The organism is Streptomyces sp. NPDC059201 (genome assembly GCF_042754585.1).
GTDB lineage: Bacteria > Actinomycetota > Actinomycetes > Streptomycetales > Streptomycetaceae > Streptomyces.
Map to the genome: position 1 here is coordinate 49,748 of NZ_JBHZBB010000005.1, position 57,671 is coordinate 107,418.

The 57,671-nt window shown below is 73.0% G+C and carries 47 protein-coding genes (1 of these 47 cut by a window edge); 31 read left to right on the plus strand and 16 right to left on the minus strand.

The features are described from left to right. Positions 1-112: 112 nt before the first annotated feature. From ACFXMG_RS18385 to ACFXMG_RS18405, 5 genes are all read right to left on the minus strand, one after another. A complete protein-coding gene (locus ACFXMG_RS18385) occupies positions 113-757 on the minus strand; it encodes a response regulator (protein ID WP_383830754.1) in 645 nt (214 codons plus the stop codon). Continuing rightward, complete coding sequence (locus tag ACFXMG_RS18390) at positions 748-1,929, minus strand: sensor histidine kinase (protein WP_383830756.1); 1,182 nt, start codon at positions 1,927-1,929, stop codon at positions 748-750. Before ACFXMG_RS18390 ends, ACFXMG_RS18385 begins: the two co-directional genes overlap by 10 nt. A gap of 10 nt (positions 1,930-1,939) precedes the next feature. Next, positions 1,940-2,602 (minus strand): DedA family protein, encoded by a 663-nt coding sequence (locus ACFXMG_RS18395; RefSeq protein WP_383830759.1) that lies wholly within the window; start codon positions 2,600-2,602, stop codon positions 1,940-1,942. Positions 2,603-2,777: 175 nt separating this feature from the next. Next, positions 2,778-3,398, minus strand: a complete 621-nt coding sequence (locus ACFXMG_RS18400) for an isochorismatase family protein (RefSeq protein WP_383830762.1) — start codon at positions 3,396-3,398, stop codon at positions 2,778-2,780. A gap of 89 nt (positions 3,399-3,487) precedes the next feature. Further along, the gene (locus ACFXMG_RS18405) at positions 3,488-4,531 is read right to left on the minus strand and encodes a GlxA family transcriptional regulator (protein ID WP_383830765.1); all 1,044 of its coding nucleotides are present in this window, start codon (positions 4,529-4,531) and stop codon (positions 3,488-3,490) included. A gap of 221 nt (positions 4,532-4,752) precedes the next feature. Here ACFXMG_RS18405 and miaB point away from each other — a divergent pair, with 221 nt between their 5' ends. From miaB to ACFXMG_RS18420, 3 genes are all read left to right on the plus strand, one after another. After that, a complete protein-coding gene (gene miaB, locus ACFXMG_RS18410) occupies positions 4,753-6,282 on the plus strand; it encodes a tRNA (N6-isopentenyl adenosine(37)-C2)-methylthiotransferase MiaB (RefSeq protein ID WP_383830768.1) in 1,530 nt (509 codons plus the stop codon). Between the two features lie 27 nt (positions 6,283-6,309). Then, the gene (locus ACFXMG_RS18415) at positions 6,310-6,657 is read left to right on the plus strand and encodes a hypothetical protein (RefSeq protein ID WP_383830771.1); all 348 of its coding nucleotides are present in this window, start codon (positions 6,310-6,312) and stop codon (positions 6,655-6,657) included. Positions 6,658-6,840: 183 nt separating this feature from the next. Further along, positions 6,841-7,545, plus strand: a complete 705-nt coding sequence (locus ACFXMG_RS18420) for a class III extradiol dioxygenase subunit B-like domain-containing protein (protein ID WP_383830774.1) — start codon at positions 6,841-6,843, stop codon at positions 7,543-7,545. 138 nt (positions 7,546-7,683) lie between these two features. Here ACFXMG_RS18420 and ACFXMG_RS18425 read toward each other — a convergent pair whose 3' ends face one another. Then, positions 7,684-7,995 carry an antitoxin gene (locus ACFXMG_RS18425; protein WP_383820316.1) on the minus strand — a complete coding sequence of 104 codons (312 nt, stop codon included), beginning with the start codon at positions 7,993-7,995 and terminating at the stop codon, positions 7,684-7,686. A 28-nt stretch (positions 7,996-8,023) separates the two neighbouring features. Beyond that, complete coding sequence (locus ACFXMG_RS18430; RefSeq protein WP_383820314.1) at positions 8,024-8,458, minus strand: hypothetical protein; 435 nt, start codon at positions 8,456-8,458, stop codon at positions 8,024-8,026. 171 nt (positions 8,459-8,629) lie between these two features. On the opposite strand from ACFXMG_RS18430, the gene miaA reads away from it, so the two are divergent. From miaA to hflX, 6 genes are all read left to right on the plus strand, one after another. After that, positions 8,630-9,568: a tRNA (adenosine(37)-N6)-dimethylallyltransferase MiaA gene (miaA, locus tag ACFXMG_RS18435; protein WP_383820312.1), complete on the plus strand. Its 939-nt coding sequence runs from the start codon at positions 8,630-8,632 to the stop codon at positions 9,566-9,568. A 108-nt stretch (positions 9,569-9,676) separates the two neighbouring features. Further along, positions 9,677-10,129 (plus strand): hypothetical protein, encoded by a 453-nt coding sequence (locus tag ACFXMG_RS18440; protein ID WP_383820325.1) that lies wholly within the window; start codon positions 9,677-9,679, stop codon positions 10,127-10,129. Between the two features lie 123 nt (positions 10,130-10,252). Continuing rightward, complete coding sequence (gene dapF / locus ACFXMG_RS18445; protein ID WP_383820309.1) at positions 10,253-11,128, plus strand: diaminopimelate epimerase; 876 nt, start codon at positions 10,253-10,255, stop codon at positions 11,126-11,128. A 267-nt stretch (positions 11,129-11,395) separates the two neighbouring features. Next, positions 11,396-13,540, plus strand: coding sequence for a RelA/SpoT family protein (locus ACFXMG_RS18450; protein WP_383820307.1), 2,145 nt, complete (start codon positions 11,396-11,398; stop codon positions 13,538-13,540). A 378-nt stretch (positions 13,541-13,918) separates the two neighbouring features. Beyond that, the gene (locus ACFXMG_RS18455; RefSeq protein WP_383820304.1) at positions 13,919-15,445 is read left to right on the plus strand and encodes a M1 family metallopeptidase; all 1,527 of its coding nucleotides are present in this window, start codon (positions 13,919-13,921) and stop codon (positions 15,443-15,445) included. Positions 15,446-15,590: 145 nt separating this feature from the next. Next, on the plus strand, positions 15,591-17,102 hold the full coding sequence (gene hflX / locus ACFXMG_RS18460) for a GTPase HflX (protein WP_383820301.1): 1,512 nt from the start codon (positions 15,591-15,593) through the stop codon (positions 17,100-17,102). Positions 17,103-17,212: 110 nt separating this feature from the next. On the opposite strand, the gene ACFXMG_RS18465 is transcribed toward hflX, so the two are convergent. Next, the gene (locus ACFXMG_RS18465; RefSeq protein WP_383820298.1) at positions 17,213-18,418 is read right to left on the minus strand and encodes a trypsin-like serine peptidase; all 1,206 of its coding nucleotides are present in this window, start codon (positions 18,416-18,418) and stop codon (positions 17,213-17,215) included. 128 nt (positions 18,419-18,546) lie between these two features. Next, a complete protein-coding gene (locus ACFXMG_RS18470; RefSeq protein ID WP_383820296.1) occupies positions 18,547-19,722 on the minus strand; it encodes a trypsin-like serine peptidase in 1,176 nt (391 codons plus the stop codon). A 509-nt stretch (positions 19,723-20,231) separates the two neighbouring features. Here ACFXMG_RS18470 and ACFXMG_RS18475 point away from each other — a divergent pair. From ACFXMG_RS18475 to ACFXMG_RS18495, 5 genes are all read left to right on the plus strand, one after another. Further along, on the plus strand, positions 20,232-21,692 hold the full coding sequence (locus ACFXMG_RS18475; RefSeq protein WP_383820293.1) for a diaminobutyrate--2-oxoglutarate transaminase family protein: 1,461 nt from the start codon (positions 20,232-20,234) through the stop codon (positions 21,690-21,692). A gap of 38 nt (positions 21,693-21,730) precedes the next feature. Next, the gene (locus tag ACFXMG_RS18480) at positions 21,731-23,602 is read left to right on the plus strand and encodes an IucA/IucC family protein (protein WP_383820290.1); all 1,872 of its coding nucleotides are present in this window, start codon (positions 21,731-21,733) and stop codon (positions 23,600-23,602) included. Positions 23,603-23,703: 101 nt separating this feature from the next. Beyond that, the gene (locus ACFXMG_RS18485) at positions 23,704-24,495 is read left to right on the plus strand and encodes a GNAT family N-acetyltransferase (RefSeq protein WP_383820287.1); all 792 of its coding nucleotides are present in this window, start codon (positions 23,704-23,706) and stop codon (positions 24,493-24,495) included. A gap of 60 nt (positions 24,496-24,555) precedes the next feature. Next, entirely contained in the window at positions 24,556-26,442 is a 1,887-nt protein-coding gene (locus tag ACFXMG_RS18490) for an IucA/IucC family protein (protein WP_383820284.1), read from the plus strand. A 50-nt stretch (positions 26,443-26,492) separates the two neighbouring features. Next, entirely contained in the window at positions 26,493-28,466 is a 1,974-nt protein-coding gene (locus tag ACFXMG_RS18495) for an ATP-dependent DNA helicase (protein WP_383820281.1), read from the plus strand. A 132-nt stretch (positions 28,467-28,598) separates the two neighbouring features. Here ACFXMG_RS18495 and lexA read toward each other — a convergent pair whose 3' ends face one another. Further along, a complete protein-coding gene (lexA, locus tag ACFXMG_RS18500; RefSeq protein WP_031010805.1) occupies positions 28,599-29,387 on the minus strand; it encodes a transcriptional repressor LexA in 789 nt (262 codons plus the stop codon). Between the two features lie 437 nt (positions 29,388-29,824). On the opposite strand from lexA, the gene nrdR reads away from it, so the two are divergent. Then, positions 29,825-30,331 (plus strand): transcriptional regulator NrdR, encoded by a 507-nt coding sequence (nrdR, locus tag ACFXMG_RS18505; RefSeq protein WP_383820279.1) that lies wholly within the window; start codon positions 29,825-29,827, stop codon positions 30,329-30,331. Between the two features lie 173 nt (positions 30,332-30,504). Beyond that, positions 30,505-33,402 carry a vitamin B12-dependent ribonucleotide reductase gene (locus ACFXMG_RS18510; RefSeq protein WP_383820277.1) on the plus strand — a complete coding sequence of 966 codons (2,898 nt, stop codon included), beginning with the start codon at positions 30,505-30,507 and terminating at the stop codon, positions 33,400-33,402. Positions 33,403-33,542: 140 nt separating this feature from the next. On the opposite strand, the gene ACFXMG_RS18515 is transcribed toward ACFXMG_RS18510, so the two are convergent. Then, entirely contained in the window at positions 33,543-34,073 is a 531-nt protein-coding gene (locus tag ACFXMG_RS18515) for a TerD family protein (RefSeq protein ID WP_383820275.1), read from the minus strand. Positions 34,074-34,315: 242 nt separating this feature from the next. On the opposite strand from ACFXMG_RS18515, the gene ACFXMG_RS18520 reads away from it, so the two are divergent. Beyond that, positions 34,316-34,921 carry a YdbC family protein gene (locus ACFXMG_RS18520; protein ID WP_383820272.1) on the plus strand — a complete coding sequence of 202 codons (606 nt, stop codon included), beginning with the start codon at positions 34,316-34,318 and terminating at the stop codon, positions 34,919-34,921. A gap of 4 nt (positions 34,922-34,925) precedes the next feature. Here ACFXMG_RS18520 and ACFXMG_RS18525 read toward each other — a convergent pair whose 3' ends face one another. Then, the gene (locus tag ACFXMG_RS18525; protein WP_383820269.1) at positions 34,926-35,609 is read right to left on the minus strand and encodes a TetR/AcrR family transcriptional regulator C-terminal ligand-binding domain-containing protein; all 684 of its coding nucleotides are present in this window, start codon (positions 35,607-35,609) and stop codon (positions 34,926-34,928) included. 91 nt (positions 35,610-35,700) lie between these two features. Here ACFXMG_RS18525 and ACFXMG_RS18530 point away from each other — a divergent pair, with 91 nt between their 5' ends. The 3 genes from ACFXMG_RS18530 to ACFXMG_RS18540 are packed head-to-tail and all read left to right on the plus strand — an operon-like array spanning position 35,701 to position 38,937. Continuing rightward, the gene (locus ACFXMG_RS18530) at positions 35,701-37,317 is read left to right on the plus strand and encodes an ABC-F family ATP-binding cassette domain-containing protein (RefSeq protein ID WP_383820267.1); all 1,617 of its coding nucleotides are present in this window, start codon (positions 35,701-35,703) and stop codon (positions 37,315-37,317) included. Positions 37,318-37,350: 33 nt separating this feature from the next. Next, a complete protein-coding gene (locus ACFXMG_RS18535; protein WP_383820264.1) occupies positions 37,351-38,010 on the plus strand; it encodes a histidine phosphatase family protein in 660 nt (219 codons plus the stop codon). Positions 38,011-38,022: 12 nt separating this feature from the next. Continuing rightward, the gene (locus ACFXMG_RS18540) at positions 38,023-38,937 is read left to right on the plus strand and encodes an ADP-ribosylglycohydrolase family protein (RefSeq protein ID WP_383820261.1); all 915 of its coding nucleotides are present in this window, start codon (positions 38,023-38,025) and stop codon (positions 38,935-38,937) included. A gap of 51 nt (positions 38,938-38,988) precedes the next feature. Here the strand turns inward: ACFXMG_RS18540 and ACFXMG_RS18545 are convergent, their stop codons facing one another. Beyond that, a complete protein-coding gene (locus ACFXMG_RS18545; RefSeq protein WP_383820258.1) occupies positions 38,989-40,542 on the minus strand; it encodes an MFS transporter in 1,554 nt (517 codons plus the stop codon). A 116-nt stretch (positions 40,543-40,658) separates the two neighbouring features. Here ACFXMG_RS18545 and ACFXMG_RS18550 point away from each other — a divergent pair, with 116 nt between their 5' ends. The 3 genes from ACFXMG_RS18550 (at position 40,659) to ACFXMG_RS18560 (ending at position 42,349) form a co-directional block, all read left to right on the plus strand. Further along, positions 40,659-40,859: a hypothetical protein gene (locus ACFXMG_RS18550; RefSeq protein WP_383820256.1), complete on the plus strand. Its 201-nt coding sequence runs from the start codon at positions 40,659-40,661 to the stop codon at positions 40,857-40,859. A gap of 52 nt (positions 40,860-40,911) precedes the next feature. Next, positions 40,912-41,619 (plus strand): ribonuclease HII, encoded by a 708-nt coding sequence (locus tag ACFXMG_RS18555; protein ID WP_383820254.1) that lies wholly within the window; start codon positions 40,912-40,914, stop codon positions 41,617-41,619. Between the two features lie 106 nt (positions 41,620-41,725). Beyond that, entirely contained in the window at positions 41,726-42,349 is a 624-nt protein-coding gene (locus tag ACFXMG_RS18560) for a hypothetical protein (RefSeq protein WP_383820252.1), read from the plus strand. A 52-nt stretch (positions 42,350-42,401) separates the two neighbouring features. On the opposite strand, the gene ACFXMG_RS18565 is transcribed toward ACFXMG_RS18560, so the two are convergent. Then, positions 42,402-43,028: a hypothetical protein gene (locus ACFXMG_RS18565; protein ID WP_383820249.1), complete on the minus strand. Its 627-nt coding sequence runs from the start codon at positions 43,026-43,028 to the stop codon at positions 42,402-42,404. A gap of 227 nt (positions 43,029-43,255) precedes the next feature. Then, positions 43,256-45,439 carry a RecQ family ATP-dependent DNA helicase gene (locus ACFXMG_RS18570; protein ID WP_383820247.1) on the minus strand — a complete coding sequence of 728 codons (2,184 nt, stop codon included), beginning with the start codon at positions 45,437-45,439 and terminating at the stop codon, positions 43,256-43,258. Between the two features lie 141 nt (positions 45,440-45,580). Between ACFXMG_RS18570 and ACFXMG_RS18575 the strand changes: the two genes are divergently transcribed. The 7 genes from ACFXMG_RS18575 (at position 45,581) to ACFXMG_RS18605 (ending at position 55,845) form a co-directional block, all read left to right on the plus strand. Then, positions 45,581-46,978, plus strand: a complete 1,398-nt coding sequence (locus tag ACFXMG_RS18575) for a DUF4192 domain-containing protein (protein WP_383820244.1) — start codon at positions 45,581-45,583, stop codon at positions 46,976-46,978. Between the two features lie 115 nt (positions 46,979-47,093). Further along, positions 47,094-49,151, plus strand: coding sequence for a glycogen debranching N-terminal domain-containing protein (locus ACFXMG_RS18580; RefSeq protein WP_383820242.1), 2,058 nt, complete (start codon positions 47,094-47,096; stop codon positions 49,149-49,151). A 108-nt stretch (positions 49,152-49,259) separates the two neighbouring features. Beyond that, positions 49,260-50,024, plus strand: coding sequence for an NUDIX domain-containing protein (locus tag ACFXMG_RS18585; protein WP_383820240.1), 765 nt, complete (start codon positions 49,260-49,262; stop codon positions 50,022-50,024). A gap of 123 nt (positions 50,025-50,147) precedes the next feature. Further along, positions 50,148-51,896 (plus strand): ATP-binding cassette domain-containing protein, encoded by a 1,749-nt coding sequence (locus tag ACFXMG_RS18590; RefSeq protein WP_383820237.1) that lies wholly within the window; start codon positions 50,148-50,150, stop codon positions 51,894-51,896. Positions 51,897-52,056: 160 nt separating this feature from the next. Then, the gene (locus ACFXMG_RS18595; RefSeq protein ID WP_383820235.1) at positions 52,057-52,947 is read left to right on the plus strand and encodes a FadR/GntR family transcriptional regulator; all 891 of its coding nucleotides are present in this window, start codon (positions 52,057-52,059) and stop codon (positions 52,945-52,947) included. A 382-nt stretch (positions 52,948-53,329) separates the two neighbouring features. Next, the gene (locus ACFXMG_RS18600; protein WP_383820233.1) at positions 53,330-54,883 is read left to right on the plus strand and encodes an RNA polymerase sigma factor; all 1,554 of its coding nucleotides are present in this window, start codon (positions 53,330-53,332) and stop codon (positions 54,881-54,883) included. A 140-nt stretch (positions 54,884-55,023) separates the two neighbouring features. Then, a complete protein-coding gene (locus ACFXMG_RS18605; RefSeq protein ID WP_383820231.1) occupies positions 55,024-55,845 on the plus strand; it encodes a serine protease in 822 nt (273 codons plus the stop codon). A 368-nt stretch (positions 55,846-56,213) separates the two neighbouring features. Here the strand turns inward: ACFXMG_RS18605 and ACFXMG_RS18610 are convergent, their stop codons facing one another. Continuing rightward, positions 56,214-56,444, minus strand: coding sequence for a hypothetical protein (locus tag ACFXMG_RS18610; RefSeq protein WP_030495106.1), 231 nt, complete (start codon positions 56,442-56,444; stop codon positions 56,214-56,216). A 434-nt stretch (positions 56,445-56,878) separates the two neighbouring features. Between ACFXMG_RS18610 and ACFXMG_RS18615 the strand changes: the two genes are divergently transcribed. Next, positions 56,879-57,671 carry the start of a type IIA DNA topoisomerase subunit B gene (locus ACFXMG_RS18615; RefSeq protein WP_383820229.1) on the plus strand. 1,325 nt of this gene lie beyond the right edge of the window, so only the first 793 of its 2,118 coding nucleotides appear in the window; it begins with the start codon at positions 56,879-56,881; the stop codon falls past the right edge of the window.

Sequence of the window (57,671 nt, forward strand, 5' to 3'; positions counted from 1 at the left end):
CGCCTGACGGCGAGGCCCGCCTGACGGCGAGGCCCGCCTGACGGCGAGGCCCGCCTGACGGCGAGGCCCGCCTGACGGCGAGGCCCGCCTGACGGCGAGGCCCGCCTGACGGTCATGCCTCCAGGTAGCGCAGCACCGCGAGGATCCGGGGGCTGTGGCCCTCGGTGCCGCGCAGTTCCAGCTTGTCGAAGACGGCGTTGAGGTGCTTCTCCACCGCGCTCAGCGACAGGTGCAGGCGGCGCGCGATCGCCGTGTTCGTGTACCCCTCCGCGAGCACCTGGAGCACCTCGCGCTCGCGCGGGGTCAGCCGGGCCAGCGGGTCGGCGTGCGCGCTGCGGACCACGAGCTGCCGTACGACCTCCGGGTCGATCGCCGCGCCGCCCGCGTGGACCCGCTCCAGTGCGTCGAGGAACTCCTCGACCTGCGCCACCCGGTCCTTCAGCAGGTAGCCGACCCGCTCGGCCCCGGCCGCGAGCAGCCGGGCCGCGTAGCTCCGCTCGACGTGCTGGGAGAGGACCAGGACGCCCGTCCCGGGCAGGCGTTCGCGGATCTCGACGGCCGCCCGCAGCCCCTCGTCGGTGTGGGTCGGCGGCATGCGGATGTCCACGACGACCACGTCCGGGCGCAGCGCCTCCGCCTCGGCGACCAGCGTCACCGCGTCGCCGAACGCACCGACGACCTCGTGCCCCTCCTCCGCCAGCAGGCGCGCCAGACCCTCCCGCAGCAGGGTCGAGTCCTCGGCCAGGATCACACGCACGGCAGCTCCGCGATGATGGTGGTGGGTCCCCCGAGGGGGCTGTCGATCCGCAGGACGCCGTCGAGCGCGGCGACCCGCCCGCTCAGCCCGGTCAGGCCGCTGCCCGTCGGATCCGCGCCGCCCCGGCCGTCGTCCTCGATCCGCACGGTCAGCGGGGCGCCGGGCGCCCCCGTGACCCGTACCGAGACGGCCGTGGCGGCGGAGTGCTTGGCCGCGTTGGTGACCGCCTCGGAGACGACGAAGTACGCGGCCGTCTCCACCGGGCGGGGGAGCGGGCCCTCGACCTCGTACGCGATCCGCAGCGGCAGCGCGCACCGCTGCGCGACCCCGCCGAGCGCCTCCTCCAGGCCGAGGCTGTCCAGCGCCGACGGATACACCCGCCAGGCCACCTCGCGCAGTTCGGCCAGCACCTCCTGGGCCTCCCGGTGCGCCTGGCCGAGGAGTTCGGCCGCCCGCTCCGGGTCCCGGCCGCCGCCCCGGCGCGCCCGCCCGATCAGCATGGCGAGCGCCACGAGCCGCTGCTGCACCCCGTCGTGGAGGTCCCGCTCGATCCGCCGCCGCTCCACGTCCACGGCCCCCACGACGGCGGCCCGGCTCACGGACAGCTCGTCGATCCGGCGCCGCAGCAGCTCCCGCTCCGACGGCCCGAAGCACTCCCGGGCCAACCGGGCGTCGAGCGCGGTCAGCGCCCGCAGCCCCTGGAGCCCGAGGAACAGCAGGACGCTCCCGAGAACCGACTGCGTCAGCAGCTCCACCGCCCCGATGGTCCCGCGCGCCACACCACCGACCAGCAGCCCCGCCAGCACCACACCGAAGCCGAGCAGCGCCAGCACGATCCCGCACACCAGCCCCGCCCAGGACCGGACCGCCAGATACCGGAGCGCGCCCCGACCCCCGGCCTCGGTCTTGTTCTTGTACGCCTCCGGGAACCGGTCGCCGAAGAAGAAGGTCCGCCGCCTCCGCTCCAGCCCCACGAGCCGCCGCGCGCCGTTGCCGAGCAGCCCGAAGGCGTACGTCCGCGTCCTCGGCCACAGCAGGAAGGCGCCGAGCGGCACCCCCGCGAGCAGGAGGTACGCCAGCCCGGCCGGCGCCGTCAGACACCCGGCCAGCACCCCCGCCGCCCGCCGGACCGCCAACTCCGGGCCCGTACCGCCCTGTTCGCCCCCGTTCACCTCGCCCACCCTAGGCGCGGCGGTGCCGGGGCTCCGCCCCGCGCCCCCGGAGCCGTACGACGAGCCAGGTCGCGGCGGCCGCCAGGACCAGGACGACGACGGCCTTGGAGACCACGCCGACGTACCCCTCGACCAGCTCCCAGCGGTCGCCGAGGGCGTAGCCGGCGAGGACCAGGACGCTGTTCCAGAAGAAGCTGCCCACGGTGGTCAGCAGGAGGAAGAGGGGGACGGGCATCCGCTCCACCCCGGCGGGCACCGAGATCAGGCTGCGGAAGATCGGCACCATCCGGCCGAGGAGGACCGCCTTCGTCCCGTGCCGGCGGAACCACGCCTCCGTCCGCTCCAGGTCCGCGACCTTCACCAGCGGCAGCCGCGCCCACAGCGCGTGCATCCGCTCCCGGCCGAAGAGCGCGCCGATCGCGTACAGGGCGAGCGCGCCCACCACCGAACCGAGCGTCGTCCAGAAGAGGGCGGAGGCGAGGCTGAGCACGCCCTGACCGGCGGCGAAGCCGGTCAGCGGCAGGATCACCTCGCTCGGCAGCGGCGGGAAGAGGTTCTCCAGCGCGATGGCGAGACCGGCGCCCGGCCCGCCGAGGGTGTCGACGAGCCCGGCGGCCCAGCCGGCGATGCCGCCGGCGGGCTCCTGGGCGAGAGCGGTCGGGAACGGCGTCATGGGCTCTCCACGGATCGGACGAAGAAGGGGAAGCCCTCCGGCGGAAGCGCCGGGGACTTCCCCCACCCTAGGAAAGCGCAGCTCGGAGCCGGTATGCGCGTTCCCGCCCGAGGCCCCTGCGGAAAACCGCAGGGGCCGCCGGCTCAGGCCCAGACCTCCCAGCCCCTCAGCCTGCTCACGCCTCCAGGTCCGCCGCCGTCGGGACCACCACGGCGAAGACGTCGGTCAGCCCGGTCAGCGCGGCCCGCTTGAGCTCGGCGGCGGGCACGACCGAGCCGTCCGGCGCGGTGAGGGACCGGGTGGCGGTGGCCTCGGCGACGACGGTCGGCCGGTAGCCCAGGTTGAATGCCGCCTGGGCGGTGTAGTTCACGCACATGTGGGTCATGAACCCGGCCAGGACCAGGTCCTTCCCGCTGCCCGCCGCGAAGCCGAGGTCCGTCAGGACCTTCTCCAGCTCGGTGGCGTGGAAGGCGTTCGGGAAGTTCTTCACCACGACCGGCTCGCCCTCCGCCGGGGCCACCTCGTCGCTGATCGCGCCGACATGCGCCGTGAGGTCGTACGGGGAGCCCTCGCCGCTGTCGTGCTGGATGTGCACGACCGGGGCGCCGGCCGCCCGGGCCCGCGCGAGGAGCCGCGCCGCCTCGGCGACGGCCTCCTCGGCGCCCTCCAGCGCCATGACGCCGGACCGGTAGGTGTTCTGGACGTCGATGAGGACCAGGACCGACTCGGAGAGGCGGGCCGGCTCGTCGGACAGACCGGAGAGGGTACGGAGGGGGGTGGACGGAGCGATGCTCATGTCATGACCTTTCGTAAGAAATTGGATGATGTGGGAGTGTGGCGGGCCGCCCGCCCCACACGGGGAAGAGGCAGGGAAGGGAAGAGGGCTCAGCCGGCCCCGGTACGGAACCTGCGCCGATAAGCCGCCGGCGTCGTCGCGAGCTGCCGGCGGAAGGCCCGGTGCAGGGTCTCCACCGAACCGAGCCCCGCCCGCGCCGCCACCTCGGCGAGCGGCACGTCCGAGGTCTCCAGATGGCGGCGGGCCACCTCGATCCGGGCGGCCTCCACATAGGCGGCGGGGCTCGACCCCGTCTCCTGCGCGAAGACCCGGGCGAAGTGCCGCTCGCTCAGGCACATCCGGCCCGCCAGCCGCTCCGCGGACAGGTCCTCGTCGAGGTGGTCCGCGATCCAGAGCCGCAGCTCGTCGATGTCCCTCCGGCCGGCCGCCGGACGGCTCAGCGGCACCGAGAACTGGCTCTGGCCGCCCTGCCGCTTCAGGTACATCACGAGCTGCCGGGCCACCGCGAGCGCGGTCTCCTCGCCCAGGTCCTCCGCCACCAGGGCGAGGGACAGGTCGAGACAGGCGCTGATCCCGGCCCCGGTCCACAGCCGGCCCCGGTCCGTCCGTACGAAGATCGGATCGGGGTCGACGGTGATCTCGGGGTGGTCGGCCGCCAGCTGCGCGGCCGTCGACCAGTGGGTCGTCGCGGACTTCCCGTCGAGGAGACCGGCCGCCGCGAGGACGTGCGCGCCGACGCAGACCGACGCCACCCGGCGGGCGTGCGGAGCGGTCTCCCGTACCCACCGCACGACCTCCGGGTCGAGCCGGGCGACGACCCCGCCGTCCTCCGCCGGGTCGACCGCCCCCGGCACCAGGAGGGTGTCCAGGTCGGCCCCGACCTCGTCGAAGCCGAGGTCCGCGACCAGCCGCACCCCCGCCGAGGTCCGTACCTCCCCGCCGCCGCCGGGCGCGGCCAGCCGCACCCGGTAGCGGGCGCGGCCGCCCGCCTCCCGGTTGGCCAGCGCGAAGACCTCGGCCGGCCCGGTGACGTCGAGGAGGTCCACGTCGGGGAAGACCGCGACGACGACCCGGTGGACGGGGTGCTCCCCGCCCGGGCCGCCGGCCGGCGCTTCGGTACGTGTCTCGGACATGCACCCACCTTCGCCCGCCCCGCCCCATGACGGCAATGACGATTCCCTGTCACATCCGGACACGCCCTCCGTGGCCCGCCGCCCACCCGCGGCCCGCCGCCCACCCGCGGCCCGCCGCTCGCCCGCGGCCCGCCGCCCGGCTCCGGGCAAGCCGCCCGGCTCCGGGCATGCGGTCCGACATCCGGCCGGGGGCCCGCCGGGGACCGCCTACTCTTGGATGCATGACCAGCAGCAGCGACCGGAGTCTCACAGTGGGCATCGAAGGACCGAAGACCTACGACATTCGCACCTACGGGTGCCAGATGAACGTCCACGACTCCGAGCGGCTCTCCGGTCTGCTGGAAGAGGCGGGATACGTCCGCGCCCCCAAGGAGGCCGACGGCGCCGACGTCGTCGTCTTCAACACCTGCGCGGTCCGTGAGAACGCCGACAACAAGCTGTACGGCAACCTCGGCCACCTCGCCCCGATGAAGACCGCGCGCCCCGGCATGCAGATCGCCGTCGGCGGCTGCCTCGCCCAGAAGGACCGCGACACCATCGTGAAGCGGGCCCCGTGGGTCGACGTGGTCTTCGGCACGCACAACATCGGCAAGCTGCCGGTCCTGCTGGAGCGCGCCCGCGTCCAGCAAGAGGCGCAGGTCGAGATCGCCGAGTCCCTGGAGGCGTTCCCCTCCACCCTGCCGACCCGCCGCGAGTCGGCGTACGCGGCCTGGGTCTCGATCTCGGTCGGCTGCAACAACACCTGCACCTTCTGCATCGTCCCCGCCCTGCGCGGCAAGGAGGAGGACCGCCGTCCCGGCGACATCCTCGCCGAGATCGAGGCGCTGGTCGCCGAGGGCGTCTCCGAGATCACCCTGCTCGGCCAGAACGTGAACGCGTACGGCTCCGACCTCGGCGACCGCGAGGCGTTCAGCAAGCTGCTGCGGGCCTGCGGCTCCATCGAGGGCCTGGAGCGGGTCCGCTTCACCTCGCCGCACCCGCGCGACTTCACCGACGACGTCATCGCCGCGATGGCCGAGACGCCGAACGTGATGCCGCAGCTCCACATGCCGCTCCAGTCCGGCTCGGACCCGATCCTCAAGGCCATGCGCCGCTCCTACCGCCAGGAGCGTTTCCTCGGCATCATCGAGAAGGTGCGCGCCGCGATTCCGCACGCCGCCATCTCCACCGACATCATCGTCGGCTTCCCCGGCGAGACCGAGGAGGACTTCGAGCAGACCCTGCACGTCGTCCGCGAGGCCCGCTTCGCCAACGCCTTCACCTTCCAGTACTCCAAGCGCCCCGGGACCCCGGCCGCCGAGATGGACGGCCAGATCCCCAAGGAGGTCGTGCAGGCGCGCTACGAGCGCCTGGTCGCCCTCCAGGAGGAGATCTCCTGGGACGAGAACAAGAAGCAGGTCGGCCGGACCCTGGACGTCATGGTCGCGGAGGGCGAGGGCCGCAAGGACGGCGCCACCCACCGCCTCTCCGGCCGCGCGCCCGACAACCGGCTCGTCCACTTCACCAAGCCCGACGAGGACGTGCGTCCCGGCGACGTGGTGACCGTCGAGATCACGTACGCCGCCCCGCACCACCTCCTCGCCGAGGGCCCGACCACCGCCGTCCGCCGCACCCGCGCGGGCGACGCCTGGGAGAAGCGCACCGCCGCGGCCGCCGCCAAGCCGGCCGGCGTCCTGCTCGGCCTGCCCAGGATCGGCGTCCCGGACCCGCTCCCGGCGGCCGAGACCCCGGCCTGCGGCGCCAGTCACTGACACCAGCCACCACACAGGGGGGACCTCATGGGGAGATGGGCCGTCGTCGCGCAGGGAGGCGCGGGAGAGACGTACAACACCGAGATCCTCACCAGACTGACCGGCACCCGCGAGGACGCCCGCGCGGCGCTGGTCGAGGCCACCCAGGTGGTCCGCAAGCCGATGCGCGAGAAGCACCGCGCGGTCTACCGCTTCCCGGGCGGCGACAGCTACCTGGTGGTCGTCCAGGGCGCGATGAGCCATACGGAGACCACCCTGAGCATCGTCGAACTGGTCCACGACTCCGCGGACCCGTCAGTCGCCGAGGCGGTCGCGGAGGCGGACGGGGCGGGAGACGGGTCGACCAGTGGGGCGAGCGAAGGCTCGTCCGGCTGAGGGTTCGGACCGGCGGACTGTTCGGTCCGGCTGATCCCGGCTGTCCGGCGGATCGCCGGGACCCGCGGTCCCGGCGGATCTACGGTCCCGGCTGCCCGTTCGGGCCAGAGGTCCGGCCCCGCCTGCCCCGCTGATCCCGCATGCCCCGCTGATCCCGGCTCCCGGGGCAGTAGGCTGCGGATCATGCTTGTCGCCGCTGCCGTGTGCCCCTGCCCGCCGTTGCTCGTGCCGGAGGTGGCGAGTGGTGCCGCCTCTGAGCTGGAGGAGGTGCGGGCGCACTGCGCGGACGCCCTCGGGGTGCTTGCCGCTGCCCGGCCCGACCGGGTGTACGTCGTCGGGGCGGTGTCCGAGGGGGAGGCGGGGGCCTTCCCCGGGGGTTCCGGCGGGTCCTTCGCCGGGTTCGGGGTCGACCTCGCCGTACGGCTCGGGGAGGGGCCCGGGGGGCGTCCGCTGCCGGACTCGCTCGCCGTGGGTGCCTGGCTGCTCTCCCGTACCGACCGGGCCGACGTGCCCGTCGAGGGGCTCGGGGTCGACGAGCGGGCCGGTGTCGAGGAGTGCGCGGAGAGTGGGCGGCGGCTCGCCGCCTCCGCCGACCGCGTCGCCCTGCTCGTGCTGGGCGACGGCAGCGCCTGCCGCACCGTGAAGTCCCCCGGTTACTTCGACGAGCGCGCCGCCGGTTTCGACGCCGAGGCCGCGCGGGTCCTGGGCTCCGCCGACGTACCCGGCGTCCTCGCGCTCGACGCCGACCTCGCGTACGAACTGAAGGCGGCCGGTCGCGCCCCCTGGCAGGTCCTCGCGGGCGCCGCCGAGGGTGCGGGCCTGGCCGGCCGTCTCCTCCACGAGGACGCCCCGTACGGCGTCGAGTACCTGGTCGCCGTCTGGTCCTAGACCGGCGGGCGGCCGGCACCGGGAACGCCGGAAGGGCCGCCGTCTGGTCCTAGACCGACGGACGGCCGGCACCGGGAACGCCGGAAGGGCGGGGCCGCGGAGGACGTCCTCCGCGGCCCCGCCCTTCCTTGCGTGACCTCAGGCGGCCGGCGGCGCGGGAGGCGCGGGCGGCGCGGGAGGCGGCGGCGGGGGCGTGCCGTCGCTGCCGGGCGGCGTACCGTCGGCGCCGGGCCTGCCGTCCTCCTTGTGCCCGATCCGGTCGATGGCCTCCTTGGCCTTGCCGGTGCCGGAGTGGATCTTCTCGCTGTACTTGCCCTTGGTCTTCTCGTCGACCATCCTCGCGGCCTTGTCCAGACCGTGGTCGATCTTGTCCCCGTGCTGCTGCGCGAGGTCCGAGACCTTGTCCTTGGCCGGGCCCAGCTTGGCCTTCAGTGAATCCAGGAGACCCATGGGGCACCTCTCCGTGTCCGATTCCTGCCTACCTGCGGGCGGCTTCGCCGGTCTCGCTGTCCGTGTCCGCCGCGGTGCCGACGGACTGCTGCCGCGGGATCTCCACGACCTCCGCGACGGCCTCCCGGGCCTCCTCGACCTCCTCGGACTCCCTGACGGCCTCCTCGGACACCCGGGTCTTTCCGGGCTCCTCGGACGCCTCAGGGGCCTCGGACGCCTCGGACGCCTCAGCGGCCTCCGCCTCCGGAGCCCCCTCCCCGGAAGGAGCCTTCGAGGCCGGCTCCACCGGAACGGTCACTCCCGCGACGGCCACCCGCGTCACCGGCCCGTCCGCCTCGTCGGCCTCCGTGACGGTGGGCTCCGCCACATCGGCCGCCGCCGCTCCGGACCCGTCCGCGGAGACATCGGCCACGTCCTGCGCCGCGCTCTTCTTCTTCCGGCGAAACATTGCGAAAACGCCCATATTCACTCCATAGCGTACTCGTCGGGGGGTGCCGTGCGGGGGAGCGACGGCCGGAACACGGCCGGAACACCACGGAACACGGCCGGAACCACGCAACGGGCAACGAACCCCCCACCCCCCTGTCACGTCGCTCGTTCGGGGACGCCCCCGGAGGTTTGCGAGACTGGGGCGGTGAGAAGTGCAGCTCCCGCACCGCGGGTCATCGCCGTCGTCGGCCCCACGGCGGCCGGAAAGTCCGATCTGGGTGTGTTCCTGGCCCAGCAGCTCGGCGGCGAGGTCGTCAACGCCGACTCGATGCAGCTCTACCGCGGGATGGACATCGGGACCGCCAAGCTGACGCCGGAGGAGCGCGGGGGAGTCCCGCACCACCTCCTCGACATCTGGGACGTCACCGAGGCCGCCAGCGTCGCCGAGTACCAGCGCCTGGCCCGCGCCGAGATCGACCGGCTGCTCGCCGAAGGCCGTACCCCCGTCCTCGTCGGCGGCTCCGGCCTGTACGTACGCGGCGCCGTGGACGCCTTGGAGTTCCCCGGCACCGACCCCGGGATCCGGGCCCGCCTGGAGGCGGAGCTCGACGAGCGCGGCTCCGGCGTCCTGCACGCCCGGCTCGCCGACGCCGACCCCGAGGCGGCCCGCGCGATCCTCCCCAGCAACGGACGCCGGATCGTCCGCGCCCTGGAGGTCATCGAGATCACCGGAAAGCCCTTCACCGCCAACCTCCCCGGTCACGAATCGGTCTACGACACCGTCCAGATCGGCGTCGACGTGGCCCGCCCCGAACTCGACGAGCGCATCACCACGCGCGTGGACCGCATGTGGGAGGCCGGGCTCGTCGACGAGGTCCGCGCCCTGGAGGCGCTCGGACTGCGCGAGGGGCGCACGGCCTCCCGCGCGCTCGGTTACCAGCAGGTGCTCACGGCGCTCGCCGGGGAGTGCACCGAGGACGAGGCGCGCGCCGAGACCGTGCGCGCCACCAAGCGCTTCGCCCGCCGCCAGGACTCGTGGTTCCGCCGCGACCCGCGCGTCCACTGGCTCAGCGGGGCCGCCGAACACCGCGGGGAACTCCCGCGGGAGGCGCTGTCGTTGGTCGAACGAGCGGTTACAGCCTGATCACGTGATGGCATCGGGACGCCCTGCCCGTCATTTCGGCGGTCGTGAGCGTGCCATCATCGAGCATCGATCGACCAAGTGGAGTCCGAGTTGGGAGGGCGCGTGGCGATGGAGGCCGGCCCTCGCGACACAGAACAGCACGAGCGGGTCCCCGGGGATGCCCCGGGGCTGACCCCCGACGGTCCCGACGACGCCGAGGGCACCTCGGTCGAGGTCGACACCGATGAGGTCGAGGTCGAACTGCGCCCGCGGCGCCTGCTGAGGTTCTGGCAGCTCGCCCCGATCCTGGGGCTCGCCGCCCTCGGCTCCCTGATGTTCGCCTTCCCGCTGGCCTTCGGCTCCGGGGACGGCGGTGCGGTGGTCGCCATGCTCGGACTGCTCATCAGCTTCTGCGCCGCCGGCTGGGGCGTGATGGCCGCCCGCAAGGTCGGCTACACCTGGCCGGGCCTGCCGCAGCGCGGCTCCGGCGAGCGCCCGGACTGGCGCGTGCTCGCCCTGTACGTGACCACCATCGCGGTCCTCGTCGCCCTCGCGGTCTGGCGCGTCGCCCGCCTCCGCTGAGCCCCCCTCGGGGCCCGGCGGCGACCCTGACGGACGCGGGCCTGTGGACAATGTGGGCCCCGCCGGGCGCCGGCCTGTGGACAACCGGAACGGGTGTCCGGGCGGCACCGTACAGTTGATCTCGTGACCAGCACGCAGACCACCCCGCTCCGTTACCTCAAGGGCCACGGCACCGAGAACGACTTCGTGATCGTCCCCGACGCGGAGAACGAGATCGACCTGCCCCCCGCGCTCGTCGCCCGCCTCTGCGACCGCCGCGCCGGGCTCGGCGGCGACGGCGTGCTGCACGTCGTGCGCAGCGCCGCCCACCCCGAGGCCCGCGCCATGGCCGGCGAGGCCGAGTGGTTCATGGACTACCGGAACGCCGACGGCACGGTCGCCGAGATGTGCGGGAACGGGGTCCGGGTCTTCGCCCGCTACCTGGAGCACGCCGGCCACGTCACCGCCGGCGAGGTCGCCGTCGCCACCCGCGGCGGCGTCAAGCGCGTCCACCTCGACAAGGACGGCTCCGTCACCGTCTCCATGGGCCGCGCCGTCCTCCCCGAGGAGGGCGTCACGGTCGCCGTCGACGGCCGCAGCTGGCCCGCGCGCAACGTGAACATGGGCAATCCGCACGCGGTCGCCTTCGTCGAGGACCTCGCCCACGCGGGCACGCTGTTCGACGAGCCGCCGTACGAGCCCGCGGCGGTCTACCCGGACGGGGTCAACATCGAGTTCGTCGCGGACCGGGGCCCCCGCCACGTCGCCATGCGCGTCCACGAGCGCGGCGCCTCCGAGACCCGCTCCTGCGGCACCGGCGCCTGCGCCGTGGCCGTCGCCGCCGCCCGCCGCGACGGCGCGGACCCGGCCGAGACCGGCGCCCCCGTCACGTACACCGTCGACGTCCTCGGCGGCACGCTGCTCATCACCGAGCACCCCGACGGCGAGATCGAGATGACCGGACCGGCCGTCATCGTCGCCGAGGGCACCCTGGAGCCCTCCTGGCTCGCCCAGGACTGAGCGCGGCAGGGTGGGCGTAAGCCGCTGGGCCGGGGCGGGGAAGGCGCTGCGCCGGGGCGGCGTATGCGCTGAGCCGGGCGGCGTAAGCGTTGGGCCGGGCGGCGTAATCGAAACTGTCAACGACGCCCGTGTCGCTCGAATGGGTGATCCGATTCACGCTGGGCGAGAGCGGGACTGCGCCACGTGGTGGGGTCGGTAGCATCAAGCACCGGCCCCCCGGGCTCTCCCCGCCCGTCCACCGCCGGTCGACGTCGCCGGAGGTGCCCCATGAGCGCAGAGGCCACGAACCCCGTGAGCGCGGCCGAGGCCGCAGCCCCCGAGACGGGTGTCCGCAGGCGCGGGCGCGCCCGGCTGGACCTGCGGCGGATCGGCCGCGCCGCCCTGCTCGGCGCCACCGCGGGCCCCGCTCCGCGCGACCGGCTGCCCGACGCCATCAGCCACGTCGCCGAGGCGCACCGGGCCCACCACCCCGAGGCCGACCTGTCGGTGCTGCGCCGGGCGTACGTGCTGGCCGAGTCCTCGCACCGGGGGCAGTTCCGCAAGAGCGGCGAGCCGTACATCACCCATCCGCTGGCCGTCACGCTCATCCTCGCCGAGCTCGGCGCCGAGACCGTCACCCTGACCGCCTCCCTCCTCCACGACACCGTCGAGGACACCGAGGTGACGCTCGACCAGGTGCGCCGGGAGTTCGGCGCCGAGGTCGCGTACCTCGTCGACGGCGTCACCAAGGTCGAGAAGATCGACTACGGCGCCGCCGCCGAGCCCGAGACCTTCCGCAAGATGCTCGTCGCCACCGGCGACGACGTGCGCGTCATGTCGATCAAACTCGCCGACCGGCTCCACAACATGCGCACCCTCGGCGTGATGCGCCCCGAGAAACAGGCCCGCATCGCCAAGGTCACCCGGGACGTCCTCATCCCCCTCGCCGAACGGCTCGGCGTCCAAGCGCTCAAGACCGAACTGGAGGACCTGGTCTTCGCCATCCTCCACCCCGAGGAGTACGAGGCCACCCGCGCGCTCATCGCCGAGGCCACCGGCTCCGGCTCCCCGGACGCGCTCGCCGCCGTCGCCGAACAGGTCGCCACCGTCCTGCGCGAGGCGGACATCGCCGCCGAAGTCCTCGTCCGCCCCCGCCACTTCGTCTCCGTCCACCGCGTCCGCCTCAAGCGCGGCGAGCTGCGCGGCTGCGACTTCGGACGGCTCCTCGTCCTCGTCGCCGAGGACGCGGACTGTTACGCGGTCCTCGGCGAGCTGCACACCTGCTTCACCCCGCTCATCTCGGAGTTCAAGGACTTCATCGCGGCCCCCAAGTTCAACCTGTACCAGTCCCTGCACACCGCGATCGCCGCGCCCGACGGGGCCGTCGCCGAGGTCCTCATCCGCACCCAGCGCATGCACAAGGTCGCCGAGGCGGGTGTCGTCGCCCTCGGCAGCCCCCTCGGCACGGCACCGGACCCGGCTGAGCTCCCTGAGAGCGCCGAGGCCGCCGAGGACGGCGAGCGCACCGATCCCACCCGGCCCGGCTGGCTCGCCCGCCTCCTCGACTGGCAGGAGTCCGCCCCCGACCCCGACACCTTCTGGAGCTCGCTCCGCGCCGACCTCGCCGAGGATCACGAGATCACCGTCTTCCGCGCCGACGCGGGCACTCTGGGCCTGCCCGCCGGATCCACCTGCGTCGACGCCGCGTACGCGCAGCACGGCGAGGCCGCCCACGCCTGCCTCGGCGCCCGCGTCAACGGCCGGCTCACCCCCCTGAGCACCGTCCTCTCCGACGGCGACACTGTGCAGCTGCTCCTCGCGCAGGACACCGGCTCCGGGCCCTCCCCGGCGTGGCTGGACCACGCGCGTACACCCGCCGCGCGGATCGCCATCACCGCCTGGCTCCAGGCGCACCCGGAAGCCGCCCACCAGCCCGCCGCCGCCCCGCGCCCGCAGCTCAGCGTCGCCGCCGACCGCAGCTCCGGCGCGGAACTCCACGCCGACCTCGACGGCGCCCCGCCGGCCGCGGTCCGCCCGGCCGGCTGCTGCACCCCCGTGCCGCCCGACACCATCACCGGCTTCCGCGTCAGAGGCGGCTCCGTGACCGCGCACCGCACCGGCTGTCCGGCCGTCGCCGTCATGCACCGGCTCGGCCGCGCCGCCGTCCCCGTCCGCTGGGGCGCCGCCGCGCACTGCCGTGTCACCCTCGTCGCCGAATCGTTCGGCCGCCCGGGCCTGCTCGCCGACCTCACCGAGGCCATCGCCACCGCCGGCGCGGAGGTGGTCTCCGCCACCGTCGAGCCCCCGACCGAGCAACGAGTCCGCCACACCTACACCCTCCAACTCACCGACGCCGCCGCCCTACCCCACCTCATGCGCTCCATGCGCGCCGTCCCCGGCGTCTACGACGTCGCCCGAACACACCGCCTCTGAGGCCCGGGACCCGCCACGGCGGGGAAACCCCGCTTCCGGCGCGGGCCCCGGCACTGCTCGGGGAAACCGGCTCCGGCACCGCTCGGGGAAGCCCGCTCCCGGCGTCGCCTGCGACGCCGGATGCGGCATCACCTGGGAAGCCGCTCCCGGCAGCGCCTGCGGCACCGGATCCGGCAGCACGCGGGGATCCGCTCCCGACAGCGACTCCAGCACCGGACCCGGCACCACCCGCGACCCCCTCCCGGCACCACCCGGGATCCCCTCCCAGCAGCACCGCCCCCACACCAAGTGCCCGCACCCCCCCGCCCATGACTCCTTCGGGTGGCAGGTGCGCGCGTCGGGCGGGGGTGTGGGGTGGTGCACTGGTAGCCCTGGCGCATGCCGCACACTTTCCGGCCGCTGCCTCCGGCCTCCAGCACCGTTCCCCCGCCCGCCGGCGGCCCCGCGCGGCCGGTGCGCCGGCCCTGGCTGCGGTCCGCCGTCCTCGTCGCCGCCGGCGCCGGACTGGTCGCCGCGTCGCTGCCCGCCCCGGCCCCCCTCGGCATCGGCGACCCGCTCTTCCCGTACCTCGGTAACCCCGGCTACGACGTCCTCGCGTACGACATCGGCCTCACCTACTCCGGCGTGAACACCGAGCCGCTCGCCGCCGTCACCCGCGTCGACGCCCTCGCCACCGCCGACCTCGACCGGCTCCACCTCGACTTCACCCACGGCACCGTCTCCGGCGTCACCGTCGACGGCGTGCCGGCCGCCCACGAGACCAGCGGCGAGGACCTGGTCATCACCCCGGCCGCGCCGATCGACGCGGGCGAACCCGTCACCGTCACCGTCCGCCACACCAGCGACCCGCGCGGCCCCGCGGCGAGCGGAGGCTGGGTCCGTACCTCCGACGGCCTCGCCATGGCCAACCAGGCCGACGCCGCCCACCGCGTCTTCCCCTCCAACGACCACCCCTCCGACAAGGCTGCCTTCACCTTCCGGATCACCGCCCCGAGCGGACTGACCGCCGTCGCCAACGGCCTGCCCGCGGGCCGGACCGACCACGGCGCCACCACCACCTGGACCTACCGCACCCGCCACCCCATGGCCACCGAACTCGCCCAGGTCTCCATCGGCCGCTCCGCCGTCGTGCACCGCACCGGCCCGCACGGCCTCCCCGTCCGGGACGTCGTCCCCGCCCAGGACCGGGAGACGCTGGAACCCTGGCTGCGCAGGACCCCCGGCCACCTGGAGTGGATGGAGGGCAAGGTCGGCCCGTACCCCTTCGAGACGTACGGCGTGCTGGTCGCCGACGCCACCACCGGCTTCGAGCTGGAGACCCAGACCCTCTCCCTCTTCGAGCGGCGGCTCTTCACCGACCCCCGCTTCCCCGAGTGGTACGTCGACGCGGTCATGGTCCACGAGCTGGCCCACCAGTGGTTCGGCGACAGCGTCACCCCGCGCACCTGGTCCGACCTGTGGCTCAACGAGGGACACGCCACCTGGTACGAGGCGCTCTACGCCGACGAGACCGCCGGCCGGTCCCTGGAGCGCCGCATGCAGGCCGCGTACGCCGCCTCCGACAGCTGGCGCGCGGACGGCGGACCGCCCGCCGCGCCCCGCCCGCCCGAGCCCGGCGCCAAGATCAGCCTCTTCCGGCCCGTCGTGTACGACGGCAGCGCGCTCGTCCTGTACGCCCTCCGGGAGGAGATCGGCACCGAGGCGTTCGACCGCCTGCAACGCCGCTGGGTCACCGGACACCGGGACGGCACCGCCTCGACCGCCGACTTCACGGCCCTGGCGGAACAGGTCTCCGGACAGGACCTCGACGCCTTCTTCGACGGCTGGCTGTACGGGGAGCGGACCCCGCCCATGCCCGGACACCCGGACTGGCGCAGCCTCCCGCCGGAGGCCACGAACCGCTGACGAAACCCGGGTGACGGGCGCGGGGCGGCCGTGTCACCATTTTCAGGTCGGCGACGCGGCCGGCCGGGAGTTCCCGCGAGGGAATCTTCCGGAGCCGTCACACGTTGTACCGACACCATCCCGTTTCAACCGACGTAAGGATCCAATGACCTCCTCTTCTTCCCCTTCCCAGGACGAGCAGAGCTTCGCGGACGAGCAGAGCTTCGCCCAGTCCCGCCGCACCGAGAGCCTTCGGGCCGATGCCCTGATGGAAGAGGACGTCGCCTGGAGCCACGAGATCGACGGAGAGCGGGACGGCGCGCAGTTCGACCGCTCCGAGCGTGCGGCCCTGCGCCGTGTCGTGGGCCTCTCCACCGAGCTCGAGGACGTCACCGAGGTCGAGTACCGGCAGCTGCGCCTGGAGCGCGTCGTGCTCGTCGGCGTATGGACCTCGGGGACCGTGCAGGACGCCGAGAACTCCCTGGCGGAGCTCGCGGCCCTGGCGGAGACGGCGGGCGCCCTCGTCCTCGACGGCGTGATCCAGCGCCGCGACAAGCCCGACCCGGCCACCTTCATCGGTTCCGGCAAGGCCCAGGAGCTGCGGGACATCGTCGTCGAGACCGGCGCCGACACCGTCGTCTGCGACGGTGAGCTCAGCCCCGGCCAGCTCATCGCCCTCGAAGACGTCGTCAAGGTCAAGGTGGTCGACCGGACCGCCCTGATCCTCGACATCTTCGCCCAGCACGCCAAGTCCCGAGAGGGCAAGGCGCAGGTCGCCCTCGCGCAGATGCAGTACATGCTGCCGCGACTGCGCGGCTGGGGTCAGTCGCTCTCCCGTCAGATGGGTGGCGGCGGCGGTGGCGGCATGGCCACCCGCGGTCCCGGTGAGACCAAGATCGAGACCGACCGGCGCCGCATCCGCGAGAAGATGGCGAAGATGCGCCGGGAGATCGCGGAGATGAAGACCGGCCGCGACATCAAGCGGCAGGAGCGGCGCCGCCACAAGGTGCCGTCGGTCGCCATCGCCGGATACACCAACGCGGGCAAGTCCTCGCTGCTCAACCGCCTCACGGGCGCCGGCGTCCTGGTGGAGAACGCGCTGTTCGCCACCCTCGACCCGACCGTCCGCCGGGCGGAGACGCCGTCCGGCCGGGTCTACACCCTGGCCGACACCGTCGGCTTCGTCCGGCACCTGCCGCACCACCTGGTCGAGGCGTTCCGCTCCACCATGGAGGAGGTCGCCGACGCCGACCTCATCCTGCACGTGGTGGACGGCTCGCACCCCGTCCCGGAGGAGCAGCTGGCCGCCGTGCGCGAGGTCTTCCGGGACGTCGGCGCGGTCAATGTGCCCGAGATCGTGATCATCAACAAGGCCGACGCGGCCGACCCGCTGGTCCTCCAGCGTCTGCTCCGCGTCGAGAAGCACTCCATGGCCGTCTCCGCCCGCTCGGGCGAGGGCATCGCGGAGCTGCTCGCCCTGATCGACCGCGAGCTGCCGCGCCCCGAGGTGGAGATCGAGGTCCTCCTGCCGTACACGCAGGGCGGTCTCGTCTCCCGGGTGCACGCGGAGGGCGAGATGCTCTCCGAGGAGCACACCCCCGAGGGCACCCTGGTCAAGGCCCGGGTGCACGAGGAACTGGCGGCGGCGCTCGCGCCGTACGTCCCCGCCGCGCACTGAGCGCGCACCGCACGAAAGGCTCCGGCCCCCTCCCGATCCGGGAGGGGGCCGGAGCCCTTTCAGGGAGCCGTCAGCAGGTTCAGGGAGCCGTCAACGGGTTCAGAGAGCCGTCAGCGGGCGAACTTCGCGCTGACCATGTCGTACGCGGCCTTGGCACCCCGGCCGAGCTGCGGACCGGCCAGCCAGCCACGGCCGCCCGCCGGGCCGATCGAGGTGTTCGACACCAGCGCCGTCCGCCCGTTCGGCAGCACCCGGAACCAGCCGCCGCCGGACGAACCCGCCGTCATCGTGCAGCCGATCCGGTGCATGACCGGAGTCGCCGGTGCCGTCGTGAGCCGGGTCGCCCGGTCCAGGCACTTGTGCATGATCACGCCGTTGTACGGGGCGGCCTGCGGGTAGCCCCAGGCGCCCAGGGTCCCGGCCCTGGCCGGCGCGGGCGCCGAGAAGTCGACCGGCAGCGCGGCGCCGACGGTCTCCTCCAGCGACTTGCCGCCGCGCTGCGGCTGCACGTGCAGGACGGCGTAGTCGTACGGCCACGCCTGGTTCGTCCCGCCGCGCTGGAGCCACTCGCCCGACGTCACCGCCCAGTCCGCCCAGTACTGGCCGTACGGATAGACCTCGTGCGGCTGCGCGCCGCGCAGGGCGGACGGGGACCTGCCCAGGTCGTTGAAGGCCGGGACGAAGGTGATGTTGCGGTACCAGCCGCCGCTCTGCCCGGCATGGACGCAGTGCCCGGCCGTCCAGACCAGGTTCGACCTCCCGGGCCGGCGCGGGTCCTTCACGATCGTGCCCGAGCAGACCATCGACCCCTGCGGCGAGTCGAAGAAGATCTTGCCCACGGGGGCGGCATTGCGGTGGTACGGGGTCTTCTCGCGCTGCGCCGTGACCGGCCGCGGCACGGGGTCGGAGCCGGAGGTCCCGGCCTGTGCGGTGATCGTCGGGTCAGGGCTCTTCGCGGACTGCATGCGCGCCGGGTCCCACAGGCCCTCGATGACCGGGTTGACGAAGTCCTCGGCCTCCCGCAGCCAGGTGCCGGTGTTCCAGTCCTTCCACCCGCCCCGCTTCCACGCGTCGAGGTCGACGCCGTGCTCCTTGAGCTTGTCGGCGAGGCCGTCCGCGAGGCCGTCGGGCAGACCGTCCGCGAGGTCGCTTCCGCCTCCGGTGCCGCTCTCGGAGGCCGCGGGCGCGGAGCTGCTCGCCCCGCCGCCGGCCGGCTTGTCCGCCGCGGGCGTCTCGGTCGGCCCGCAGGCCGTGACGGTCAGCGCGAGCGCCGTCGCGAGCCCGAGGGCCCCGGGTATGAGTCGTACAGAACGCATGTGGTGAGTTCCCCCTGGAAAGTGTCCTGAGCGAGTGGAGGGAGGCGGGACCGTCAGGCCCCGCCTCCCTCCACTCATGAGCCGACTCTCATGAGCCGACTCTCACGAGCGGACTCTCACCGGCCTCCCTACTGGCCGGCGTACTTCTTGCTGACCTCGTCGAAGATCGCCTTGGCCTCGGGACCGAACCGCGGCCCAGCCAGCCAGCCGGCCGTCGAGGGGCCGATCGAGGTGTTCGACACCAGCGCAGGCTGCCCGTCCTGGCCCTGGGCGACCCAGCCGCCACCGGACGAACCGGCCGTCATCGTGCAGCCGATGCGGTACATCGTCGGCTGCTCCGCCTTCAGCGACAGACGGCCCGGCTTGTCCGCGCACTGGAACATCTTCTGGCCGTCGAACGGCGGCGCCGCCGGGTAGCCCGTCGCCGTGATGCCCGCGATCTTCGGGACCGCCGGCGCGTTGAACTCGACCGGCAGGGCCGTACCGACCGTCTCCTCCAGCGACTTGCCGGAAGAGCCCTTCTCCGGCGTCACCTGGATGACCGCGAAGTCGTACGGGGCGCCCGCGCCGCCGGTGGACGCGCCCTGCGCGATCCACTGGTCGGAGGTCTTCACCCAGTCCGCCCACCACACGCCGTACGGGGCGATCTGCTCGCGCGTCGCCTTCTCCAGGTCGGAGGTCGGCAGCGCGGCGTCGTTGTAGGAGGGGACGAAGGCGATGTTCCGGTACCAGCCGCCCTCCTTGCCCTTGTGGACGCAGTGGCCGGCGGTCCACACCAGGTTGGACTTGCCCGGGTGGGCCGGGTCCTTGATCACGGTGGCCGAGCAGACCATCGAGCCGTCGGGACCGTCGAAGAACACCTTGCCCGACGCGGGCGAGTTGGCGTGGTACTTCGCCGGCACCGCCTTCGCCTTCACCGGCTGCGGCGTCGGGTCGGTGATGCCCTCGTCACCCGAGATGTCCTCCTCCTCGACCGGGCGCTCGGGACGCTCGGCGTCCCGCATCCGGTCCGGGTCCCAGAGGTCCTCGATGATCGGGTTGACGAAGTCCTTCGCCTCGCGAAGCCACTTGTCCTTGTCCCAGTTCTTCCACTCGCCGTCGCGCCACTTGTCGAGATCGATCCCGTGGTCCTTCAGCCGCTGCTTCAGGTCCTCCGGAATCTTGATCTTGTCGACCGGGTTCTCGCTCACCGGCGCGCTGGGCTTGTCTCCTGCGTTCTCCTCGCTCGGGCCGCAGGCCGTCGCGGTGAGCGTCAGCGCCGCGACGGCGGACGCCGCCATCAGCAGCGGACGAATCGATCGCATCTCGTGATCCCCCTGGGACTACGTCAACTGGTGCATGTCTGAGCATCGGTCGCACTCGTGTCCGGACGGACACGGGAACGACGGCCCCCACTATGCCGGTGCCGGAGGGGACGGTACGCGCCCCGCCGACGGTTCCGGAGCCGGTACGGCCGTTGTCATGCCGTGATCCGGGACACGCCAAGGATCTTGCCCCCGGCCCGTGTTCCCCGGCAGTTCCCGTCGTTGGTACGGACGGGGGACACAACGGCGGCGCTCGGAGCGGCCTTTGGCCACGGCCGGGCGGCCCGCCGATGTGCAACGCAACTGTTATCGCGGGAGGACACCGAGCCGTGGCCGTGACCAAACCAGCCCCAGCCACCCCAAGCCCCCCGCACCCCACGCAAGCCACGGCCAGCCCCACGGAGGCCCGCGCCCAGCGTGAGCCGACTTCCGAGCTCGCGCCCGGCCACGCGGACGAGCTGAGGCCCGGGCCGGCGTGCGCGCCGACGGATGGGCCCGCGGCTGGGGCGATGGAAGGGGCTGCGGCTCGGGCCGCGGGCGCGGCAGTCGGGGGGCCCGCGGCAGGGCCGCCCGTCGCGTCGACGCGGCGGGGGTACGGGAACGCGGCGCGGAGCGGGTACGAGGCCATTTTGCGGCGGCAGGCCCAGCGCGAGTCCGCCGCCCGCACCTACGCCCGCTCGCTGCCGATCGTCCCCGTCCGGGCCCGCGGCCTGACCATCGAGGGCGCCGACGGCCGCCGCTACCTCGACTGCCTCTCCGGCGCCGGAACCCTCGCGCTCGGCCACAACCACCCGGTCGTCCTCGAAGCCATCCGCAAGGTCCTCGACTCCGGCGCGCCCCTCCACGTCCTCGACCTCGCCACCCCCGTGAAGGACGCCTTCACCTCCGAGCTGTTCGCCACCCTCCCTCCGGAACTCGCCGCCGACGCCCGCGTCCAGTTCTGCGGACCCGCCGGCACCGACGCCGTCGAGGCCGCCCTCAAACTGGTCCGCACCGCCACCGGCCGCCAGGGCCTGTTCGCCTTCACGGGTGCCTACCACGGCATGACCGCCGGAGCCCTCGCCGTCTCCGGCGGCGCCGACGACGTCCGCGTCACCCGGCTCCCGTACCCCCAGTCGTACCGCTGCCCCTACGGCGTCGGCGGCGACCGCGGCGCCGAGCTCTCCGCCCGCTGGACCGAGACCCTCCTCGCCGACCCCAAGAGCGGTGTCACCACCCCCGCCGGGATGATCGTGGAGGCCGTCCAGGGCGAGGGCGGCGTCCTCCCCGCCCCCGACGCCTGGATGCGCCGCATGCGGAGCATCACGGCCCGGCACTCGATCCCCCTCGTCGTCGACGAGGTCCAGACGGGCGTCGGCCGCACCGGCGCCTTCTGGGCCGTCGAGCACAGCGGCGTCGTCCCCGACGTGATGGTCCTCTCCAAGGCCATCGGCGGCTCCCTCCCGCTCGCCGTCATCGTGTACCGCTCCGCGCTCGACGCCTGGGAACCCGGCGCCCACGCCGGCACCTTCCGCGGCAACCAGCTCGCCATGGCCGCCGGCACCGCCACCCTCGCGTACGTCCGCGAGAACCGCCTCGCCGACCGCGCCGCCACCCTCGGCGCCCGCATGCTCGGCCGCCTTCAGGGCCTCCAGCCCGCCCACCCCTGCGTCGGCGACGTCCGGGGCCGCGGCCTCATGATCGGCGTCGAGCTCGTCGACCCCGAGGCCGCAGGCCCCGCCGACCCCGTCCCGCCCGCCGCCCCGGCCCTCGCCCGAGCCGTCCGGCAGGAATGCCTCGCCCGCGGACTCATCGTCGAACTCGGCGGCCGCCACTCCGCCGTCGTACGTCTCCTTCCGCCCCTCACCCTCACCGACGAACAGGCCACCGCCGTCCTGGACCGCTTCGCCGACGCCCTCGCCGCCGCCGAACGGGCCCACGTCCCCCGGCCGCCCGCCCCCCACCGGCCCGCCCCCGGACCGTCCCACTGACCCGGACCGCCTACGGCCCCCTCTCCAAGGAATCCCGCGTGAACGCCACCCCCACCTCTCAGCTGACCGAGACCCACCCCGACGCCGAGGAGCCCACGGTCCCGCGCCAGCACCACGGCCCCACCCCCGTCCGGACGTCCCGCCCCGGACCCGAACCGGCCACCGACCCGCACCGGCCCGGCACCCCCGCCGCCGACCCGCTCGACGACCCCGACCCCCAGCGGGCCGCCGACGCCGCCGCCATCGAGAACCTCCTCCGCTGCTGGGTCCGGGAGAAGAACCTCCCCGCTCCCGACACCACCACCCTCCGCGTCCCCCTCGACGCCAGCGGCACCGCCCTCCTCGTCCCCGTCCCGTACTGGTCGCCCACCGGCTGGCACCGTTTCGGCACCCCCACCCTGGAGGGCCTCCCCTCCACGGCCCCGGCCGTCGACGCCGTCACCCTCGCCGCCCTCCTCAGCCGCGAGACCGGCCGCCCCGAGGCCACCGAACTCGTCGGCCGCGTCGCCGACTCCGCCCGCCGCACCGCCGACTTCCTCGCCGCCGGCCGCCGCGACCCCCGGCCCCACCCCGACGCCGACCTCTTCCTCGCCGCCGAGCAGTCCCTCCTCCTCGGCCACCCGCTCCACCCCACCCCCAAGAGCCGCGAAGGACTCTCCGAGGCCGAGTCCCGCCTCTACTCGCCCGAACTCCACGGGTCCTTCCCCCTCCACTGGTTCGCCGTCGACCACTCCCTCCTCGTCTCCGACTCCGCCTGGACCGAGCAGGGCCGCCCCGTCACCGCCGAACAACTCGCCGCCGGCCTCGCCGAAGGACTCGCCCACCCCGCCGGCACCGCCCCCCTGCCCCTCCACCCCTGGCAGGCCCGCGAACTCCTCCACCGCCCCGACATCCGCGCCCTCCTCGACCAGGGCCTCCTCCACGACCTGGGCCCCCACGGGAGCCACTGGCACCCCACCTCCTCCGTCCGCACGGTCCACCGTCCCGGCGCCCGCGCGATGCTCAAGCTCTCCCTCGGCCTGCGCATCACCAACTCCCGCCGCGAGAACCTCCGCAAGGAGCTCCACCGCGGCGTCGAGGTCCACCGCCTCCTGCGCACCGGCCTCGTCGACGAGTGGCAGGCCGCCCACCCCGGCTTCGACATCGTCCGCGACCCCGCCTGGCTCGCCGTGGACGCCCCCGACGGCACCCCCGTCCCCGGCCTCGACCTGATGATCCGGCACAACCCCTTCGGTCCCGGCGACGACGCCGTCTGCCTCGCGGCCCTCACCTCCCCTCGTCCCTGCCCCGGCACCACCGGCATGAGCTCGCGGCTCGCCGACCTCATCGGCTGCCTCGCCGCCCGCACCGGCCGCCCCGTCGCCGCCGTCTCCGCCGAGTGGTTCCTCCGCTACCTCGATCAGGTCGTCCGCCCCGTCCTCTGGCTCGACGGCCACGCCGGCATCGCCCTGGAAGCCCACCAGCAGAACACCCTGGTCCTCCTGGACACCGACGGCTGGCCCGTCGGCGGCCGCTACCGCGACAACCAGGGCTACTACTTCCGCGAGTCCCACCGGGCCGAACTGGAGAGCCGCCTCCCCGGCATCGGCGCCCACAGCGACACCTTCGTCTCCGACCAGGTCACTGACGAGCGCTTCGCCTACTACCTCGGCATCAACAACGTCCTCGGCCTGATCGGCGCCTTCGGCGCCCAGCACCTCGCCGACGAGCGCATCCTGCTCGCCGCCCTCCGCTCCTTCCTCACCTCCGCCACCGGTCTCGGCTCACCCCTCCCGCACCGCCTCCTCGAAGCGGCCACCCTCCGCAGCAAGGCCAACCTCCTCACCCGACTCCACGGCCTCGACGAACTCGTCGGCCCCGTCGACACCCAGTCCGTCTACGTCACCATCACCAACCCCCTCCGCGGCTGAGCCCCGGGGCGGCCCACCGACCGCCGCCCACCGCCCGCCTCCACCGGCGCGTCCCCGACCACCCCTCCCGGGGACGTCCACGACCAACGGAAGACCGCCGCATGTCCATACATCCCGACCACAGGCACGACCCCGGCACCACGGCCGCCGACCACCCACCGGCCGACCCGATGGGCGACGACACCCTCGACCTCCGCGTCGCCGACCTCGTCGCCCTCCTCACCGAGCGACAACCGTCACCCCCCTCCGCGACCGGGCACCCGCCCGGCTCCGACACCACCGCCCAGTCAGCGATCGACTCCGAAGCAGGCCGCCTCGATGGCGACCTGCTCGACTCCGTCGCCTCCTGGAAACCGGCGGACACCCCCTTCGGCAGCTTCCGCCTCGCCCCCGTCCGCCTGGGACGCGACCTGCCCCTGCTCTCCCGGTGGATGAACGACCCCGCCGTCGCCGCCTTCTGGGAACTCGCCGGCCCCGACACCGTCACCGCCGACCACGTCCGCGCCCAGCTCGAGGGCGACGGCCGCAGCGTCCCCTGCCTCGGTGTGCTCGACTCGACCCCGATGAGCTACTTCGAGATCTACCGTGCCGACCTCGACCCGCTCGCCCGCGCCTATCCGGCCCGCCCGCACGACACGGGTATCCATCTCCTCCTCGGAGGCGTCGCGGACCGCGGCCGTGGTGTCGGCAGCGCTCTCCTGCGCGCCGTCGCCGATCTCGTCCTCGACCACCGTCCCCGCTGCACCCGCGTCGTCGCCGAACCCGACATCCGCAACACCCCCTCCGTCTCGGCCTTCCTCAACGCCGGCTTCCGCTACGCGGCGGAAGTCGACCTTCCCGACAAACGAGCCGCGCTCATGATCCGTGACCGGGCCCTCCGTCACGCTCTGTGAACACCCTCTGTCTTTGATACACCGCTCGACCCACAGCGGTTCCCACTTCGAGGAGTCTTTGTGACGACGTCCCCAGCACCCCACGACTCCGCACGACCCGCGGCGGCCACCCTCCCCGCGCCCAGCCTGCTCGCACCCCCCGAGCTGAACCCCACGGCCTGGGCCCGCGCCTCCGCCCGCACGCTCGCCAAAGCCCTCGGCGAGTTCGCCTATGAGGAGATCCTCGAACCCGTCCCCGTCCCTGCCTCCGACGACACCGGGGACGACACCCCCGACCGATACACCGCGGACCGGTACACCCCGGACCGGTACACCCCGGACCGGTACACGCTTGCCCTCGACGACGGCACCCCCCTCGCCTTCACCGCCCGCCGCGGCGCCTACGGCAGCTGGCACGTCGACCCCGACACGATCACCCACGACGGGCGGCCGCTGGCCGACCCCCTCGACCTGCTCGTCCGCGCCCGCCGCCTCCTCGGCCTCGACGGCGCCACTCTCGGTCACCTCATCCGCGAGCTCTCCACCACGCTCGCCGCCGAGGCCCGCCTCGACCACACCGCCCTCACCGCGGACCGGCTCGCAGACCTCTCCTACGCCGAACTCGAAGGCCACCAGACCGGGCACCCCTGGCTCGTCCTCAACAAGGGCCGCATCGGCTTCTCCGCCGGCGACGCCGCCCGGTGGGCCCCCGAGGCCCGGCGCGCCACCCCCCTCCCGTGGATCGCGGTCAGCGACCGCCTGGCCGCCTACCGAGGCGTCGCGGGACTCGACACCCCCGAGCGGCTCTACGCGGGCGAACTCGACCCGCCCGTCCTGGACGCCTTCCGCGCCGCGCTCACCGCCCGCGGCCTCGACCCCGACACCTATCTCCTGCTGCCCGTCCACCCCTGGCAGTGGGACGAGATCCTGCTCCCGCTCTACGCCCCCGCCGTCGCCTCCGGGGCCATCGTCCCGCTCCCCGCCGACGGCGACCTCCGCCTGCCGCAGCAGTCGATCCGTACCTTCCTCAACACCAGCCGCCCCGACCGGCACACCGTCAAGCTGCCGCTCTCGGTGCTCAACACCCTCGTCTGGCGCGGCCTCCCCACCGAGCGCACCCTCGCCGCCCCCGCCGTCACCGCCTGGGTCCACAGCCTCCGCGACGCCGACCCCTTCCTCCGCGACGAGTGCGGCGTGATCCTCCTCGGCGAGGTCGCCTCGGTCACCGTCGAGCACCCCCTCTACGACCGGCTGCCCGAAGTCCCGTACCAGTACAAGGAACTCCTCGGCGCGATCTGGCGCGAACCGCTCCGCCTGCCGCCCGGCGAGCGCGCCCGCACCCTCGCCTCCCTGCTCCACACCGACCCCGAGGGCCGCGCCTTCGTGGCCGAACTCGTCGAGCGGTCCGGCCTCGCCCCCACCGTCTGGCTCCGGCGCCTCTTCGCCGCCCTGGTGCCGCCCCTGCTCCACTTCCTCTACCGCTACGGCACGGTCTTCTCCCCGCACGGCGAGAACGCGATCGTCGTCTACGACGAGCAGGACGTCCCCGTCCGCCTCGCGATCAAGGACTTCGTGGACGACGTCAACATCAGCGCCCACCCGCTCCCCGAGCACGACGCGATGCCCGACGACGTCCGCGCCGTCCTCCTCACCGAGGCGCCCGGCTTCCTCACCCAGTTCATCCATTCGGGGCTCTTCGTCGGCGTCTTCCGCTACCTCGCCCCGCTGTGCGAGGAACAACTCGACGTCCCCGAAGCGGACTTCTGGGCCCTCGTCCGGGCCGAGATCCTCCGCCACCAGGAGCGCTTCCCCGAGCTGAAGGACCGGTTCGAACTCTTCGACCTGCTCACGCCACGGATCGAACGGCTCTGTCTCAACCGCAACCGGCTGCACATGGACGGCTACCGGGACCGCTCCGACCGCCCGCACGCCGCCGTTCACGGAACCGTCCCCAACCCCCTCGCGTGATCCGGAGGAGTGCCTCCGCTGTCAGTGCCGCCCCGTAGGCTGGGAACGCTATGACGAAGCCATCCCTCCCCGACCTCCTCCACGCCGCCGTCGCCGCCGTCGGCGGCACGGAGCGGCCCGGCCAGGTCACCATGGCCGAGGCCGTGGCCGAGGCCATCGACGACAACTCCCACCTGCTCGTCCAGGCGGGCACCGGCACCGGAAAGTCGCTCGGCTATCTCGTGCCGGCGCTCGCGCACGGGGAGAGGGTGGTGGTGGCCACGGCCACCCTGGCGCTCCAGCGCCAGCTCGTCGAGCGCGACCTGCCGCGGACGGTCGACGCGCTCCACCCCCAGCTGCGCCGCCGCCCCCAGTTCGCCATGCTCAAGGGCCGGTCGAACTACCTGTGCCTGCACCGCCTCCACGAGGGGGTCCCGCAGGACGAGGAGGACGGCCTCTTCGACGCCTTCGAGGCGGCCGCCCCCACCAGCAAGCTCGGTCAGGACCTGCTCCGGCTGCGCGACTGGGCGGACGAGACGGAGACCGGCGACCGGGACGACCTGACGCCCGGCGTCTCCGACCGGGCCTGGGCCCAGATCTCGGTCTCCTCCCGGGAATGCCTCGGCGCGAGCAAGTGCGCGTACGGGGCGGAGTGCTTCGCCGAGGCGGCCCGCGAGCGCGCCAAGCTCGCCGACGTCGTCGTCACCAACCACGCCCTGCTCGCCATCGACGCCATCGAGGGCGCCCCTGTGCTGCCGCAGCACGAGGTCCTGATCGTCGACGAGGCCCACGAGCTGGTCTCCCGGGTCACCGGTGTGGCCACCGGCGAGCTCACCCCCGGCCAGGTGAACCGCGCGGTCCGCCGGTCCGCCAAGCTCGTGGACGAGACGGTCGCCGACCAGCTCCAGACCGCCGCGGAAGGCTTCGAGCGGGTCATGGAGCTGGCCCTGCCGGGCCGCCTGGAGAAGATCCCGGAGGACCTGACGTACGCGCTCATGGCGCTGCGCGACGCCGCCCGCGCCGTCATCACGGCGCTGGGCAACACCCGGGATCGCTCGGTGCAGGACGAGGACGCCGTCCGCAAGCAGGCGATGGCCTCGGTCGAGACCGTGCACGGCGTCGCGGAGCGGATCACCCAGGGCTCCGAGTACGACGTCGTCTGGTACGAGCGCCACGACCGCTTCGGCGCCTCGCTGCGGGTCGCGCCGCTCTCGGTCTCCGGGCTGCTGCGGGAGAAGCTCTTCAACGAGCGCTCCGTCGTCCTTGCCTCGGCCACGCTCAAGCTCGGCGGCGACTTCAACGGGGTGGGCGCCTCCCTGGGCCTCGCGCCCGAGGGCACCACCGGCGACGACCTGCCCGTCTGGAAGGGCCTCGACGTCGGCTCCCCGTTCGACTACCCGAAGCAGGGCATCATGTACGTCGCCAAGCACCTGGCCAAGCCGGCCAGGGACGGCGACCGCGGCGACATGCTGGACGAGCTGACCGAGCTGATCCAGGCCGCCGGCGGGCGGACCCTCGGCCTCTTCTCCTCGATGCGGGCGGCGCAGCTGGCCGCGGAGGAGCTGCGGACGCGCATCCCGGAGTTCCCGATCCTGCTCCAGGGCGAGGACACCCTGGGCGAGCTGATCAAGAACTTCTCGGCCGATCCGCGGACCTGTCTGTTCGGCACACTGTCGCTCTGGCAGGGCGTGGACGTGCCCGGGGCCAGCTGTCAGCTGGTCGTCATGGACAAGATCCCGTTCCCGCGCCCCGACGACCCGCTGATGAGCGCGCGCCAGAAGGCGGTCGAGGAGAACGGCGGGAACGGCTTCATGGCCGTGGCGGCGACACACGCGGCGCTGCTGATGGCCCAGGGAGCGGGCCGCCTGGTCCGGGCGACCGGCGACCGGGGTGTGGTGGCCGTACTGGACCAGCGTCTCGCCACGGCGCGGTACGGCAGCTATCTGAAGGCGTCGATGCCCGACTTCTGGTACACGACCGACCGCAACCAGGTGCGGAAGTCGCTGGCGGCGATCGACGCGAAGGCGAAGGCGGACGGCGCCTGAGACGGAGGCGGGGATACGCGTCCGGCCCCGGTGGAAGCCGGGGCCGGACGCGCGCCAGGAGAAGGGGACGTACAGCGGGCCCCGGGCCCGGCGCAGTGGGTCCCGGGGCCCGGTCAGGACCGGCGGGTGAGGTCAGACCCGCCGCAGTACGGCGACCACCTTGCCGAGGATCGTCGCCTCATCTCCGGGAATGGGCTGGTACGCGGCGTTGTGCGGCAGCAGCCACACGTGGCCGTCCTCGCGCTTGAAGCGCTTCACGGTGGCCTCGCCGTCGAGCATGGCGGCGACGATGTCGCCGTTCTCCGCGACGGGCTGGCGGCGGACGGTGACCCAGTCGCCGTCACAGATGGCGGCCTCGATCATGGAGTCGCCGACGACCTTGAGGACGAAGAGCTCCCCGTCACCGACCAGCTGCCGGGGGAGGGGGAACACGTCCTCGACGGATTCCTCGGCCAGGATGGGACCGCCGGCCGCGATCCGGCCGACCAGCGGCACATACGATGCCGCGGGCTTGCCGGTGGTGTCGGTCGGCTGGGTGCTGGGCTGGTCCGAACCGCGGACCTCGTACGCCCGGGGGCGGTGAGGGTCGCGGCGGAGGAATCCCTTGCGCTCCAGGGCCATCAGCTGGTGCGCCACGGACGACGTGCTGGACAGGCCCACCGCCTGGCCGATCTCGCGCATCGACGGCGGGTAGCCCCGCCGCTGGACCGAGTCGCGGATGACTTCGATGACCCGGCGCTGGCGGTCGGTGAGGCCGGAACTGTCGGCCCTGATGCCTGGGGGCCTTCCGGGGAGGGCTCGGGCGGGGCGCCCGGGCTCCTCCCCGTTCATGGCAGTGTCGTTCATGGCGTGCACCGGCTCGAGTCGGCCCTGGGAGCGGTCCTGGGCGGTGATGGTGGCGCTGTCTGCGGTGGTGGTCACGTCGTCGGCCCCTCTCGAATGGTCTCCCTGGCTGGCACAACGGTAGTAGCTTTCGAAAGGTTGCGCCAAACACACGTTCGAGTGAAAATCCGCAGATTGCCTTACGCGCGTGCGGGTGGGGGTGTATGGGAGTGGGCCCTCGGGGGCCGATCCCGTCCTTACGGTAGCCTTCGGCGCTGGGTTCCCAGGCCCCGGCGCGCCCTCCCAGTCTCCCATTCGCGGAGCGCGGGCGCGGCTCCGGGGCCCTCGCGACACGCGAGGGGTGTCGCAACGCCCCCAACCCAAGATCTAGTGGTTGGATGGCATCGGCCACCCAGGGATAGTGGTCCCCGGTCTGCCGGGGCGCCGTTCATCGCCTATGCTGGTGGTCGCTTCGAGGGCCTTGACGGGCCTCGCGAGGCTGTTCAGTCGTGCCATGAGGAAGAGGGTCGTAACCGATGCACTGCCCCTTCTGCAGGCACCCCGACAGCCGGGTCGTCGACAGTCGCACCACCGATGACGGCACGTCGATCCGACGCCGCCGCCAGTGCACCGACTGCGCCCGCCGCTTCACCACGGTGGAGACCTGTTCGCTCATGGTGGTCAAGCGCTCCGGCGTCACCGAGCCCTTCAGCCGTACCAAGGTCATCTCCGGCGTCCGCAAGGCGTGTCAGGGGCGACCGGTCACCGAGGACGCCCTGGCCAAGCTCGGCCAGCGGGTCGAGGAGGCGGTGCGCGCCACCGGCAGCGCCGAGCTGACCACGCACGACGTGGGCCTGGCCATCCTCGGGCCGCTGCAGGAGCTCGACCTCGTCGCGTACCTGCGCTTCGCGTCCGTCTACAAGGCTTTCGAGGGACTCGAGGACTTCGAGGCCGCCATCGCGGAACTCCGCGTGCGGCCTCCCGCTGGGAACGGCGGGACCGGCACCCCCGAGGTGCCCGTTCCCGCCGGCGCCGCCGACTGACGGCGCCCCGGGCCCCTCGGGCCCGGCGACCGGCCGCGGTGCGGCCGTGAAGACCTGCCCCGGGTGACCTCTGTGGTGCCCGTGGGTCAAGCAGTACAAAACGTATTACAGAAGACGGTGCTCTGGGATTATCTGGGCGCCAAAGGGTGTTTTGCCCGTATATGGGAGGCGGCATGACAGAGACGGCGAGCGGCCCGGCACGTGGTTCCCGCACCAAGGGAGCCAAGGCGGCGAGCAAGGGCCTGCGGATCGAGCGCATCCACACCACCCCCGGCGTGCATCCGTACGACGAGGTGAACTGGGAGCGCCGTGACGTCGTCATGACCAACTGGCGCGACGGCTCGATCAACTTCGAGCAGCGCGGCGTCGAGTTCCCCGACTTCTGGTCGGTGAACGCGGTCAACATCGTCACCAGCAAGTACTTCCGCGGGGCCGTCGGCACCCCGCAGCGCGAGACCGGTCTGAAGCAGCTCATCGACCGCATCGTGAAGACCTACACGAAGGCCGGCGAGGACTACGGCTACTTCTCCTCGCCCGCCGACGCGGAGATCTTCGAGCACGAGCTCACCTACGCCCTCCTCCACCAGATCTTCAGCTTCAACTCGCCGGTCTGGTTCAACGTCGGCACGCCGCAGCCCCAGCAGGTCTCCGCCTGCTTCATCCTGTCCGTCGACGACTCCATGGAGTCGATCCTCGACTGGTACAAGGAAGAGGGCATGATCTTCAAGGGCGGCTCCGGCGCCGGCCTGAACCTCTCCCGCATCCGCTCCTCCAAGGAGCTGCTCTCCTCCGGCGGCAACGCCTCCGGCCCGGTCTCCTTCATGCGCGGCGCCGACGCCTCCGCAGGAACGATCAAGTCCGGTGGCGCCACCCGCCGCGCCGCCAAGATGGTCATCCTCGACGTCGACCACCCGGACATCGAGAACTTCATCGAGACCAAGGTCAAGGAGGAGGAGAAGATCCGCGCCCTCCGTGACGCGGGCTTCGACATGGACCTGGGCGGCGACGACATCACGTCCGTCCAGTACCAGAACGCCAACAACTCCGTCCGCGTGAACGACGAGTTCATGAAGGCCGTGGAGTCCGGCGGCACCTTCGGTCTCCGCGCCCGCATGACCGGCGAGGTCATCGAGAAGGTCGACGCCAAGTCGCTCTTCCGCAAGATGGCCGAGGCCGCGTGGGCCTGCGCCGACCCGGGCATCCAGTACGACGACACGATCAACCGCTGGCACACCTGCCCCGAGTCCGGCCGCATCAACGGCTCGAACCCGTGCAGCGAGTACATGCACCTGGACAACACGTCCTGCAACCTCGCCTCGCTGAACCTCATGAAGTTCCTCAAGGACGACGGCAAGGGCAACCAGTCCTTCGACGTCGAGCGCTTCGCCAAGGTCGTCGAGCTCGTCATCACCGCGATGGACATCTCCATCTGCTTCGCCGACTTCCCGACCCAGAAGATCGGCGAGAACACCCGCGCCTTCCGCCAGCTCGGCATCGGCTACGCCAACCTCGGCGCCCTGCTGATGGCGACCGGCCACGCGTACGACTCCGACGGCGGCCGCGCGCTCGCCGGCTCCATCAGCTCCCTGATGACCGGCACCTCGTACAAGCGCTCCGCCGAGCTCGCCGCGGTCGTCGGCGCCTACGACGGCTACGCCCGCAACGCCGAGCCGCACCAGCGCGTCATGAAGCAGCACTCCGACGCCAATGAGACGGCCGTCCGCGTGGACGACCTGGACTCGCCGATCTGGGCCGCCGCTACGGAGGCGTGGCAGGACGTGATCCGCCTCGGCGCCAAGAACGGCTTCCGCAACGCCCAGGCGTCGGTCATCGCCCCGACCGGCACCATCGGTCTCGCGATGTCCTGCGACACCACCGGCCTCGAGCCCGACCTCGCCCTGGTCAAGTTCAAGAAGCTCGTCGGCGGCGGCTCGATGCAGATCGTCAACGGCACCGTCCCGCAGGCCCTGCGCCGCCTGGGTTACCAGGAGGAGCAGATCGAGGCGATCGTCGCCCACATCGCCGAGCACGGCAATGTGATCGACGCCCCCGGCCTGAAGACCGAGCACTACGAGGTCTTCGACTGCGCCATGGGCGAGCGCTCCATCTCCGCGATGGGCCACGTCCGCATGATGGCCGCCATCCAGCCGTGGATCTCCGGCGCCCTCTCCAAGACCGTGAACCTGCCGGAGACGGCCACGGTCGAGGACGTCGAGGAGGTCTACTTCGAGGCGTGGAAGATGGGCGTCAAGGCGCTCGCGATCTACCGCGACAACTGCAAGGTCGGCCAGCCGCTCTCCGCCAAGAAGAAGGAGGACGAGAAGGCCGAGGTGACCGCGAAGACCGAGGCGACGATCCGCGAGGCCGTCGAGAAGGTCGTCGAGTACCGCCCGGTCCGCAAGCGCCTCCCGAAGGGCCGCCCGGGGATCACCACCTCCTTCACCGTCGGTGGCGCCGAGGGCTACATGACCGCCAACTCCTACCCGGACGACGGTCTCGGCGAGGTCTTCCTGAAGATGTCCAAGCAGGGCTCGACCCTCGCGGGCATGATGGACGCCTTCTCCATCGCCGTCTCCGTCGGCCTGCAGTACGGCGTCCCGCTGGAGACGTACGTCTCGAAGTTCACCAACATGCGCTTCGAGCCGGCCGGCATGACGGACGACCCGGACGTGCGGATGGCGCAGTCGATCGTCGACTACATCTTCCGCCGCCTGGCGCTGGACTTCCTGCCCTTCGAGACCCGCTCCGCGCTCGGCATCCACTCCGCCGAGGAGCGTCAGCGCCACCTGGAGACCGGCTCCTACGAGCAGTCCGTCGAGGACGTCGACGTCGAGGCGCTGGCCCAGTCCGCCCCGGTCGCCACGGAGCTGAAGGCCGTCGCCGCCCCGGCCCCCGTGGTCAAGGCCGAGGTCCCGGCCCCGAAGCAGGCGCACACCTCGGCCGAGCTCGTCGAGATGCAGCTCGGCATCAGCGCCGACGCCCCGCTCTGCTTCTCCTGCGGTACGAAGATGCAGCGCGCCGGCTCCTGCTACATCTGCGAGGGCTGCGGCTCCACCAGCGGTTGCAGCTGAGCAGAGGCCGATCTGAGGCGATGACCCGCCGGGAGTGATCCCGGCGGGGTGGGCGGTGGGACCGGATGCCGGTTCCACCGCCCTTCGTCATGTCCGGACGTCCGCGGCGGGCGGGGCTAGAGGTAGGGGCAGCGGCAGGGTCAGGCGTGCGCGGAGCCCATGAGCGAGCCGAAGGTCTCCGGGTCGGTGTCGAAGCCCTGCGACAGAGGGCGGAAGGTCCAGCCCGCCGAACCGTTCCGGATGAACTCGACGACGGTCGCCGCGGTCGCGTCGGCGGCTGCCGCGAGATCGTCGTCGAGCAGTCTCGTGGGGCCTTCGCTGACCCGCACGGCGGTCTGCGCTATGGATCCGAAGACGATCCGGCCACCGCGCTGCTGAATCGCCACGCCGACCACCACGCGGACGAAGCGGGGCGCGAGCCGGTCGAGCTCCAGGGTCATCGCCTCGTCGTAGCCGAAGCCCTGTCCCGTACGGCTGTCGCGCTGGAGGGTGATCGTCCCGTCGGGGGAGCGGCTGCCGAAGTGGACCAGCTGGGCGGGTGCGCCGTGGGGGTCGTCGGAGGTGAAGACGGCGGCGATGAGGTCCAGGTCGTGCGCGGGCGCGCCCGTCGGCGCCGGGTCCCACTTGAGCGCCACCTCGACCTTGCCGACGCCCTTGTTGAGTCCGCTCACGATGCTTCCCCTTTCCCCGTCTCCCTGCGGGGATCCGTCACCTCGGCCCCTTCTTCATGGTGTCACGCACGTACGACAGTTGGGTCGGCGGAGGCTCCCGAGTGCGGTTAGAGGGCGGGGACATGCCGGATCTCGATCCCCGACTGGCCAGAAAGGAACGGGTGCCTGACGGGGTTTCATGTGGGCTGTCCATCTGTGGCGACGGTCTGCCCGGGTGCTGCCCCGACCCGTACGATGGCGCGGTGCTGGTCAAGTGGATTCGCTGCGCCGTCGTGGACCGTCGAGGGTTCGAGCGGGGGCAGCGGAAGTGGGCGGGGCTGCTCGGGGAGCCGGGTTTCCGGGGGCAGGGCGGCGGTTGGAGCCGCGCCCGTCCCGAGATCGCGCACATCTTCGCGTTCTGGGAGAGCCGCGCCTTCTACGACTCCTTCATGGCCCGCTCGCACGACCGGTTGGCCGCCGCCCAGGTCGGCACGTACCGGGACGCGCAGGTCAAGCTCTTCGACCACCGCTTCGACGTGAAGACCGGATTCGAGCCGAAGTTCGCCGACGCGGACGTGGCGCGGGTGGCCCACTGCCGGGTCCACGAGGAGCGTGTGGAGCACTTCGCCCTGATGCAGGAGAAGGTGTGGAACCCGGCGATGGCCGGGTCCCCGGGCATGCTGCGCGGACTCTTCGGGGAGTCGCCCGGTCATGAGTTCCTGGTGCTCTCCCTCTGGAACTCCGCCGCGGAGCACGGCAAGTACCGCGAGGAGCGGGTGGAGCGGCTCGGCCTGCGGGCGCAGACCGAGGCCGACGTGGCCGCGCTCACGGGTGACGTGGTGCGGCTCGAACCCACGTGGACCGTCTGAGCGTTCAGCTCTCGCGGGCGAGAGGGGCGGAGGGGGTCACGGCTGCGGCCGCGCCCTTGGGCGGTCGGGCGAAGACGCCCGCCGTCACGCCCGCAAGCGCCGCGTCCGCCGCCTGGTCCGCCATGCCCTCGTCGACGGGTTCGCGTGTGACGAAGAGGCGGAGGAAGAGGGGGGCGGAGACCGCCCGGACGACGGCGCCGGCGTCCGTGACGACAGGGGCCTCGCCCCGGTCCACGGCCCGGGTCACGACCTCCTCGCAGCGACGGAACCGCTCGGCGTAGAACGACCGCAGGGCGTCGGCGGCGCGCGGCGATTGGAACGCGGCACCGACGAACGCGGTGGGCGCGGCGGCGGCCTCCGGGTCCCGGAACGCGTCGACGACCTCTCGGGCGAGGGCGCGCAGGTCGCCCGCGAGGCTGCCGGTGTCGGGCGGAGTCCAGTCGTCCTCCCCTGCGAGATCCAGGGCGTCGGCCACCATGCCCTCCAGGCCGCCCCAGCGCCGATAGAGCGTGGTCTTGTGCACGCCCGAGTGCTCGGCCACGTACTCCACCGTCAGGGAGGGATAGCCGTGTTCGGCCAGTCCGGTCAGGACGGCGTCCCGGACGGCGGCCCGGGTGCGGGCGGTACGGCCGCCGGGGCGCCGGCTGCCGGGAGCGGGGGCGTCGGGGTCCTCGATCGACTCATTCAATTGCTACTCCCGTTGCATTAGTGGTTCCGAGTGTGCCACACTCGCCATTAATGCAACAAGGGTTGTGTTTGCTGTCGCTCCGGGAGGTGCCATGCCCGCACAGATCTCGCTCCACGACGTGACCGTCTCCCGTGGGGAGCGGATACTCCTCGACCGCGTCTCGCTCGCCGTCCGCCCCGGCGAGCGGGTCGGGATCGTGGGGGAGAACGGCGCGGGCAAGTCCACCCTTCTCCATCTGCTGGCCGGCACGATCGCGCCGGACGAGGGGCGGGTCACCGCCCTGGCCGACGGCGGTCTGCGGCTCGTGCGCCAGACCCCCGAACTGCCGCCGGAGGACACGGTGGCCGACGCCGTCGACTCGGCCCTCGCCGAGTTCCGTGCCATGGAGACCCGACTGCGCACCCTCGAAGCCCGCCTGGGCGAGGGAGCCGCCGACGACCTCGCCGGGTACGGGGACCTGCTCACCGCCTATGAACTCCGCGGCGGATACGAGGCCGATGCCCGTGTCGACAAGGCGCTCCATGCCCTCGGGATCGCCCACCTCGCCCGGGACCGCCGACTCGGCAGCCTCTCCGGAGGAGAACAGGCCCGGCTCGGCATCGCCTGCGCCGTCGCCGCCGCCCCCGAGGTCCTCCTGCTCGACGAACCCACCAACCATCTCGACGCGGCGGCGCTCGACTGGCTGGAGGAATCCCTCCGTGCCCACCGCGGGACCGTCGTCGCCGTCTCCCACGACCGCGTCTTCCTGGAGCGCGTCACCACCGCCCTCGTCGAGGTCGACACCGACCGGCGGGCACTCGTCCGCCACGGCGAGGGATACGCGGGATTCCGCGCCGCCCGCGAGGCCACACGCCGGAGGCGACAGCAGGAGTACGAGGAATGGCGCGCCGAGACGGAGCGCCTGGAGGCGTTCGCGGACGGCGCGGCCCACGCCGTCGCCGCGGGCCGCCTCATGAAGGACAACAACAAGATGGCCTACGACCGGGCCGGCGGGCGGGTTCAGGCGTCCGTCTCCGGACGCGTCCGCAACGCCCGGGAGCGACTGCGGCGGCTCAGGGAGGACCCGGTGTCCGAGCCTGCCCCGCCCCTCGCCTTCACCGCCCGCCCCGAGGCCGGAGAGGCCCTCGGCGACCTGCTCACCCTGGACGGGGTGCGGGTCGGCGAGCGGCTCGTCGTCGACACCCTCACCGTCCGGGCGGGCGAGCGCCTGCTCGTCCATGGGGGCAACGGCGCGGGCAAGTCCACCCTGCTGCGGGTCATGGCGGGCGACCTCGCCCCCGACCGGGGAGAGCTGCGCCGCCGGGGCAGGATCGGCTTCCTGCCCCAGGAGGTGATCGTGCGGCGGCCGGCCGAGCCGCTGCTCACCGCCTTCGGACACGGCCTCGGGCTCGGTCTCGACGAGGACCGTCTGACCGAACGGCTCCTGTCGTACGGGCTGTTCCGGCCGGCCGATCTCATCGTGCCTGTGGGAGCCCTCTCGGCGGGACAGCTGCGCAGGCTCGCCCTCGCCCGGCTGCTCGCCCGCCCCGCGGACCTGCTGCTCCTCGACGAGCCCGGCAACCACCTGGCCCTCGGCCTCGTCGAGGAACTGGAGCAGGCCCTGGAGGAGTGGCCGGGCGCCCTCGTGGTGGTCTCGCACGACCGGGAACTGCGGCGCAGGTTCACCGGGCGGATACGCCGGATGGACTCCGGCCGCCTGCTCGACTGAGCCGAACGGGGCAGCTCCCTCTAGGGTCGGAGCATGGCACGACCGCGGCGCATCGTTCTCGTACGGCACGGAGAGTCCGAAGGCAATGTTGACGACACCGTCTACGAACGGGAGCCCGACCACGCCCTCCGGCTCACCGCGACCGGCAGGCGGCAGGCGGAGGAGACCGGAGAGCGGTTGAGGGCGCTCTTCGGCGACGAGGCGGTCAGCGCGTACGTCTCGCCCTACCGCCGTACCCACGAGACCCTGTCCGCCTTCCGGCTGCCGCCGGGCCGGCTCAGGATCCGCGAGGAGCCGCGGCTGCGGGAGCAGGACTGGGGCAACTGGCAGGACCGGGAGGACGTACGCCTCCAGAAGGTCTACAGGGACGCGTACGGGCACTTCTTCTACCGCTTCGCGCAGGGGGAGTCGGGAGCCGATGTGTACGACCGCGTGGGGGCCTTCCTGGAGAGCCTCTACCGCAGCTTCGAGGCCCCCGACCACCCGCCGAACGTCCTGATCGTCACCCACGGTCTGACCATGCGTCTCTTCTGCATGCGCTGGTTCCACTGGAGCGTGGCCGAATTCGAGTCACTGTCCAACCCGGGCAACGCGGAGACCCGGATCCTGCTGCTCGGGGAGGACGGACGCTATCGCCTGGACCGCCCGTTCGAACGCTGGTGTACACCGGAACCGTACGGACCCACCGGATAGAGTGGCGCACCGATGACCGCTGACTCCTCATTCGACCGGCGCTTCGACCGCGCCCTCGCCAGTCTGCGCGGACTGGCCGTGGGGGACGCACTGGGCTCCCAGTTCTTCGTCCCCGCGCACTACCCCCTGCTGAAGCGGCGCGAGCTGCCGCCGGGATCCTGGCAGTGGACCGACGACACGGAGATGGCCTGCTCCGTCCTGGCCGTCCTCGCCCGACACGACCGCATCGACCAGGACGCCCTGGCCGCCTCCTTCGCCGACCACCACGACTTCGACCGGGGGTACGGCCCCGCCGTCAACCGGATGCTCCGGCTGATCAGGGAAGGCGGCGACTGGCGCGAGCTGAGCGCGGCCCTCTTCAACGGACAGGGCTCCTGGGGCAACGGCGCCGCCATGCGCATCGCCCCGCTGGGTGCCTGGTACGCCGACGACCCCGAGCAGGCCACGCACCAGGCCGAGATCTCCGCCTACCCCACCCACCAGCACCGCGAGGCCGTGGTCGGCTCCATGGCCGTCGCCGCTGCGGCCGCCCTCGCGGCCGACCCGGCCGGTCCTCCCACGCCCGAGGCACTGCTCGACGGGGTCATCGCCCTGGTCCCGCGCAGTGCGGTCGGCGCGGGGCTGCGGCGGGCCCGCGACATGCTGGACTACGGCGACGCCGGAACCGTCGCGGCCGTGCTCGGCAGCGGCCGGCGCACCAGCGCCCACGACACGGTCCCGTACGCCCTCTGGTCGGCGGCCCGCGGCCTGGGCGACTTCGAGACGACGTTCTGGACGACGGCCCAGGTCGGCGGGGACGTTGACACGACCTGCGCCATCGCGGGCGGCGTGGTGGCCTCCGCGGCCGCCGGCGCGCCTCCTGCCGACTGGCTGGGCCGGACCGAGGCGCTTCCCGCCTGGGTGCCCCAGGGCAGGGCCCGGAGCTGAACGCGACGGATGCCCGGACCTCCGTGGGGATCCGGGCATCCGTGCCTGCCGTCAGGCCACGGGGCCCGCGGCGGCGGCCTTGCCGCTGAGCGCCTCCAGGTCGCCCCTGCGGACCCGGATCACCAGGACCGCGGTGAGCAGCGCGACCGCGACCATCGCCACCGCAGCGGTGAACGCCGTCGCGATGCCCGAGGTCAGCACCTCATGGCTCCACGGAGCCGGGAGCTCCTTCGTGCGCAGGAACTCGGCCTGCTGCTCGGGCGTCGCGGTCGCGAGGAAGTCCGCCGCCTGTTTCTCGCCCTCGGTGTGGCTCGCCGTGCCGAAGACCGTCACCAGGATGGAGAGGCCCAGTGAGCCGCCCACCTGCTGTGTCGCGTTGAGCAGACCGGACGCGGCGCCGGCGTCGTGCGGCGCGACCCCGGAGACGGCCGTCAGCGTCAGGGTGACGAAGTTGAGGCCCATGCCGAAGCCGAAGAGGACCATCGGGCCGAGGACCCCGGCGGCGTAACCGCTGTCGGCCTCGATGAAGGTCAGCCAGAACAGGCCGATGCCCGTGATCGTGGAACCGGCCACCATGAACGGCTTCGGGCCCAGCGCGGGCAGGAACCGCTGTGACAGTCCGGCTCCCGTCATGATCGCCACGGTGACGGGGAGGAACGCGAGGCCGGAGGCGATCGGGGAGTACCCGAGCACGTCCTGCACCCACAGGGCCATGAAGAAGAGCATGCCGAACATCGCGGCCGAGAGGCTCAGCATGATCACATACGTTCCGGAGCGGTTCCGGTCGGCGAACATCCTCAGCGGTGTGATCGGTTCCCTCGCCCGCGACTCGACCAGCGCGAACGCGACGAGCAGCACCGCCGCGCCGACGAACGAGCCGACCGCCAGCGAGTCCTTCCAGCCGCTCTCCGAGGCACGGATGAAGCCGTAGACCAGTGCCGCCATGCCGAGCGTCGACGTCGCCGCCCCCGCGATGTCGAACCGGCCGGGGTGGCGCTCCGACTCCTTGATGTGCCGGGGTGTCAGGAACGCGATCAGAAGACCGATGGGCACGTTGACGAAGAGGACCCAGCGCCAGTCCAGCCACTCGGTGAGCATCCCTCCCGTGAGCAGCCCGATCGCGCCGCCGCCGGCCGAGACGGCGGCGAAGACGCCGAACGCCCGGTTCCGTTGCGGTCCTTCGGGGAACGTGGTCGTGATCAGGGCGAGCGAGGTCGGCGAGGCGATCGCGCCGCCCACGCCCTGGAGCGCCCGAGCGGCGAGCAGGTGCCAGGGCTCCTGCGCGAAGCCGCCGAGCAGCGAGGCGAACGTGAAGAGCAGGATGCCGGCCATGAAGACCCGGCGGCGGCCGAGGATGTCGCCGGCCCGCCCGCCGAGGAGCAGCAGACCGCCGAAGGTCAGCGTGTAGGCGCTGAGCACCCACGACAGATCGGTGGTGGAGAAGGAGAGCGCGTCCTGGATGTGCGGCAGCGCGATGTTCACGATCGTGGCGTCGAGGACGACCATCAGCTGGCAGGCGGCGATGACCGTCAGTGCGATTCCCGGCCGGCCCCCGGAGCCGGCGAGGCTCTTCCCGGCCTGTGCGTCGACGGGAGTTGCTGTCACTACGGACCCCCCACGGGAGAATGAGCGAACGTGACCGTTCACCGGTCTTCACGGTAGGGAGTGCCCATCGGTGAACGCGAGGGAATGGCGCAACGTAGACGCGCCTCGCCGGGCGCATGGCCCTTCACGAGTGTGACGAGGACGCTGTCGTCCGCCTCTGCGCCCTGATCGAGTCGGGTGTCCCCGGCCCCTCGAAACAGCTGTTCGACCTCGTCCTCGATGTCATTCCGGCGCCGATGACGTACGGCTCGAAGGTGTGCGGCAGCGAATGGATCATGGTGCCGCTGGTGCCCGTCGCGCGGGGGAGGGGAGCCTGACGGGAATCCGGGTACCGCACCCGGCACCCGGCGGCGTAACCTGTCAGGCGCCATGCCGTACGAACCTCCCACCCACACCGTCGAGCGGTCGCTCCGAGCCACCACCGGCGCCAAGATCGTCGCCGGGGTCGACGAGGTCGGACGCGGGGCGTGGGCCGGGCCCGTCACCGTGTGCGCGGCCGTCACCGGCCTGCGCCGTCCCCCCGAGGGACTGACCGACTCCAAGCTGATCACCCCGAAGCGGCGCACCGCCCTCGCCGCCGAGCTGGAGCGCTGGGTCACCGCCTACGCGCTCGGTGAGGCGTCCCCGCAGGAGATCGACGAACTCGGGATGACCGCGGCCCTGCGCCTCGCGGCCGTCCGGGCCCTCGACGGCCTCCCGGTCCGCCCGGACGCGGTGATCCTCGACGGCAAGCACGACTACCTCGGCAGCCCCTGGCGGGTGCGCACGGTGATCAAGGGCGACCAGTCCTGCGTCGCCGTCGCCGCCGCCTCCGTGATCGCCAAGGTGCGACGGGACGCCATGATGGCCGAGCTGGATTCCGGCCCCGACTGCGCCGGCTACGGCTTCGCGGCCAACGCGGGCTACCCTTCGCCCGTCCACAAGGCCGCCCTCGAAGAGCTGGGGCCCACCCCGTACCACCGGCTCTCCTGGTCCTACCTGGACGCCATGCCCCGATGGCGCCACCTCAAGAAGGTCCGTCTCTCCGCGGAGGCGGCCGCTCTGGAGAGCGGGGGCCAACTCGGCTTCGACTTCTGATCTTCCGGCCGCGAGACCTCACCGACGAGGTCCCGATGGACCGGGGGCGCACCTGTGCGCCCACCCGACGGTGCCGTCCGAAACGGCATTTGATAGACATCCACCCATGCCTCTCCCTCCCGAGGAGCCTCAGATTCACGAGAGCGCCCAGGGTCCTAGCGCCACCGCGGCCGCCGGCCGCCCCGCGTCGACCCCTCTTCCCGTACCCGGCCCGCGTTCGGCGGCCTCCCCGCGTCCCGGTGGACCGGGCCCCGGTCCGGCCCGTCCCGCGCCGCCGGCCCAGCGGCCCGTCCCGGGTCCGCCCGCGCCCAAGAGCCGTCCGGAGAATCGTTCCGGCGACGGCAGCCCGCAGCTCCAGCTCATCCCGGCTCCGGCCGACGGCGCCCTCGACGCCGCCGAGGAGGCCCTCGACCTGCTTCTGGACACCGGCAGGTCGCCCGGCGAGGTCCTGGTGCTCACCACCGGCGAACGTCACCCGTGGACCGCGCACGAACTGTCCTTCGGCGAGTCCGCCTACTGGGCCCAACAGGACACCGCGGAGGACGTGTTCTTCGCGGACGCCGCCTCGGTGGACCGGGTCACCGCCCGCCCCGTGGTGATCGTCGCCGTCAATGGCGGCGACGACGTGGCGGCCCGTGCCCTGCCGGTCGCCCTGTCCCGCGCGGGCACCCTGCTCGTGGTCTGCGGCGACCCGGAGCGGGTCACCTCGCTCCTCGGCGCAGGGGTCTGACCGGTCGCGTCTCCGCCGGACCGGCAGCGGTCCGGCGGAGCGGCAGGCTCGTTCAGCGCGCCGCGGCCCTGCGCAGGGGCTCGGCCGCCCCGCCCGCCCTCCGCGGCGCGAGGTGACCGAACTCGCCGGTCGGCTCGCCCAGCGCGAGCGGAGTGGAGTCCGAGCTCGGCCGACGGCCGCCCCGGCCCTCGCCGAAGACCTGCCATCCGGCCTTGGTCAGGGTGATGTACGCGCCGCAGCGCAGTCCGTGGAGCGTGCAGGCGTCACGGAGCCCCCACATCCAGGCCCCGTCCTCCTCCGTCCAGCGCTCGTCGCCGTCGCGGCAGTAGACGAGCACCGCCGTCCGGACGGGGGCGCGCCGCCGGAGGTCGTGCGGGACCACGCGTCGCAGATGGGCGAGGAGCGCGTTCCGGAACTCCCAGCCGTCGGCGAGGCCGGGGCGGCGCACGAACGAGGCGCTCGCGGTGAGCCGCTCCTCGTGGTCGAGCACCGCCACGACCGCGGTCGTGGGCAGGGGGCGATGGCGGGAGTGCAGTCCGCTCACGACCTCACGCGGACTGCGCAGCAAGGGAATTCCGGCCGCGGCCCAGTCGGCCGGCTCCAGCATCCGCGCGAGGCGGCTGGCAGAGGCTGAGCTCGAGCCGAGCGAGGCGGTGGACGGAGCGAATCCGAGGGTCACGGTCCTCCCTTCGGATACGCGCCCGCAAGGCGGGCAAGGTCGGGTGAGGGCGCAGCACAGCACAGTCCTTCCGGACCGCTTCGAGCCGTGTGGGGCGGTTCCCCAATTCTTGCTTGGCCCGAGCGGGGCGGCAACGAGCAATTGAGGCGGCTGACGGTAATCAACCGTTATGCCACTGATATCCCTGCCCAGTTACCCATTATTCACTCGCCGTTTCCCCACCCTTCTCAGCCCTGGACGGCGAGCACCAGTGGAAAGACTCCTTCCGCTCCGGACCGCCGCAGGAGCCGGGCCGCCACGGCCAGGGTCCAGCCCGTGTCGGACAGGTCGTCCACCAGCAGGACCGGGCCGCCCGCAGAGGCCACCCGCTCCGCGAGCCCGGGCGGGACCTCCAGGGCCCGGTGCAGTCCGATGACGCGCTGGGCGCTGTTGGTCCGTGACAGGCGCACGTCCTCCGCCTCGGGCGCGTACTCCACCGATCCGAGCAGCGGCATCCGCCCGATCTCGGCGATCCGCGCGCCGAGCGAGCCGACCAGGGCCGGCCGCCGCCGCGAGGCCACCGTGACCACCCCGGCCGGCCGGGACGGCGCGTCAGGGGCGCCGGACGCCCAACCGCCGGGCCCCTTCGCCCAGTCGGCGAGCACCTGGACCACCGCCTGCACCACGTCGTCCGGCACCGGGCCGTCCGGCGCCGTCTCGGCCAGCAACGGCCGGAGCCGGTTGCCCCAGCCGATGTCCGACAGGCGCCCGAGGGCGCGGCCGCCGAACGCCTGCTCTCCGGCCGGGATCCGGCCCTTCAGATCGACACCGGCGGCGGCCAACCCCGTCGGCCACATCCGGCGCGGGTCCACCTCCACGCCCGGACGGCCCAGTTCGCCCCGGGCCGCGTCCAGGGCCGCGTCGGTCACCTTGGGATCGAAGCGCGGGCCCGCGCAGTTGTCGCAGCGGCCGCAGGGCGCGGCCTCCTCGTCGTCCAGCCGGCGCCGCAGGAACTCCATCCGGCACCCGGTCGTGGTGGCGTACTCGCGCATCGCCTGCTGCTCCGCCGACCGCTGCCGGGCCACCCAGGCGTACCGCTCGGTGTCGTACACCCAGGGCTGCCCGGTGCTCTCCCAGCCCCCCTTGACCCGGTGCACCGCTCCGTCCACGTCGAGGACCTTGAGCATCGTCTCCAGGCGGGTCCGGCGCAACTCGACCATGGGCTCCAGCGCGGGCAGCGACAGCGGCCGGCCCGCGGTGGCGAGGACGTCGAGGGTCCGGCGCACCTGCTCCTCGGGAGGGAAGGCCACGGAGGCGAAGTACCGCCAGATCGCCTCGTCCTCCTTGCCGGGGAGCAGTAGCACCTCGGCGTGCTCCACCCCGCGACCGGCGCGGCCGACCTGCTGGTAGTAGGCGATCGGCGAGGACGGCGAGCCGAGGTGCACGACGAAACCGAGATCCGGTTTGTCGAAGCCCATGCCGAGCGCCGAGGTCGCCACCAGCGCCTTCACCCGGTTCGCCAGCAGGTCGTCCTCGGCCTGCTGGCGGTCCGCGTTCTCCGTGCGCCCGGTGTACGAGGCGACGGTGTGCCCGCACTGGCGGAGGTAGGCGGTGACCTCCTCGGCGGCCGCGACGGTCAGCGTGTAGACGATTCCGGAGCCGGGCAGCTCGTCGAGGTGGTCGGCGAGCCAGGCCAGGCGGTGGGCCGCGTCGGGCAGCGTGACCACGCCGAGGCTGAGGGATTCGCGGTCCAGCGGTCCGCGCAGGACGAGGGCGTCGGTGCCCGCGCCGGTGCCGAGCTGTTCGGCGACGTCCGCGGTCACCCGGGCGTTCGCCGTGGCGGTGGTGGCGAGCACGGGCACGCCGGCCGGAAGATCGGCCAGCATCGTGCGCAGCCGTCGGTAGTCCGGCCGGAAGTCGTGTCCCCAGTCCGAGATGCAGTGCGCCTCGTCCACCACCAGCAGCCCGGTGGCGGCCGCGAGCCTCGGCAGGACCTGGTCGCGGAAGTCCGGGTTGTTGAGCCGCTCGGGGGAGACGAGCAGGACGTCTACCTCGCCGGCGGCGACCTCCTCGTTGACGCTCTCCCACTCCTCGGTGTTCGACGAGTTGATCGTGCGGGCCCGAATGCCCGCCCGGGCCGCCGCGTCCACCTGGTTGCGCATGAGGGCGAGCAGCGGCGAGACGATCACGGTGGGCCCGCTGCCGCGCTCGCGCAGCAGGGAGGTCGCCACGAAGTACACGGCGGACTTGCCCCAGCCGGTCCGCTGGACCACCAGCGCCCGGCGGTGGTCGGCCACCAGCGCCTCGATGGCGCGCCACTGGTCCTCGCGCAGTCTCGCCGTACCGGTCGGGTCTCCGACGAGTCGGGCCAGTACGGCGTCGGCGGTGGCGCGGAGCGCGGCGCGGTCTTCCGGGCGGTCTGCGTGGGTCATGGGTCCATGCAACCCGATGGCTCGGACATTCGGCGAACGAGCCGACGATCTGTGGACAGTGCAAATCGGATCATCACACAGTATCTGCGGAGTTATCCACAGGGGTTGTCGGAATCCGGAGATCACGAGACGGTCCTCGCCATGAACGCGAATCACCACGAAATCAGCGCATCCACTCGAGGCCAGCAGATCACCCTGCGCAGCCCGTCCGAGCTCGCCGACGCCCTGCCGTTCGTGCTCGGCTTCCACCCGACCGACTCGGTCGTCCTCGTCGCCCTGCACGGTGAGAACGGACGCTTCGGCGGCCGGATCCGGCTCGGCATTCCCCGCTCGCCCGGCGAGTGGGACTCCACCGCGGACCACCTCGCCGAATGCCTCGTCGAGACGTCCGCCCGACGCACCACACCACCCGACGGCATCGTCGGCTTCCTCTGCCAGGACCCACGGCCGGGCGAGACCGCCCGCCAGGTCCACGAGCGGCTGCGGCCCTTCGCCCAGCGACTCCGGACCGCCTGCGGAGCCCTCGACATCCCCGTCTACGAGGTGCTGTGCATCTCCGACGGCCGCCACTTCTCCTACTGCTGCCCCGACATCCGCTGCTGCCCGCCCGACGGCACCCCGCTCAACCTCGGCGGCACCTCGGTCATGGCGGCGACTGCGGCCTACGCGGGATTCCAGGTACGGGGCTCGCTCCGCGAGATGGAGGCGAGCTTCAAGCCCACCGGCGCCCCCGGCGAAACGGAGCAGCGCGCCGCCCTCGACGCGGCCGCGGCGGAGATCGTCCCCCGCGTCGTGGACGGCGCGGAGGAACACGGCCGGGCCCTGGTGCGCGGGGCGACCCTGGCTGTCGCGGGCCGGCTCCTGGGCAGGTTCGCCGAACCGCAGAGCCGGATCGGGAAGGACGGAGCCCGCCGTGGTCAGGCGGCGATCGACGCCGAGGACGACGCCCGCGTCGACCCCCGGGAGGCGGCGGCCGTGATCCTGGGGCTCCAGGACCGCACCACCCGCGACCGCCTCGCCGAATGGATGGAAGGCGCCGAAGGCGCCGCGGCCGTACGGCTCTGGCGCGTCCTCGCCCGGCGCTGTGTCGCCCCCTACGGGGAGTACGCCGCCGCGCCGCTCGCCCTCGCCGGCTGGGCCGCCTGGTCGACGGGCGACGAACCCACCGCCCGCGTCGCCCTCGGCCTCGCGCTCCAGGCAGACCCCGAGTACGTCTTCGCACGACTGCTGCACCAGGCGTGCAACGAGGGACTCGACCCCGAATCGCTGCGGGCCTGCCTGCGCCGGGAACAGGAGAACCGCGCCACAGCCGAGAAGACGGTCGCGGCACCCGCCCGCCACAAGCGGACCCGCACCCGCACCCGGACGCGGGCGGTCCGCCCCGGCGGACCGCGGCCGGCGCTCCCGCGGGCGGAGCACGGCGGCACCCGGCGGGGACGGGGGACTCCGGGCGTACGGCCTGCCGGACGGGCCGCGACCCGGCCGGGAAACCCCGCCCCGCACCACGGCGGGCGGCGCGGCACGAGGAGTGGCCGATGACGACCGTGACCCCGCGCGCCACCGGACCGTTCACCTCTGTGGCGGAGCCGGGCGAGCCGTGCCGCCGACGTCCCGCCGGCCGTCCGGATCGCACAGAGAGCACGCCGCACCCCCCATGGTCCTCAGCCCTGTCCCGGTCCCCGGACACCCGACGGAACGTCCTGCCGGACAACCGTCCGCGGGCGGTGGCACCACCGCCGCCCACGGACCCCGTCCCGGGGAGCTCCCCCCGGTCCACGACGCCCTCCTGTGCGTCGCCCTGCCCGCCTTCGCCGTCTCTCCCGAGCACGGCCAGCTCACCGGGCGAGGACCGGAAGGCGTGTACACGTCCGGACGGCGCCTCCTCTCCCGCAGCGTCCTGCGGGTCGCCGGACGCGAGCCCGTCCCCCTCCAGGGGCGGCTCGCCGCGGCGGACCGGGCCCTGTTCGTCGGCGCCCTCCGCGTCCCCGGAGACACCGGCCCCGACCCCGGTGTCACCGTCGAACGCTCCCGCGGCGCCGACGGCACCGAGCGGATCACCCTCCGCAGCGCCTTCCCCCGGCCCGTCCGCGTCCCGGTGGAGGTCGCTCTGGGCACGGATCTCGCGGAGCTGGGCGCGATCGCGTCCGGCCGGCCCTGCCCCGAACTCAGGCCCAGCGTCCACGGCACCGGCCTCCGCTGGACCGCGCCCGACGGACGGTCCGTCGCCGTCACGGCCGACCCGGCGCCCATGGACGCCCTGGCGGCGGCCGGGGTCCTCCGCTGGGAAACCGACCTCGCCCCCGGCACCGCCACCACCCTCCACCTCCGCGTCCACGCCGACCGGATCCCCGGTGCCGCCCCGCCCGGCGGGGGCGGCCGCCCCGGCGGGCACCTGCTCCCCGAGGTCCAGGCGGAGGGCGACGACCACAGGACCGGCGCGCTGCTCAGCGCCTCCGTCGAGGACCTGCGGGCCCTCCTCCAGCGCGATCCCGCGCACCCCGCGGACGTCCATCTCGCGGCCGGCGTCCCGTGGCGCTGCGGACCGGTCACCGCGGAGGCCCTCTGGGCGGCCCGCATGGCCCTGCCGCTCGGCACCCGGCTCGCCACCACCACCCTCCGCGCCCTCGGCCGCACCCAGGTCACCGGAGGAGCCGAGTCCGGGCGCCTCCCCGGCCCGCTGCGGGACGCGGGACCGCACCTCCCGCCCCGCTGCACCGGCGTCGAGGCCACCCTCGCCTTCCCCGTCGTCCTCGCCGAGGCCCGGCGGTGGGGCCTCCCCGCGGCCGACCTGGACGAGCTCCTTCCGATGGCGGAGCGCTGCCTCGGCTGGTTGCGCCGCGGGCTCGACGCGGACGGGCTCCTGCCGGACCCGGCGCCCGGCGGTCCCTGGCGGGCCGAGACCCAGGCCCACGCCCACCGGGCCGCCCTGCTCGGGGCCGACCTCCTCGACGCCTGCGGACGGCCCGGCGGGGCGGAGCTCCGGGCCGCGGCGCGGACCCTGCGCGAGCGGTTCCGCGGCGAGTTCTGGCTCGACGACCCGTCCGGTGGCCGGCCCGCCGCCGCTCGGGCACCGGAGGGACGTACCTGGTCCCAGCTCGGCGGATGGGCCGCCCACCTCCTCGACACCGGTCTCCTCGACGGCGGCCGGCACGCCCAGGGGCTGCTCGACCGGACGGAGACCGAACAGGTCGCCCGGCTGCTCGGCACCCCCGCCCTCGACTCCGGCTGGGGCCTGCGCAGCCTCGGCGCCAAGGAGCCCGGCCACAACCCGTACGGGCACCGGGCCGGAGCCGTCCGGGTCCACGAGACGGCCGTCGCCGTCGCCGGACTCGCGGTCGCCGGATACGAGAAGGAGGCCGCGTCCCTGCTCCGGGGCCTCCTCGACGCCGCCGAGCTCTTCGACCACCGGCTGCCCGAGATGTACGCGGGCGAGCAGCGCACCTCGGGCGCGCGCCCCGTGCCGCACCCGGCCGCCTGTCGGCCCGCCGCCGTCGCGGCCGCCGGAGCGGTCCACGCGCTCGCCGCCCTGGCCGGGATCCGCCCCGACACCCCCGGCCGCAGCGTCGCCGTGCAGCCGATGGCATCCGCACCGCTGGGAGCGCTCCGGCTCTCGGGCCTCGTCGTCGCCGGCGAACCCTTCGCCGTGCGGGTGAGCCGTCTCGGACTCGGTATGGTCGAGGAGGCCGCCGAGGGCCTGCAACTGGGGGTGTGACGGATGCCGGACACGGAGACGAGGAAGCCCTCGCGCCCGGGTGAGGAAGTCGGGGTCGGAGCGCACGCGGGGCGTGTTTATCGTCAGGAAGACGACTATGATCGCGGCATGTCTCCCTACGACCCGTCGGCCTTCCCGCCCTTCGCCGTCACCGTCGACCTGGTCGTCCTCACCGTGCGGAGCCACGCACTGTGCACCCTGGTCGTCCGCAGGGGAGAAGCGCCCTTCCAGGGACGGTGGGCGCTGCCCGGAGGCTTCGTCCGCGACGACGAGGACCTCGGTGCCGCCGCCGCGCGGGAGCTGGCCGAGGAGACCGGACTGCGCGCCCACGACCCGTCGGCCGCGCCTCCGGTGCCGGACAACGGCGCGCACCTGGAGCAGCTCGCCACCTACGGGGCGCCCCGGCGCGACCCGCGGATGCGGGTGGTGAGCGTCGCGCACCTCGCGCTCGCCCCCGACCTGCCCGCGCCCCGGCCCGGCGGCGACGCCAACAGCGCCCGGTGGGCACCCGTGGAAGAACTGCTCGACCAGGCGCGGGCCGCCGGGGTCGACTCCCCGGACGCGCTCGCCTTCGACCACGCCCAGATCCTCTCCGACGGGGTGGAGCGGGCCCGTTCCAAGATCGAGTACTCCTCGCTCGCCACGGCCTTCTGCCCGCCGGAGTTCACCGTCGGCGAGCTGCGCCGGGTCTACGAGGCCGTCTGGGGCGTCTCGCTCGACCCGCGCAACTTCCACCGCAAGGTCACCGGCACCCCCGGCTTCCTCGTCCCGACCGGAGGGACCACCACCCGTCAGGGAGGCCGCCCCGCGCAGCTGTTCAGGGCGGGCGGCGCGACCCTGCTCAACCCGCCGATGCTGCGCCCCGAGGTCTGAGGGGCGCACGCCTCCGCCGCCCCCGGGGCGGCAACCCTGCGGCAAAAGTCCGAAATATAGCGTTATCTTGCTGCGGTAGCGCCGCCCTGCCGCGGAGCGGTGACTCCTACCGCGAGAGAAGCGATGCTCCAGGCCATCGGACTGACCAGCACCCCCCGCCGCGATCGCCCGCCCGCCGTGGACGATCTGACCTTCGAGGCCCCACCCGGGGCCGTGACGGCCCTCGTCGGCCCCCCGGGCTCCGGCAAGACGACCGCCCTGCGCCTCCTCCTCGAACTCGACCCCGGGCGCGGACTCACCTACTTCCGGGGGCGGCCGCTGCGCCGGATCGCCCAGCCGGCGCGCGAGGTCGGGGCCGTCCTCGGCGATGTGCCCGGACATCCGTCCCGTACCGTCCGAGGGCAACTGCGGATGCTCGCCGCGGGCGCGGGAGTTCCGGTCGCACGGGCCGACGAGGTGATCCGCGCTGTCGGCCTCGGAGGACTGGAAGGGCGACGGATCGGCACCCTGCCGCGCGGGGCCGAGCGCCGACTCGCCCTGGCCGCCGCCCTGTTGGGGGCTCCGCACACGCTGCTTCTGGACGATCCGGGGGCGGGGCTGTCCTCGGCGGAGCAGGCCCGACTGCACGAACTGCTGCGCGCGCACGCGCAGGCCGGCGGCACCGTCCTCTACACCACCCGGGATCCCAAGGGCGCGGCCCGGTACGCCGACCACGTCGTCACCGTCGACGCCGGACGCCTCGTCGCCGTCCAGGGCGCCGGCGACTTCGCCCGGACTCGCCTGCGGCCGAGGGTCGCCGTCCGCACTCCGCACGCCGCCCGGCTCGCCGCCGCCGTGACCCAGGAGTCCCGGGCCGCACGCCGTCCGGTCGAGGTCGTCACGGAGGACGGCAACCTCCTCCTGGTGTACGGCGGCGACTGCGCCCAGGTGGGGGACATCGCCTTCCGGCATGGCGTACCCGTCCACCGGCTCGCGGACGAGACCGGCGACAGCGGGCCCGCCGCGCCCGGGGCGGAGGGGGCGCGCGACCCCCTCCCCGCGGCGACGGTGGCGGCGGACGGCGCGGCGCGGGACCGGGCGGACGCGGTGCGCAGGCCGGTCCGCTCACCGCTGCGCCCGCTCCGGTACGAGCTGCGCCGGATCGCCGGCGTACCGTCCACGTGGCTGGTCCTGGCGGGCGTCCTGGCGGTGTCGGTCGTGCTCGCGGTGCTCCTCGGGCGGGGCGGGGGCACCCCGCTCCCGGCGGTGCTCGCCGCCTGGCCCGACCTCCTGCCGCTGCCGCCGGCGGCGCTCGGCGCCGGACTGATCGGCGCGCTCTCCTTCGGCGAGGAGTACCGCTACCCCGCGCTCGCCGCGGGCCGGGGCGCCGTACCGCGCCGGCTCGCGCTGCTCCTCGCCAAGCTCGCCGTCTCGGCGGCCGTCGCCCTGGTCCTCGGCGTCCTGGTGGCGGGCGCCGATCTGGCGGCCCTGCGCCTCTTCTACGGTTCCGACTTGATCGTCGTGCCGGACAACTGGCATTCCATGACGGTGAGTTGGCTGGGACTCTCGGTCGGCTGCGCGTGGGCGGGGGTGCTGGGGGCGGGAGTGTTCCGGGCTGCCGCCGCTGGGGTGGCCGCGGTCCTCTTCGTCCCGGTCGCCTTCGTCCCGCTGCTGGGGCAGGTGATGAGCGGTCCCGCGATCCGGTCCGTCGCCGGACTCCCCGCTCGGCTGGGCGAGTTCGCCGGACCCCGGTGGGCGCCGACGCTCGACCGGTGGCTCGCGGGGGCGCTGGAGGTGGTGGCGCAGCCCGCCGGGGTGGCCCTCATGCTCACGTTGACGGTCCTGCTCTGCGCCTATGTGTTCACCGGGCTTCGGCGGCAGGCCCGTTGGTGATCATTTCCGGATCGATACGTTCCGGTTCGGTCGCAACTCCCTTGCGTAATGCCGGTTATGTCCGAATAATCGTCAATTGTGTAGGGGGTGCCGATCACCCTTTCGTGTGCTTTTCACCAAAGACCTCAAGGGCCACGGAGGCCACGCCGACAAAGGATGCGTGAGTACCCTTGCGCACACGATGATGACCGCCGCCCGTTCCGTCGACTCCGGCCTCGGCGCCCCGGGCGATCTCAACCACTACCCCTACGCGGAGGGCCCCGTCGCCGACCGCGTGGGCCCGCCCTCCTGGGAGGGTGTGGACACGGACCTCGGCCGCGTCGGCCGCCGGACCGCCGGCAGCCGCGGCCGGGGCCTGCACGGCCAGCTCGTCCAGCAGCTCGGCCAGATGATCGTCTCCGGCGACCTCGGCGCGGACCGCCCCCTCGTCCCCGAGGAGATCGGCCAGCGCTTCGAGGTCTCGCGCACCGTCGTGCGCGAGTCCCTCCGCGTCCTGGAGGCCAAGGGCCTCGTCAGCGCCCGTCCCAACGTCGGCACCCGGGTCCGCCCGGTCAGCGACTGGAACCTGCTCGACCCCGACATCATCGAGTGGCGCGCCTTCGGCCCGCAGCGCGACGACCAGCGGCGCGAGCTCAACGAGCTGCGCTGGACCATCGAGCCGCTGGCCGCCCGCCTCGCCGCCGGTCACGGCCGCGAGGACGTGCAGCAGCGCCTCGCCGACATGGTCGAGATCATGGGGCACGCGTACGCGCAGGGTGACGGGATCACCTTCTCCCGCGCCGACACCGAGTTCCACTCCCTGCTCATCCAGCTCGCCGGCAACCGCATGCTGGAGCACCTCTCCGGCATCGTCGCCGCCGCCCTCCAGGTCTCCGGCGGCCCCGTCACCGCCTGTGACCGCCCCGGTGAGAGCTGCCTGGCGCACCACGCCCGGATCGTCGACGCCCTCGCTGCGGGGGACGCGCTCGCCGCCGAGACCGCCATGCGCCAACTGCTCACGGTCCACCCCGAGGTGGAGCCCCGGGTCGTCCCCGCCCCCCGCGAACACTGATTCGCGGGCCGTGGCCGGAAGCGCACGGGCGCGTACGCAGGGAGAGCCGCCGGATCCGAGCGCGGTCCGGGGAGCCAGGGAGGGCTCCCCGGGCCGCGCCAGGATGCCGGCGGCGCCGAATGTACGCTTGATTCCTACTTCCGCCCGGTTCGTCGCGGATGCGGTGTGACTCGGGACACGAAGATTGGGCGTAACACTCCTCCGAGCCGTGCGATGACCTAAGAGGTGACAGCCGAGGAAGGAATACAGCAGCCGGTGCAGGCGCTGTGCAGTTCCCCGGTCCAGCCCGCGCCGTCGGCACATTCCCCGTCGACGGTCGTCGGCTCCGGCCCGTTCTTCGGGCGGGGCCGGAAGCCGTTTCCATCGTTCCGAGAGGTTGTTCGTGTCGGCCAGCACATCCCGTACGCTCCCGCCGGAGATCGCCGAGTCCGAGTCTGTGATGGCGCTCATCGAGCGGGGAAAGGCTGATGGGCAGATCGCCGGCGACGACGTGCGTCGGGCCTTCGAGGCTGACCAGATTCCGCCAACCCAGTGGAAGAATGTTCTGCGCAGCCTCAATCAGATCCTCGAGGAAGAGGGTGTGACGCTGATGGTCAGTGCAGCGGAGTCGCCGAAGCGCGCCCGCAAGAGCGCAGCAGCGAAGAGCCCGGTCAAGCGCACCGCCGCCAAGACCACCGTCACCGCCAGGGCGGCGACGGTGACGAGGACCACCGTCGCGACCGGCTCGGCGGCCCCCGCGGCCGAGAGCGCCGACCCGGCCGACGAGGCCGCGTCGCCCGCGAAGAAGGCGGCCGCGAAGAAGACCGCCGTCAAGAAGACGGCGGCCAAGAAGACCGTCGCCAAGAAGACGGCGGCCAAGAAGACCGCGTCCAAGAAGTCCGACGACGAACTGATCGAGGGCGAAGAGATCCTCGAGGACGTCGCGCCGGGCAAGGACGAGGAGGAGACCGAGGGCGAGACCAAGGGCTTCGTCCTGTCCGACGAGGACGAGGACGACGCGCCCGCCCAGCAGGTCGCCGTCGCCGGTGCCACCGCGGACCCGGTCAAGGACTACCTGAAGCAGATCGGCAAGGTCCCGCTGCTCAACGCCGAGCAGGAGGTCGAGCTCGCCAAGCGCATCGAGGCCGGTCTCTTCGCCGAGGACAAGCTCGCCAACTCGGACAAGATCGCTCCCAAGCTCAAGCGCGAGCTGGAGATCATCGCCGAGGACGGCCGCCGCGCCAAGAACCACCTCCTGGAGGCCAACCTCCGTCTGGTGGTCTCGCTGGCCAAGCGCTACACCGGCCGCGGCATGCTCTTCCTGGACCTGATCCAGGAGGGCAACCTGGGTCTGATCCGCGCGGTCGAGAAGTTCGACTACACCAAGGGCTACAAGTTCTCCACGTACGCCACCTGGTGGATCCGTCAGGCGATCACCCGCGCCATGGCCGACCAGGCCCGCACCATCCGTATCCCGGTGCACATGGTCGAGGTCATCAACAAGCTCGCGCGTGTCCAGCGCCAGATGCTCCAGGACCTGGGCCGTGAGCCCACCCCGGAGGAGCTGGCCAAGGAGCTCGACATGACCCCCGAGAAGGTCATCGAGGTCCAGAAGTACGGCCGTGAGCCGATCTCCCTCCACACCCCCCTGGGTGAGGACGGCGACAGCGAGTTCGGTGACCTCATCGAGGACTCCGAGGCGGTCGTGCCGGCCGACGCGGTCAGCTTCACGCTCCTCCAGGAGCAGCTGCACTCCGTCCTCGACACGCTCTCCGAGCGTGAGGCCGGCGTGGTCTCCATGCGCTTCGGCCTCACTGACGGGCAGCCGAAGACGCTCGACGAGATCGGCAAGGTCTACGGCGTGACCCGCGAGCGGATCCGCCAGATCGAGTCGAAGACCATGTCGAAGCTGCGCCACCCGTCGCGCTCGCAGGTCCTGCGCGACTACCTCGACTGATCCGCCCGAGGTATCTGGCAGTGGACGAAGGGTCCGGTTCCCCGCTCGGGGGCCGGGCCCTTCGGTCGTTCGCGGGTGCAGGGGACTCTTCTGTGCTGGACGCTGGGTAAACGGATATCAGCGGAGAGTCAGGAGGCTCCATGCGTGGTCCCTTCGCCCGAGCGTTGACGGGCGCCCTGGGTCTGATCACGGCGGCGGCCGGACAGGTGGCCGGCGCCGCCCCGGCCGCCGCGGACAGCGTCGTGGTGGGCGGCAGCCCGGCCGCCATCGCCGACGCGCCCTGGGTCGTGGCACTGTCCAGCCGTGACCGGTTCGGAGGTACGCGGGCGGGGCAGTTCTGCGGCGGGGTCGTCGTGGCGCCGACCAAGGTGCTCACCGCGGCCCACTGCCTGGGCCGCGAGGTGCTCGGCGGCGAGCCCTGGCAGCTGCGGGACTTCTCGGTGATCGCGGGCCGGGCGGCGCTGCGCGGGCAGGGCGGGCAGGAGGTGCGGATCGCGGAGACCTGGGTGAACCCCGCCTACGACCCGACGACGAACTCGGGCGACCTCGCCGTGCTCACGCTGGCCGAGGCCCTGCCGCAGTCCTACGTCATCAAGGTGGCGGCGCCCGGGGACGTGGCGGAGAGGCCGGGGACGGCGGCCCAGGTGTACGGCTGGGGCGACACGAGCGGGAACGGGAGCTACGCCGCGTCGCTCCGCTCGGCGCACGTCCAGGTGCTTCCGGACGCGGCCTGCGAGCGGGCGTACCCGGGCGGCTTCGGTGGCGTCTCGTACCGCAAGGCGACCATGCTCTGCGCCGGCGACCCCACGGGCGGCCGGGACGCCTGCCAGGGCGACAGCGGCGGCCCGCTGGTGGCGCGGGGCCTGCTGGTGGGCCTCGTGTCGTGGGGCAGCGGCTGCGGACAGGCCGAGAACCCCGGGGTCTACACGCGGGTGTCCGCGGTGCTGCCCGAGCGCCTCTGAGGGCCGACAGGGCCCTTTCGGGCGGGGGTGGGACGGAGTTACGGGGGCTCGGCCCGGCTGCGGGCAGCTTCCGGGGGGCGGGCCCCGTCCCAAAAGGGTGGGCTCGTCCCTGGACCGCGGGACGCAGCCGGCAGGTTCCCGGCCCGTCCGCAGGCAGCTTCCCGGGGCGCGCCCCTTCCCGGGGTGGGCCGCACCTCGGACCGCGGGACGCAGCCCGCAGGTTCCCGGACCCGCCGTAGGCCCTTCTCGCGGCTCTACCCGAGGGGGCTGTGGGTACGAGGACGGGCGGTCATCCCCTGGTCTGGGGGATGACCGCCCGTCGGCCGGTCGTCAGGGACCGGTCCTTAGCTCGTCGTGGTTGCGCGGCGTCAGTGCTCGTCGCCCACCGTGCGGGCCGGCACGTCGGTCAGCCGGTCCGTCTCATCCTGTATCTCAACGGCGATCTTCTTGAGTTCCGGCTCGAACTTGCGGCCGTGATGGGCGCAGAAGAGCAAGTCACCTCCGCTGGCCAGGACGACACGCAGGTAAGCCTGGGCGCCGCAGCGGTCGCAGCGGTCAGCGGCCGTCAGGGGGCTCGCGGGGGTCAGAACAGTAGTCACGTCGCCTCTTCTCTAGCTCGACGAGCTGTCGTACCAGGGTCAACATCCAACCAGGCCGAAAACGTTCCCGCTCGTGGCTTTTCCTTGAAACTTTTTCCCAAGGTGGCTGTCTGCTGCCGGTTGGCGGCGAATGAGCCGTATTGCGTCGCTCTACGGGTTTCGCATTGCTGTGGTGTCGGTCGTCCTCCCGGCGGGGTTGCCGGTTGTTCATGAGGACGTGCCCGGAGCCTAGATGGTTCATGCCTGGAAGGGAACGTGATGTTCGCGTCACCCCATCGAGGGATCGAACATCCATGCGAGCCTGGACTAGCATGAGGAAACCGGGAGGGTGGCGTTTCAGCGGCCCTACCAGGCATCGGTACCCTCTGAGCGGTGAGCGACGCCGGTACTCACCCCATCGGGCAAGATTTCAAATTCAGCGAGGAGCGAACCGCGTGACCGCCGAAACGTCCGTGCCGTCCAGTGCGCTGCTGACCGCAGACCGTGACGGTTCCAACTACACCGCGCGGCACCTGCTCGTCCTCGAAGGGCTCGAAGCGGTCCGCAAACGCCCCGGAATGTACATCGGATCCACGGACAGCCGTGGCCTGATGCACTGCCTCTGGGAGATCATCGACAACTCGGTCGACGAGGCCCTGGGCGGCTACTGCGACCACATCGAGGTCATCCTGCACGACGACGGGTCCGTCGAGGTCCGGGACAACGGCCGGGGCATCCCGGTCGACGTCGAGCCCAAGACCGGCCTGTCCGGCGTCGAGGTCGTCATGACCAAGCTGCACGCCGGCGGAAAGTTCGGCGGCGGTTCGTACGCGGCCTCCGGCGGTCTGCACGGCGTCGGCGCCTCCGTCGTCAACGCGCTCTCGGCCCGTCTCGACGTCGAGGTCGACCGGGGCGGGGCCACGCACGCGATCAGCTTCCGGCGCGGCGTCCCCGGCATCTTCACCGAGCAGGGCCCCGACAGCCCCTTCGACCCCTCGGGCGGGCTGATCAAGGCCAAGCGGGTGCCCAAGACCCGCACCGGCACCCGCACGCGCTACTGGGCCGACCGCCAGATCTTCCTCAAGGACGCCAAGCTCGGCCTGGAGACGCTGCACCAGCGCGCCCGCCAGACGGCCTTCCTCGTGCCCGGCCTCACCATCGTCGTCCGCGACGAGCGGGACCTGGAGGGCATCGGCAAGAGCGAGGAGGTCTTCCGCTTCGACGGCGGCATCAGCGAGTTCTGCGAGT

Coding starts and splice junctions, on each gene's coding strand:
- hflX (WP_383820301.1), top strand. CDS start 15,591: ATGACCTCCTCTTCTTCCCCTTCCCAGGACGAGCAGAGCTTCGCGGAC.
- ACFXMG_RS18510 (WP_383820277.1), top strand. CDS start 30,505: ATGACAGAGACGGCGAGCGGCCCGGCACGTGGTTCCCGCACCAAGGGA.
- ACFXMG_RS18580 (WP_383820242.1), top strand. CDS start 47,094: ATGGTCCTCAGCCCTGTCCCGGTCCCCGGACACCCGACGGAACGTCCT.
- ACFXMG_RS18440 (WP_383820325.1), top strand. CDS start 9,677: ATGGAGGCCGGCCCTCGCGACACAGAACAGCACGAGCGGGTCCCCGGG.
- ACFXMG_RS18575 (WP_383820244.1), top strand. CDS start 45,581: ATGAACGCGAATCACCACGAAATCAGCGCATCCACTCGAGGCCAGCAG.
- ACFXMG_RS18405 (WP_383830765.1), bottom strand. CDS start 4,531: ATGTCCGAGACACGTACCGAAGCGCCGGCCGGCGGCCCGGGCGGGGAG.
- ACFXMG_RS18400 (WP_383830762.1), bottom strand. CDS start 3,398: ATGAGCATCGCTCCGTCCACCCCCCTCCGTACCCTCTCCGGTCTGTCC.
- ACFXMG_RS18560 (WP_383820252.1), top strand. CDS start 41,726: ATGCCTCTCCCTCCCGAGGAGCCTCAGATTCACGAGAGCGCCCAGGGT.
- miaB (WP_383830768.1), top strand. CDS start 4,753: ATGACCAGCAGCAGCGACCGGAGTCTCACAGTGGGCATCGAAGGACCG.
- ACFXMG_RS18420 (WP_383830774.1), top strand. CDS start 6,841: ATGCTTGTCGCCGCTGCCGTGTGCCCCTGCCCGCCGTTGCTCGTGCCG.
- ACFXMG_RS18585 (WP_383820240.1), top strand. CDS start 49,260: ATGTCTCCCTACGACCCGTCGGCCTTCCCGCCCTTCGCCGTCACCGTC.
- ACFXMG_RS18465 (WP_383820298.1), bottom strand. CDS start 18,418: ATGCGTTCTGTACGACTCATACCCGGGGCCCTCGGGCTCGCGACGGCG.
- ACFXMG_RS18395 (WP_383830759.1), bottom strand. CDS start 2,602: ATGACGCCGTTCCCGACCGCTCTCGCCCAGGAGCCCGCCGGCGGCATC.
- ACFXMG_RS18550 (WP_383820256.1), top strand. CDS start 40,659: ATGGCCCTTCACGAGTGTGACGAGGACGCTGTCGTCCGCCTCTGCGCC.
- ACFXMG_RS18475 (WP_383820293.1), top strand. CDS start 20,232: ATGGAAGGGGCTGCGGCTCGGGCCGCGGGCGCGGCAGTCGGGGGGCCC.
- ACFXMG_RS18430 (WP_383820314.1), bottom strand. CDS start 8,458: ATGGGCGTTTTCGCAATGTTTCGCCGGAAGAAGAAGAGCGCGGCGCAG.
- ACFXMG_RS18415 (WP_383830771.1), top strand. CDS start 6,310: ATGGGGAGATGGGCCGTCGTCGCGCAGGGAGGCGCGGGAGAGACGTAC.
- ACFXMG_RS18605 (WP_383820231.1), top strand. CDS start 55,024: ATGCGTGGTCCCTTCGCCCGAGCGTTGACGGGCGCCCTGGGTCTGATC.
- ACFXMG_RS18470 (WP_383820296.1), bottom strand. CDS start 19,722: ATGCGATCGATTCGTCCGCTGCTGATGGCGGCGTCCGCCGTCGCGGCG.
- nrdR (WP_383820279.1), top strand. CDS start 29,825: ATGCACTGCCCCTTCTGCAGGCACCCCGACAGCCGGGTCGTCGACAGT.
- ACFXMG_RS18535 (WP_383820264.1), top strand. CDS start 37,351: ATGGCACGACCGCGGCGCATCGTTCTCGTACGGCACGGAGAGTCCGAA.
- ACFXMG_RS18485 (WP_383820287.1), top strand. CDS start 23,704: ATGTCCATACATCCCGACCACAGGCACGACCCCGGCACCACGGCCGCC.
- ACFXMG_RS18555 (WP_383820254.1), top strand. CDS start 40,912: ATGCCGTACGAACCTCCCACCCACACCGTCGAGCGGTCGCTCCGAGCC.
- ACFXMG_RS18530 (WP_383820267.1), top strand. CDS start 35,701: ATGCCCGCACAGATCTCGCTCCACGACGTGACCGTCTCCCGTGGGGAG.
- ACFXMG_RS18495 (WP_383820281.1), top strand. CDS start 26,493: ATGACGAAGCCATCCCTCCCCGACCTCCTCCACGCCGCCGTCGCCGCC.
- ACFXMG_RS18455 (WP_383820304.1), top strand. CDS start 13,919: ATGCCGCACACTTTCCGGCCGCTGCCTCCGGCCTCCAGCACCGTTCCC.
- ACFXMG_RS18570 (WP_383820247.1), bottom strand. CDS start 45,439: ATGACCCACGCAGACCGCCCGGAAGACCGCGCCGCGCTCCGCGCCACC.
- ACFXMG_RS18425 (WP_383820316.1), bottom strand. CDS start 7,995: ATGGGTCTCCTGGATTCACTGAAGGCCAAGCTGGGCCCGGCCAAGGAC.
- ACFXMG_RS18450 (WP_383820307.1), top strand. CDS start 11,396: ATGAGCGCAGAGGCCACGAACCCCGTGAGCGCGGCCGAGGCCGCAGCC.
- ACFXMG_RS18540 (WP_383820261.1), top strand. CDS start 38,023: ATGACCGCTGACTCCTCATTCGACCGGCGCTTCGACCGCGCCCTCGCC.
- ACFXMG_RS18590 (WP_383820237.1), top strand. CDS start 50,148: ATGCTCCAGGCCATCGGACTGACCAGCACCCCCCGCCGCGATCGCCCG.